The sequence below is a fragment of the Lagierella sp. ICN-221743 genome, assembly GCF_037890055.1.
GTDB lineage: Bacteria > Bacillota > Clostridia > Tissierellales > Peptoniphilaceae > Mediannikoviicoccus.
Genome location: NZ_JBBKBD010000006.1, coordinates 1 through 57671, shown reverse-complemented (window position 1 = coordinate 57671; position 57671 = coordinate 1). Strand labels below are relative to the sequence as shown.

At 35.5% G+C, this 57671-nt stretch carries 40 protein-coding genes, 13 tRNA genes and 1 pseudogene (1 of these 54 running past the window's edge); 47 read left to right on the top strand and 7 right to left on the bottom strand.

From position 1 onward, the window contains the following. From WKS98_RS04365 to WKS98_RS04355, 3 genes and pseudogenes are all read left to right on the top strand, one after another. Positions 1-3179 carry the 3' portion of a phosphoribosylformylglycinamidine synthase gene (locus tag WKS98_RS04365; protein WP_498917216.1) on the top strand. The gene continues 1729 nt to the left of window position 1, outside the view, so the window shows 3179 of its 4908 coding nt (coding positions 1730-4908); its start codon lies beyond the left edge, outside the window; the stop codon is at positions 3177-3179. Positions 3180-3192: 13 nt separating this feature from the next. Continuing rightward, a complete protein-coding gene (guaA, locus tag WKS98_RS04360) occupies positions 3193-4707 on the top strand; it encodes a glutamine-hydrolyzing GMP synthase (protein ID WP_498917214.1) in 1515 nt (504 codons plus the stop codon). 407 nt (positions 4708-5114) lie between these two features. Then, a pseudogene (locus WKS98_RS04355) lies at positions 5115-5294 on the top strand (plasmid mobilization relaxosome protein MobC); the annotation flags it as partial. Between the two features lie 257 nt (positions 5295-5551). Here the strand turns inward: WKS98_RS04355 and WKS98_RS04350 are convergent. Both WKS98_RS04350 and WKS98_RS04345 read right to left on the bottom strand, forming a co-directional pair. Next, positions 5552-5989, bottom strand: a complete 438-nt coding sequence (locus tag WKS98_RS04350) for a MarR family winged helix-turn-helix transcriptional regulator (protein ID WP_498917212.1) — start codon at positions 5987-5989, stop codon at positions 5552-5554. After that, the gene (locus WKS98_RS04345; RefSeq protein ID WP_498917210.1) at positions 5986-6531 is read right to left on the bottom strand and encodes a glutathione peroxidase; all 546 of its coding nucleotides are present in this window, start codon (positions 6529-6531) and stop codon (positions 5986-5988) included. The genes WKS98_RS04350 and WKS98_RS04345 overlap by 4 nt, the downstream gene beginning before the upstream one ends. A gap of 1143 nt (positions 6532-7674) precedes the next feature. Here WKS98_RS04345 and WKS98_RS04340 point away from each other — a divergent pair. The 6 genes from WKS98_RS04340 to thrC all read left to right on the top strand — a co-directional run bounded on the left by WKS98_RS04340 (position 7675) and on the right by thrC (position 17126). Next, positions 7675-8595, top strand: a complete 921-nt coding sequence (locus WKS98_RS04340; protein WP_498917208.1) for a DnaJ C-terminal domain-containing protein — start codon at positions 7675-7677, stop codon at positions 8593-8595. Between the two features lie 15 nt (positions 8596-8610). After that, positions 8611-11193, top strand: a complete 2583-nt coding sequence (gene clpB / locus WKS98_RS04335) for an ATP-dependent chaperone ClpB (protein WP_498917206.1) — start codon at positions 8611-8613, stop codon at positions 11191-11193. A gap of 178 nt (positions 11194-11371) precedes the next feature. Beyond that, positions 11372-12682 carry an aspartate kinase gene (locus tag WKS98_RS04330; protein ID WP_498917204.1) on the top strand — a complete coding sequence of 437 codons (1311 nt, stop codon included), beginning with the start codon at positions 11372-11374 and terminating at the stop codon, positions 12680-12682. 1 nt (position 12683) lies between these two features. Next, positions 12684-13661: an aspartate-semialdehyde dehydrogenase gene (locus WKS98_RS04325; protein WP_498917202.1), complete on the top strand. Its 978-nt coding sequence runs from the start codon at positions 12684-12686 to the stop codon at positions 13659-13661. 1 nt (position 13662) lies between these two features. Beyond that, on the top strand, positions 13663-14838 hold the full coding sequence (locus tag WKS98_RS04320; protein ID WP_498917200.1) for a homoserine dehydrogenase: 1176 nt from the start codon (positions 13663-13665) through the stop codon (positions 14836-14838). Then, entirely contained in the window at positions 14835-17126 is a 2292-nt protein-coding gene (gene thrC / locus WKS98_RS04315) for a threonine synthase (RefSeq protein ID WP_498917198.1), read from the top strand. The genes WKS98_RS04320 and thrC overlap by 4 nt, the downstream gene beginning before the upstream one ends. Positions 17127-17161: 35 nt before the next feature. On the opposite strand, the gene WKS98_RS04310 is transcribed toward thrC, so the two are convergent. Beyond that, on the bottom strand, positions 17162-18550 hold the full coding sequence (locus tag WKS98_RS04310) for an aspartate ammonia-lyase (protein ID WP_498917197.1): 1389 nt from the start codon (positions 18548-18550) through the stop codon (positions 17162-17164). Between the two features lie 112 nt (positions 18551-18662). Between WKS98_RS04310 and WKS98_RS04305 the strand changes: the two genes are divergently transcribed. The 17 genes from WKS98_RS04305 (at position 18663) to WKS98_RS04225 (ending at position 41697) form a co-directional block, all read left to right on the top strand. After that, positions 18663-19604 carry a LysR substrate-binding domain-containing protein gene (locus WKS98_RS04305; RefSeq protein ID WP_498917195.1) on the top strand — a complete coding sequence of 314 codons (942 nt, stop codon included), beginning with the start codon at positions 18663-18665 and terminating at the stop codon, positions 19602-19604. Continuing rightward, positions 19601-20305, top strand: coding sequence for a formate dehydrogenase accessory sulfurtransferase FdhD (gene fdhD / locus WKS98_RS04300; RefSeq protein WP_498917194.1), 705 nt, complete (start codon positions 19601-19603; stop codon positions 20303-20305). Before WKS98_RS04305 ends, fdhD begins: the two co-directional genes overlap by 4 nt. Positions 20306-20356: 51 nt before the next feature. Further along, complete coding sequence (locus WKS98_RS04295; protein ID WP_498917192.1) at positions 20357-22117, top strand: ABC transporter ATP-binding protein; 1761 nt, start codon at positions 20357-20359, stop codon at positions 22115-22117. Continuing rightward, on the top strand, positions 22107-23882 hold the full coding sequence (locus WKS98_RS04290; RefSeq protein WP_498917190.1) for an ABC transporter ATP-binding protein: 1776 nt from the start codon (positions 22107-22109) through the stop codon (positions 23880-23882). Before WKS98_RS04295 ends, WKS98_RS04290 begins: the two co-directional genes overlap by 11 nt. Positions 23883-23943: 61 nt before the next feature. Further along, on the top strand, positions 23944-25593 hold the full coding sequence (locus WKS98_RS04285; RefSeq protein WP_498917188.1) for an MBL fold metallo-hydrolase RNA specificity domain-containing protein: 1650 nt from the start codon (positions 23944-23946) through the stop codon (positions 25591-25593). Positions 25594-25719: 126 nt separating this feature from the next. Further along, on the top strand, positions 25720-27597 hold the full coding sequence (gene glgB / locus WKS98_RS04280) for a 1,4-alpha-glucan branching protein GlgB (RefSeq protein ID WP_498917186.1): 1878 nt from the start codon (positions 25720-25722) through the stop codon (positions 27595-27597). Between the two features lie 9 nt (positions 27598-27606). Further along, on the top strand, positions 27607-28746 hold the full coding sequence (locus tag WKS98_RS04275) for a glucose-1-phosphate adenylyltransferase (RefSeq protein WP_498917184.1): 1140 nt from the start codon (positions 27607-27609) through the stop codon (positions 28744-28746). Positions 28747-28755: 9 nt separating this feature from the next. Then, positions 28756-29874 (top strand): glucose-1-phosphate adenylyltransferase subunit GlgD, encoded by a 1119-nt coding sequence (gene glgD, locus WKS98_RS04270; protein ID WP_498917182.1) that lies wholly within the window; start codon positions 28756-28758, stop codon positions 29872-29874. A gap of 1 nt (position 29875) precedes the next feature. Further along, positions 29876-31315, top strand: coding sequence for a glycogen synthase GlgA (gene glgA / locus WKS98_RS04265; RefSeq protein WP_498917181.1), 1440 nt, complete (start codon positions 29876-29878; stop codon positions 31313-31315). Next, positions 31308-33524, top strand: coding sequence for a glycogen/starch/alpha-glucan phosphorylase (locus tag WKS98_RS04260; RefSeq protein ID WP_498917179.1), 2217 nt, complete (start codon positions 31308-31310; stop codon positions 33522-33524). Before glgA ends, WKS98_RS04260 begins: the two co-directional genes overlap by 8 nt. Before the next feature lie 17 nt (positions 33525-33541). Continuing rightward, positions 33542-35428, top strand: coding sequence for a type I pullulanase (gene pulA, locus WKS98_RS04255; protein WP_498917177.1), 1887 nt, complete (start codon positions 33542-33544; stop codon positions 35426-35428). A 1-nt stretch (position 35429) separates the two neighbouring features. After that, complete coding sequence (locus tag WKS98_RS04250; RefSeq protein ID WP_498917175.1) at positions 35430-35987, top strand: hypothetical protein; 558 nt, start codon at positions 35430-35432, stop codon at positions 35985-35987. A gap of 9 nt (positions 35988-35996) precedes the next feature. Beyond that, complete coding sequence (locus tag WKS98_RS04245; protein WP_498917173.1) at positions 35997-37685, top strand: phospho-sugar mutase; 1689 nt, start codon at positions 35997-35999, stop codon at positions 37683-37685. A gap of 75 nt (positions 37686-37760) precedes the next feature. After that, a complete protein-coding gene (locus WKS98_RS04240) occupies positions 37761-38345 on the top strand; it encodes a xanthine phosphoribosyltransferase (protein ID WP_498917171.1) in 585 nt (194 codons plus the stop codon). A 97-nt stretch (positions 38346-38442) separates the two neighbouring features. Further along, positions 38443-38952, top strand: a complete 510-nt coding sequence (locus WKS98_RS04235; RefSeq protein WP_498917169.1) for an FHA domain-containing protein — start codon at positions 38443-38445, stop codon at positions 38950-38952. Beyond that, on the top strand, positions 38942-40282 hold the full coding sequence (locus WKS98_RS04230; RefSeq protein WP_498917167.1) for an FtsW/RodA/SpoVE family cell cycle protein: 1341 nt from the start codon (positions 38942-38944) through the stop codon (positions 40280-40282). Before WKS98_RS04235 ends, WKS98_RS04230 begins: the two co-directional genes overlap by 11 nt. After that, complete coding sequence (locus WKS98_RS04225) at positions 40270-41697, top strand: peptidoglycan D,D-transpeptidase FtsI family protein (RefSeq protein ID WP_498917165.1); 1428 nt, start codon at positions 40270-40272, stop codon at positions 41695-41697. The genes WKS98_RS04230 and WKS98_RS04225 overlap by 13 nt, the downstream gene beginning before the upstream one ends. A gap of 26 nt (positions 41698-41723) precedes the next feature. Here WKS98_RS04225 and WKS98_RS04220 read toward each other — a convergent pair whose 3' ends face one another. From WKS98_RS04220 to WKS98_RS04210, 3 genes are all read right to left on the bottom strand, one after another. Continuing rightward, positions 41724-43055, bottom strand: coding sequence for a PH domain-containing protein (locus WKS98_RS04220; protein WP_498917163.1), 1332 nt, complete (start codon positions 43053-43055; stop codon positions 41724-41726). Next, positions 43052-43393, bottom strand: coding sequence for a GntR family transcriptional regulator (locus WKS98_RS04215; protein WP_498917161.1), 342 nt, complete (start codon positions 43391-43393; stop codon positions 43052-43054). Before WKS98_RS04215 ends, WKS98_RS04220 begins: the two co-directional genes overlap by 4 nt. A gap of 88 nt (positions 43394-43481) precedes the next feature. Further along, positions 43482-44084 (bottom strand): DUF4230 domain-containing protein, encoded by a 603-nt coding sequence (locus tag WKS98_RS04210; RefSeq protein ID WP_498917160.1) that lies wholly within the window; start codon positions 44082-44084, stop codon positions 43482-43484. A 106-nt stretch (positions 44085-44190) separates the two neighbouring features. Between WKS98_RS04210 and WKS98_RS04205 the strand changes: the two genes are divergently transcribed. From WKS98_RS04205 to ligA, 4 genes are all read left to right on the top strand, one after another. Beyond that, positions 44191-45012 carry an undecaprenyl-diphosphate phosphatase gene (locus WKS98_RS04205; RefSeq protein WP_498917158.1) on the top strand — a complete coding sequence of 274 codons (822 nt, stop codon included), beginning with the start codon at positions 44191-44193 and terminating at the stop codon, positions 45010-45012. A gap of 165 nt (positions 45013-45177) precedes the next feature. After that, positions 45178-46287, top strand: coding sequence for an alanine dehydrogenase (ald, locus tag WKS98_RS04200; RefSeq protein ID WP_498917156.1), 1110 nt, complete (start codon positions 45178-45180; stop codon positions 46285-46287). A 127-nt stretch (positions 46288-46414) separates the two neighbouring features. Next, positions 46415-48628, top strand: a complete 2214-nt coding sequence (locus WKS98_RS04195; RefSeq protein ID WP_498917154.1) for an ATP-dependent helicase — start codon at positions 46415-46417, stop codon at positions 48626-48628. Further along, complete coding sequence (gene ligA, locus WKS98_RS04190; protein WP_498917152.1) at positions 48621-50597, top strand: NAD-dependent DNA ligase LigA; 1977 nt, start codon at positions 48621-48623, stop codon at positions 50595-50597. The genes WKS98_RS04195 and ligA overlap by 8 nt, the downstream gene beginning before the upstream one ends. 54 nt (positions 50598-50651) lie before the next feature. Here ligA and trhA read toward each other — a convergent pair whose 3' ends face one another. Continuing rightward, positions 50652-51299 (bottom strand): PAQR family membrane homeostasis protein TrhA, encoded by a 648-nt coding sequence (gene trhA, locus WKS98_RS04185; RefSeq protein ID WP_498917151.1) that lies wholly within the window; start codon positions 51297-51299, stop codon positions 50652-50654. 159 nt (positions 51300-51458) lie between these two features. Between trhA and WKS98_RS04180 the strand changes: the two genes are divergently transcribed. From WKS98_RS04180 to WKS98_RS04100, 17 genes are all read left to right on the top strand, one after another. After that, entirely contained in the window at positions 51459-51830 is a 372-nt protein-coding gene (locus WKS98_RS04180) for a hypothetical protein (RefSeq protein WP_498917149.1), read from the top strand. Positions 51831-52073: 243 nt separating this feature from the next. Continuing rightward, positions 52074-52352 carry a co-chaperone GroES gene (locus WKS98_RS04175; protein ID WP_498917147.1) on the top strand — a complete coding sequence of 93 codons (279 nt, stop codon included), beginning with the start codon at positions 52074-52076 and terminating at the stop codon, positions 52350-52352. Positions 52353-52363: 11 nt separating this feature from the next. After that, positions 52364-53992, top strand: coding sequence for a chaperonin GroEL (groL, locus tag WKS98_RS04170; protein WP_498917145.1), 1629 nt, complete (start codon positions 52364-52366; stop codon positions 53990-53992). Positions 53993-54123: 131 nt separating this feature from the next. Next, positions 54124-54199 (top strand) — tRNA-Trp (locus tag WKS98_RS04165). A gap of 76 nt (positions 54200-54275) precedes the next feature. After that, positions 54276-56006: an adenine deaminase gene (gene ade / locus WKS98_RS04160; protein ID WP_498917143.1), complete on the top strand. Its 1731-nt coding sequence runs from the start codon at positions 54276-54278 to the stop codon at positions 56004-56006. Between the two features lie 250 nt (positions 56007-56256). Further along, positions 56257-56331 (top strand) — tRNA-Glu (locus WKS98_RS04155). A 4-nt stretch (positions 56332-56335) separates the two neighbouring features. Beyond that, positions 56336-56411 (top strand) — tRNA-Val (locus WKS98_RS04150). Positions 56412-56461: 50 nt separating this feature from the next. Further along, a tRNA-Asp gene (locus WKS98_RS04145) sits at positions 56462-56538 on the top strand. Between the two features lie 3 nt (positions 56539-56541). Continuing rightward, positions 56542-56617: transfer RNA gene (locus tag WKS98_RS04140), tRNA-Thr, on the top strand. Between the two features lie 14 nt (positions 56618-56631). Continuing rightward, positions 56632-56717, top strand: a tRNA-Tyr gene (locus WKS98_RS04135). 39 nt (positions 56718-56756) lie between these two features. Further along, positions 56757-56830 (top strand) — tRNA-Gly (locus WKS98_RS04130). A gap of 3 nt (positions 56831-56833) precedes the next feature. Then, positions 56834-56910: transfer RNA gene (locus tag WKS98_RS04125), tRNA-Arg, on the top strand. A 3-nt stretch (positions 56911-56913) separates the two neighbouring features. Further along, a tRNA-Gln gene (locus WKS98_RS04120) sits at positions 56914-56990 on the top strand. A gap of 193 nt (positions 56991-57183) precedes the next feature. Next, positions 57184-57259 (top strand) — tRNA-Lys (locus WKS98_RS04115). Between the two features lie 4 nt (positions 57260-57263). Further along, positions 57264-57352 (top strand) — tRNA-Ser (locus WKS98_RS04110). 20 nt (positions 57353-57372) lie between these two features. Then, a tRNA-Ser gene (locus WKS98_RS04105) sits at positions 57373-57464 on the top strand. Positions 57465-57471: 7 nt separating this feature from the next. Further along, positions 57472-57548: transfer RNA gene (locus WKS98_RS04100), tRNA-Ile, on the top strand. The last annotated feature ends 123 nt before the right edge of the window (positions 57549-57671 follow it).

Sequence of the window (57671 nt, the reverse complement as noted above, 5' to 3'; positions counted from 1 at the left end):
ATAATCCTGTGTTTGAAGGCTTTATAGACCTTGATGAAACGGGACTTAAAAAGTTTTTAGATGAAGAGAACTTGGCAATGAGTCTTGATGACTTAAAGTGTATTCAAGACTATTTCAAATCTGAAGATAGAGATCCAAATATAACTGAAATCAGAGTGCTTGACACATATTGGTCTGACCATTGTCGTCATACTACTTTTAACACATATTTAAAGGTTGGCTTTGATGAAAAGACTGCGCTGGACAGAATAATTAAAGACACCTTCCAAGAGTATCTTGACATGAGAACAGAACTTGGTGTTAAAAAAGAAGTTTCACTAATGAACCTTGGTACCATCCTTGGAAAATATTTTAGAGAAACTGGCGAGCTTGAAGACTTAGAAATAAGTTCAGAAATAAATGCATGTTCTGTAAAGATAAAGGTTAGGGTTGATGTGGAAGGTAAAGAAGAACTAATAGACTACCTTCTTATGTTCAAAAACGAAACCCACAATCACCCTACAGAAATAGAACCTCTTGGTGGAGCTAGCACCTGTCTTGGTGGAGCCATAAGGGATCCACTTTCAGGAAGATCATATGTTTATCAAGCCATGAGAATTTCTGGAGCTGCAGACCCAACAAAACCAATTGAAGAAACATTACCTGGAAAGCTTCCACAAATTAAGATTGTAAGAGAAGCAGCCCTTGGTTACTCATCCTACGGAAACCAAATTGGTCTACCATCAGGCTTTGTTGAAGAAATTTACCACGACGGCTACATGGCAAAGAGACTTGAAGCGGGAGCTGTTATTGCAGCAGCACCTTTAGAAAATGTTATAAGAGAAGAGCCTGTAGTTGGTGACGTTGTAGTTTTACTTGGTGGAAGAACAGGTAGAGATGGAATCGGTGGAGCAACTGGCTCATCAAAGAGCCATACAGAAGAGTCCATAACAACAGAGTCTGCCCAAGTACAAAAGGGAAATGCCCCAGAGGAAAGAAAGATTCAAAGGCTTTTCAGAAATAAAGAAGTAACCACATTAATAAAGAAGTGTAACGACTTTGGTGCCGGTGGAGTTTGTGTTGCAATTGGAGAAATTGCAGACGGCGTAACAATTCACCTTGACAGGGTTCCACTAAAGTACAAGGGACTTACACCAATGGAAATTGCCATTTCAGAATCACAGGAGAGAATGGCCGTAGTTATAAGAAAAGAAGATGTGGATAAATTTGCAAAGTACTGCGAAGAAGAGAATCTTGAACATACAGTGGTTGCAGAGATAAATGACAAAAAGCGCATGATTATGCTATTTGAAGACGAAGTTATCTGTGAACTTTCATATGACTTTATAAATACAAATGGCGCCGACAGAAGTCAAGAGGTATCTGTAAAGACTGAAGATGTAGCAGAGGTTTTAAAGAGTAGTGATAATGACCCTAAAAATTTAAAGAACTATCTAAAGGATTTAAATATAACAAGCCAAAAGAATTTGATGGAGTTATTTGATGCAACTGTTGGTAGAAGTACAGTTCTTCATCCATATGGTGGAAAGAAACAGTACAATCAATCACAGGCCATGGTTTCACTTATTCCATACACTGATGAATATAAGACAAAGACTGCATCAATTATGTCCTATGGATTTAACCCATACCTTTCAGAACAGTCACAGTTCTTAGGAGGATATTATGCAGTTATAGAATCTATTGCAAAGCTTGTGGCAACAGGTGCAGACCTAAATAAGATTAGACTTACATTCCAAGAGTTCTATGAAAGACTTACAGATGAACAGGCTTGGTCAAAACCACTTAAGTCACTTCTTGGTGCATTCATTCCTTCAAAGTTCTTTAATGCACCTCCAATTGGTGGAAAGGACTCTATGAGTGGTACATTTGAAAATATTTGTGTACCACCAACACTAATCTCATTTGCAGTTACAACTGGAGATTTGGAAAATATTACATCACAAGACTTTAAGGGCAAAGGTCGTATTGGACTTGTAAACATTGAATATGATGAAAATGGAATGTTAGACCTTAACGAACTTAAGGGCAATATGGAAAAAATTCACAAAGACATTGTGGATGGAAATATAATCACTGCAATTGCAGTAAACCACAAGGGAACACTTCCACTTATTTATGCAAATGCAGTTGGTAACACTGGCTTTTACGTAAACCTAAAAGACCTTTACTCACCAAGATATGGAACATTTATCGTTGAGTACCTTGAAGACAGAGACTTTATTGAAAATGTTGGAGAGTTTTCTGAAGGCATTAAGGTCAACGGAGAAACACTTGAAGAAGAAACCCTTAAAGAAAATTATCTTCATACACTGGACAAGGTGTTTAAACCAAAGGCAGATGGAGAAGTTAAAGAACTTAAAAACAAAAAGGTTGAAAGAAGACTTGTATCAAACAAGCCTTGTGAAAAACCATTTGTAACAGTGGCATCCTTCCCTGGAACAAATAGTGAATGGGACACTTTAGAAGCATTTAAGGAAAATGGAGCAGATGGAAAAATAATAGTATTTAGAAATCAAAACAAAGAAGACATTGAAAAATCCATTGATGAACTTGCTGAGTCAATTAAGAATTCACAAATATTTGCAATTCCAGGAGGATTTTCCATGGGAGACGAACCAGACGGATCAGGAAAGTTTATTGCAAATGTTTTGAGAAGTGAAAAAGTTTCAGATGCCATCGACTATCTATTAAAAGGAAATGACGGATTGGTACTAGGTATTTGTAACGGATTCCAAGCATTAATAAAAACAGGACTACTTCCATATGGCAAGGTTACAAAAACAAAGGAAGACGACCCGTCAATCACATTTAACACCTGCAGACGTCACGTTGCATGCATTGTGGAAACTAAAATGCTTACAACAAACTCACCATGGCTAACAAATGTGGAAGAAAAGACATACAAAGTTCCAATTTCACATGGAGAAGGAAGATTTGTAGTAGGGGAAGAAAAGTTACAAGAACTTTTAGACAATGAACAAGTTGTAAGTCAATACGTTGAAAACTACAATGGTGCCGACTATTCTATCGAGTCCATTATGTCTAAGGACGGAAAAGTTATAGGCAAGATGGGCCATAGCGAAAGATTTACACCAGATATTTACAAAAATATTTACGACATAGAATTACAAAATCTATTTAAGTCTGCCGTAGAATACTTTACAAAGGGCATATAAGAAGGAGATTAACATGATATTAGTTATAGACTTTGGTGGTCAATACAACCAACTGATTGCTAGAAGAGTTAGGGATTTAAATGTATATTGCGAAGTTGTGCCATATACAAAGGCCCTTGAAGAAATAAAAGCAAAGTCACCGGAGGGAGTAATCTTCACCGGTGGCCCAAACTCAGTTTACGCTGAAGGTGCGCCAAAATTAGAAAAAGAAGTGTTTGAACTGGGAATTCCAATCCTTGGACTTTGCTATGGAATGCAACTAATGGCCCATAGCCTTGGTGGAGAAGTTAAAGAGTCAAGCCAAAGGGAATTTGGAAAGACAGAATTTAAACTAGAGGACAATGAAATCTTTAAAGATATTCCAGAAGAAAGCATTGTGTGGATGAGTCATGTGGACAAGGTTGTGAAACTTCCAAAAAGGTTTAAAATAATTGGAAGCACAGACAACACAGAAATTGCTGCAATGGCTGATGAAGAGAGAAAACTTTATGCATTACAATTCCATCCAGAAGTAAACCACAGTGAATATGGAATAAATATGATAGAAAACTTCCTTGTAAATATCTGCAAGGCAAAACAAGACTGGACAATGGCAAACTATGCAAAAAAAACCATTGAAGATGTAAGAGAAAAAGTTAAAGACAATAAAGTTTTACTAGCCTTATCAGGAGGAGTGGACTCTTCAGTTGTGGCTGCACTTTTATCAAAGGCAATCGGCGACCAATTAACATGTATCTTCGTAGACCATGGCCTTATGAGAAAAAACGAAGGCGACGAAGTGGAAGATGCATTTAAACACTCAGGTATGCACTTCATAAGAGTAAATGCCAAAGGTAGATTCCTTGAAAAATTAAAAGGTGTGAGAGATCCAGAGGCAAAGAGAAAGGCAATCGGAGAAGAATTTATAAGAGTCTTCGAAGACGAAGCCAAAAAGATTGGCAAAGTTGACTTCCTAGCACAGGGAACAATTTACCCTGACATAATCGAGTCGGGAGTGGGGGACGCAGCAGTAATAAAATCCCATCACAATGTAGGAGGACTACCAGACGTAGTAGACTTTACAGGCCTAATCGAACCACTTAGAATGTTGTTTAAAGACGAAGTTAGAAGGCTGGGAAGAGAACTAGGACTTTCAGACGTATTAGTAAATAGACAACCATTCCCAGGTCCAGGCCTTGGAATCAGAGTAATAGGAGAAGTTACAGAAGAAAAACTAGAAGTACTAAGAGATGCAGACTACATTTTTAGACAAGAATTAGAAAAGAACAAAGTTGAAAACCTATCACAATACTTTGCGGTGCTTACAGAAAACAGAACAGTGGGAGTAATGGGAGACTTTAGAACCTATGACTACACACTAGCACTAAGAGCAGTCCACACCACAGACTTTATGACAGCAGAATGGGTTAGAATACCATACGAAGTGTTAGACAAAGTCTCCGTTAGAATAATAAACGAAGTGGATCATATAAATAGAATTGTGTATGATGTTACTAGTAAGCCGCCTGCAACAATCGAGTGGGAATAAAAATTTCGCGTTAAATTTGCGATAAAGGCTTGTTTCGAATTCTTTTCTCGTTGCGACGTATCATCTATACGCCTCACTTGAAAAAATTCTTCAACTAGCGCCTTTCTCATCAAATTTTCTGGCGAAATTCAAGTTGATGAATAAAGAATAGGAATTTTAATGCGGTGTACTCTTTGTACGCCTCACTGTGGGCTTTTTTGCACTTCGTCTATTTATAACATTTTTCCTCGCAGATTGTTGTAAATCTTAATTAGGGAAACAAAAAGATACGACCGAATAGGGAATATTTATTAAAAAGAATAAATTGAATAATAGTTCCAAGTGGCTTACATGAGGACAAAAAATTAGACCGTAGTTTAAAGCTGCGGTCTTTTTGCCTACATATTACTAGGATTAATTTATTTTGACATCTCCAATGGCTACTTTCAAATGTAACAAATAATATAAACCAGATTGCAAAAGCTACTAATACAACTGGTGTTATTTACAAGAAAGATATTGATTATATGCGAGAAAAAATAGAAAAATTGGCAAAAGAAATATGGCAAATCCATTCCCTACTTCTTAATAAATCAAAAGAAAGTTAAAGTGATTAGTATGGGAATTACAAAAATACATCCTATAAAATCAACTCTAAATTTTCATGGAAAATTGACAGTTTATCAAGCCCAAGTAAAATTAAGTAAAACTCCAATTCTAGAGGAATGGATAAACATTGATAAATAAAAAAATGTATCAACCCTTACACTTTTAGGAGGATTAAGGTTGATACACATAATTATTTACAGACCCAAATAATGTCTTATAATTGATATATTTTTCTACTCATAATCCTATACATAATTCACTTTTCTTTTGAAGGCTCAAAATTAATGATTTCATATAGGATATTATAAAGTTCTTCTGCATTTACATTTTTTAATCCCAAATTGCAAATAACTTTATCCGGGATTTCATATGCTCTTTTTTTTAATTCCTTGCCTTTTGTCGTTAAAAATATTTCTACTACCCTATCATCATCCTCCTTTCTTTTTCTATTAATTAAGCCCTTATCTATCATTTTTTTGATTGTAGGCGTGACTGTTCCATTATCTAAGTGAAGAAGTCTACATATATCTCCAATTGTTTGTCCATCTTTTTCCCACAAAACTAACATAATTAAATATTGAGTATATGTCAAATCTAGTGGTTTAAGAAACGGCGTATATGCAGATATTACTTTTCTGCTTGCTGCATATAGTGGAAAACACAATTGATTTTCTAATTTAAGATTATCAATCATAATAATGATTCAACTGCTTTTGCAACTTCATGCATGCTTTCAGTTGGTTCAAAACGAGAAACTACATTTCCATCACGATCTACTAAAAACTTTGTAAAATTCCATTTTATATCCGGATTATTTTTATAATCTTTATCAATCTTTTTTAACATTAATGACATCATCAATGCTTTTGGTCCTTTTCCAAATCCAGAAAATCCTTTTTGGCTTTTTAAATACTCAAATAATGGTAAAGCATTATCACCATTTACATTGGATTTAGTCATTTGTGGGAACTTTGTATCATAATTTAGCGTACAAAAATTAGTTATTTCTTCATCAGTTCCAGGTGTTTGACCTGCAAATTGATTACAAGGGATATCTATTATTTCAAATCCTTGGTCGTGATATTTTTCAAATATTTCTTCTAATTCTTTATATTGAGGAGTAAACCCGCAACCTGTTGCTGTGTTTACTATCAATAATACTTTTCCTTTGAATTGATTTAAAGAAATAACTTCACCCTTTTGGTTTTTAACGCTATAATTATAAATTTCTGTCATATTAACCCTCCCTAAAAATTAATTTAAATATCAATTGCTTAATTAAAAACAATTAGACTATTTTTTCATCTTGCTTGTATTATATCACGTTTTTATATTTTACACAATTATATTTGACAAAATATATTTTGTTTTTTTGTAATTACTTTTGAATTTTCTTTACTCTTCTCAGACTATATGTGCTTTTTTATTTTTGATATCTTAATAATTTAGTTGCTAATATAATAGATAATGAAGATTCTACAAGAGAAATTAGACTAAGCACTCCGATATGCCGGAGAGCAAGATACCTAAAAATATTCATTTCAAGACTTAGATAGGTCATTATGAATATTTGTCTAGCAAAATGTAGAATGTTTTGTACAGCTAGGGAAAACTTTACTAAGGATGTGAAAACCACTAAGAATGTTACAGCAACCAGATATTTAAGTTTATGCAGATTGCTAAAAATACAAGAATTACCGATATTAAAAAGAGGTTGCTTAATCCAATATATCCTGTAAATAAACTTAGTATAAAATATATAATTAAGGATTCCATAAGAAAGATAAGATTCTTTAAAAATTTAATAGATAGTTTTTACCATAAAAGTAATCATATTATTCGGTACTGGGACTGGGACGGGACTAAAAATCTTGAAAATGTCCTATAATTAGGTGGATTTAGTGATACTCTAAAAAATAGAATATAGTATTTTGAATGGTTTGGGATATGTGGGACGCTTGGAAAAGAAGAATGGGAATAAAAATTTTAATGAGCGTACTTAACGTACGCCTCACTGTTGACTTTTCTAGATTTTGTATCGTTAATTAATGCAAAAATAAAAATACGTTAAAGTGCAATGCAAAAGTGCAACGTAAAAAAATACGTTGCACTTTTGCGTTGATTGTTACGAAAAGAAGTCTCTTAACTGAAGAGAAGTGTGATTTGAGAAGTTAGATGTTAGAGAAGTATTAAACATATTAGGAAGCTTAGCATGACATAGCGATGGTGTCGCACTTCCATGAAGGGCTATGAGATTGTTACATGACGAGCGAAAAACTATTTAAAAATTGAAATATTTTTTTATAATTCTATTGATAATTGTATTTAACTATGATATACTAATGATAGTCAAAGAAAGTCAAAGTCCAAGGAGGCATTATGGAATATAAAGATTATTATAAGATATTGGGAGTGGAAAAGTCTGCTTCTGATAGTGATATAAAACAAGCGTATAGAAAACTGGCAAAGAAGTACCATCCTGATTTGAATCAAGGGGATGAGGCAGCATCTGAAAAGCTAAAGGAAATTAATGAAGCTTATGAGGTGCTTGGTGATAAGGAAAAGAGAAAAAAATATGATACTTTTGGCTCTGGTTATAATTTTACTGGAGGTCAAAACTTCGACCCATCTGCTTATGGATTTGATTTTTCAAATTTCGGTAATGGATCATACACCTACACAACTAGTGGTGGGGAAGGTTTCTCTGACTTCTTTAATATGATATTTGGCGGTTTAGGTGGTGGAGCTAAGAGCTCTAGCAAGAACAAAAGAGATATTTTTTCTGGTTTCACAGGCCGCTCAAGGAAGCAACGACAAAGATATGACACTGAAATTTCAATCAGTCTAAAGGAAGCCTATGAAGGTGCAGAGAAGACTCTTGCACTAAATGTAAATGGTGAAAATAAATCACTAAATGTAAAAATTCCTAAGGGAATTCTTCCGGGCAAGAAGATTAGGACCAAGGGTGAAAAGATTGGTCTTGATGGCGACATTTATATTAAGGTAAATGTTATTGATTCTGAAAACACACTTGATGGTCTTAACATAACTAAAAAGATTAATGTGTATCCATGGGATGCATATTTTGGTCACAAGGTTGTTGTGGACACTTTGGAAAAGAAGATAAAGGTAAATGTGCCTAAGGGTATTAAGTCGGGACAAAGAATAAAATTGTCTGGCAAAGGCTTTAGGGATATGAAGGGAAATAAAGGGGATTTATATTTGGAAGTTCAAATTGTAAATCCTGAAACTTTAAATGAAGAACAAGAAGAATTATATAGAAAATTAAAAGAAATGTAGTAAGGAGGTAAGACTATGGATTTAAATAAACTTACTAAAAAATCAATGGAAGCAGTGCAAGATGCTCAAAATATTGCACTAAAGAATAAAAATCCTGAGATTTCTGATTTACATCTTCATTATGCACTGGTTGCAGATGTTGAAGGTATAGTTAATAAGACTTTGGAAAAGATGGGAGTTGACATGGAAAGCTACCTTAAGGACTTAAGCTATGAGCTTGATAGACTTCCTAAGGTTGACAGTGCATCAAATATTTATCCATCTCAATTGTTCCAAAGAATTATTTTGATTGCGGAAGATGAAGCAAAGAGAATGAAGGACAGTTTTATTTCTGTTGAACATATCTATCTTGCTTTAATAAAGGAAAAGAATATGACTTTTCCTGAAATTTTGAAAAAATATAATATAACTGCCAAGGGTTTTGAAAAGGCTCTTGCTGAAATTAGAAAGGGTAACAGAGTTGAAACCGATGACCCTGAAAGCTCTATGAATGCTTTGGAAAAATATGGAAGGGATTTAACTGAAGAAGCGAGAAAGGGAAAGATAGACCCTGTTATTGGTAGGGACGAAGAGATAAGAAACTGCGTTAGAATTCTTTCAAGAAGAACTAAGAACAATCCAGTTTTAATTGGTGAACCTGGTGTTGGTAAGACAGCTATTGTTGAAGGGCTTGCTCAAAGAATTGTTAAGAATGATGTTCCTGAAACTTTGAGGGACAAGACAATCTTTGCACTGGACTTGGCTTCACTAGTTGCTGGGGCAAAGTATAGAGGTCAATTTGAAGAAAGACTTAAATCTGTTTTGAAAGAGATTGAAGAGTCCGATGGTGAAATAATTTTATTCATTGACGAGCTTCACACTCTAGTTGGCGCTGGAGCATCTGAAGGTGCCATGGATGCGTCAAATATGTTAAAGCCAATGCTTGCAAGGGGAGAAATCCATACAATTGGTGCAACCACCCTTGATGAATATAGAAAATATATTGAAAAAGACGGCGCATTAGAAAGAAGATTCCAAAAGGTACTTGTAACTGAACCTACAGTTGAAGATACAATTTCAATCTTAAGGGGAATTAAAGAGAAGTACGAAATACACCATGGTATTAGAATTTCTGATAATGCAGTTATTGCATGTGCAACACTTTCCAATAGATATATAACCGATAGATTTTTACCGGACAAGGCAATCGACTTAATGGACGAAGCCTCTGCCATGGTTAGAACTGAAATCGACTCCATGCCATCATCTCTAGATGAAAAGAAGAGAAAGGTATTGCAACTTGAAATTGAAAGGGCTGCATTAAAGAGAGAAGACGATTCATTGAGCAAGAAGAGACTTGAAGATTTGGAAAAGGAACTTCAAGACTTGAAGAATGAATATGACTTAGAGTATGAGGACTGGAGAAATAAAAAGTCTGAAATAGATGAAGTTAAAGAGCTTAAGGCTGAAATTGACAGAGTTCGTATCCAAATGGAAGAAGCGGAAAGAAACTACGACTTTGAAAAACTTTCAAAACTTAGATACTCCACACTAGCAGAACTGGAAACAAAACTTGCACAGGCAACTGAAAATGTAAAGAACAGCGACTCTTCATTAAAAGAAGAAGTAACTGAAGAAGAAATTGCAGAAGTTGTATCAAATTGGACTCATATTCCAGTAAATAAGTTGGTTGAGTCTGAAAGAGATAGAATATTAAACATGGATGAAGTTCTTCACAAGAGAGTTATTGGCCAAGATGAAGCTGTGGAAGCAGTAACAGAAGCCATAATCCGTTCAAGATCTGGCATAGGTTCATTTGAAAAGCCAATCGGTTCATTTATATTCCTAGGACCTACAGGAGTTGGTAAAACCGAACTTGCTAAGGCACTTACAGAAGCCATGTTCGATGATGAAAAGAACTTGATTAGAATAGATATGTCAGAGTATATGGAAAAACATTCCGTATCAAGACTTGTAGGTTCACCTCCAGGATATGTTGGTTATGAAGAAGGTGGACAATTAACAGAAGCAGTAAGAAGAAAACCATATTCAGTGGTGCTATTCGATGAAATTGAAAAGGCCCATCCAGATGTGTTTAATATCTTACTTCAAGTGTTAGATGACGGAAGATTAACAGACAATCAAGGTAGAACCGTAGACTTTAAAAACACCATTATAATAATGACTTCAAATATTGGATCAGAAAATCTTCTTGACGGAATTAACCAAGATGGAGAAATATCTGAAGCAGCAAGGGAAGAAGTAATGGATAAGATGAAGTTTACATTCAGACCAGAGTTCTTAAACAGAGTAGACAATATCGTATTGTTTAAACCACTAACAGAAAATGAAATCTACAATATCTTAGACAAAGACATTAAAGAAATTGAAGATAGACTTTCAGATAGACAAATCACTGTGGAACTTGACAAGGTTGCAAAGGAACTTATAATGTCAAGGGCCTACGATGTTCATTATGGTGCAAGACCAATTAAGAGGTTCTTACAAAAGTATGTGGAAACAGAACTTGGAAGAAAACTTCTTAAAGGAGAAGTGTCCGATGAAGATAAGGTTGTGATAACAGTTAAAGATGGAGAACTTGCAATAGAAAAAGAATAGAAATAGAAACTGCTCTCGTGTGAGGGCAGTTTTTTTTATTTAAAAGTGAGTGTGGTGCTGCACTTTCGCTCTTTAATTGACAACTTAACTAAATCATTATATAATCGTTGAAATTACTTTTATTTTTATATAAAATTGGAATTAAGAGATTGTTATTTAAATTATAGAGGGGAAAGATATGAAAGTTGTAAAATTTGGTGGAAGTTCACTGGCTGATGCTATTCAGCTTAAAAAAGTTAGAGATATAATACTTGAAGATGATGCTAGGAAGTACATCGTCGTTTCTGCGCCTGGAAAGGGTGCAAAAAATAATCACAAGGTTACTGACCTTCTAGCAATGTGTCATGAACTTAGTGACCATGATTTAAATTTTAACGAAGTTTACAAGATCATCGAGAATGTTTATAAGAATATTGTTGATGATCTTGTTTTGCATATTGACATTGATAGTATTCTAAATGAGGTTAAGGAAGAGATTGAAGGTGGTGCAAGCTACGACTACGTTATTAGTCGTGGAGAATTTATTAGTGCAAAGGTACTTGCTTCCTACTTAGGATATGACTTTGTGGATGCAAAGGACTTAATTGTATTTACCGACGGTGCATTAGATCTTCAAAAGTCCCAGGAGAAAATTAAAAATATTTTATCTAAACATGACAGGGCAGTTGTGCCTGGTTTTTATGGCGTGGATGAAGAAGGAAAGGTGAAGACTTTTACTCGTGGTGGCTCTGATGTAACTGGGTCTGTTATTGCTTCTGCCCTTGATGCAGAGATGTACGAGAACTTCACCGACGTGTCAGGCTTTTTAGTGGTGGATCCGAAGATTGTGAAAAACCCACATCCCATGGGTACCATCACTTACAACGAACTTCGAGAGCTTTCCTACATGGGCGCTAAGGTGCTTCATGAAGAGGCGATTTTTCCTTTAAGGGACAAAAATATTCCAATCAATATTAAAAATACAAATGCTCCACATGAAGATGGCACTTTGATTTTATCTAAATGTGACACAAAGAATAAAAATATTTTAACTGGCATATCGGGGAAAAAAGGTTTTACCGTTATAAATCTGGAAAAGGTAAACATGAATGCGGAAAAGGACTTTTTTAGAAAACTGACAACGGTTTTTGAATCCAATGACATTTCCATTGAGCATATGCCTTCAAGTATTGACTCCGTATCCGTTCTTGTGGCGGATTCATACATTGCACCAAAGTTAAACAAGGTCATTGAAGAGTTGAAAATTTATTTAAATGTGGACAATATTTCTTGGGAGAGGGACATTTCTCTTATTGCCGTGGTTGGTCGTGGTATGATAAATGAGAAAGGTGTTTCATCAAGAACTTTTACTGCCCTTGCTAAAGAAGGGGTAAATATAAAGATGATTAGTCAAGGCTCAAGTGAAATAAATATTATTATTGGTGTTGAAACAAAAGATTTTGAAAATGCCATTCGTTCAATATACGAAGAATTTTATAAGGAGGATTAATATGAAAGTTAATTTAGCAGTTGTAGGTGCTACAGGTCTTGTTGGTAGCATGATGTTACAGGTTTTAAGTGAGGAAAATTTTCCAATAGATAAATTATATTTATTCGGTTCAAAAAATTCCCATGGTGAAAAGATAAGTTACTGTGGAAAGGAATACGAAGTTGAAGAATTAAAAGAAGATTCCTTTGATGGAAGAGGTATAAAGATTGCGCTTTTTGCTGCAGGTGGTTCAGTAAGTGAAAAGTATGCGCCTATTGCGGCAAAGGCAGGAGTAACTGTAATTGACAATAGCTCTTGCTTTAGAATGGACAAGGACGTGCCGTTAGTTGTTCCAGAAATAAATGCAGAGGACATTAAAGACAATAAGGGCATTATTGCAAACCCAAATTGTTCTACAATCCAATCGGTGTTGCCACTTAAGCCAATCCATGACAAGTACAAGATTAAAAGAGTTATCTACTCCACATATCAATCAGTATCTGGTTCTGGATTAAATGGAATTTCTGACTTGGAAAAGGGAACTCAATTAGCTTACAAATATCCAATTAATAACAACTGTATTCCGCAAATTGATGTGTTTTTAGACAATGGCTATACAAAGGAAGAGATGAAGATGATTGACGAAACTAAAAAAATTCTTCATGATGACTCCATTCTTGTAACTGCCACAACAGTGCGTGTGCCAGTAAAATCTTCCCACTGCGTTTCCATTAATATTGAAACAGAAAAACCTTTTGAAATTGAAGATGTAAAGAAAATTATTTCAGAGTATCCTGGAATGGTTCTTGAAGATGACCTTGCAAAAGAAGTCTATCCAATGCCAATTATTTCAACTGGTAAAAATGAAGTCTTTGTTGGTAGAGTTAGACGTGACTTTACAGTGGAAAATGGATTAAATTTATGGTGCTGTGCGGATAACATAAGGAAGGGAGCTGCCACTAACGCAGTTCAGATTGCGAAAAAAATCTTGGAGGTTTAATTTGAAAATTGCAATAATGGGCTTTGGCACTGTGGGAACAGGTGTCGAAGAAATTTTATTTAAGAAGAAGGAGTCCCTATTAAAAAATGGTTTTGATATAGAAATTAATAAAGTTTTAATAAGGGACAAAGATAAAAAAAGGTCACCACTAAAGAGTGATTTAGTGTTTACAGATAATTTTGATGAAATTTTAAATTCCGAAGTGGATACGGTAATTGACGTTACATCAAGCCTTGAAGAAACTTTTGAAAGAATTGTTTCCCTAATGAAGGCGGGGAAGAACATTGTAACTGCAAATAAGGCTGTGGTTTCAAAGTACTTTGAAAATTTAAATGCCTTGGCAAAAGAAAATAAAGTTTATTTTTCCTATGAGGCTTCAGTTGCTGGAGCAATTCCAATAATTCATCCAATAATGGAAGAGATTTTCTTCAGCGACATGAATAAGATTTATGGAATTTTAAATGGAACTTCCAACTATATTTTATCCAAGATGGAAGTGGAAGGCTCGTCATATAAAGATGTACTGAAAGAGGCTCAAGATCTTGGCTATGCAGAGTCGGATCCAACTGCGGATGTTGGTGGATTTGACGCCATGAGAAAGATTAGAATTTTATCTTCCCTTATATATAATGCAAAGATTGATGAAGGGGACATTTTCAATTTTGGAATTTCAAATATAAAAAAATCCGACTTTGACTATGCGAAAGAGCTTGGTTATTCCATTAGACTTATTGCAAAGTCGAAATTGTCCGAAGGAAAAATAAATATTTCAGTTATTCCAACTTTTTTAAAGGACAATTTCTTTGCTAAGACCTTTGAAGGCACCAACGCAGTAAAGGTATGGGGAGAAAACTTTACTTGTTATGAACTAAAAGGTCCTGGAGCAGGGAAACTTGAAACGGCAGATGCAATTATGCGAGACCTTTTAAGAATTCTTTCCCGTAGAGAAATAAGTACTTTTTATGATGCGTCAAATTCATATGAAGTGGAAAACAATTTAAAGAGCAAGTACTATGTGAGAACTTCAAAAGTTAATCCTGGATTAAAGGAGCTAATTGAAGAAGAAAAAGTATTAGAACAGAACCACCATATTATAACAAGGGAAATTTCCCTTGATGAATTAAAAAAATTGCTTTGTGAAGAAATGTTTATTGCAGAAATAGAGGGAACAATATGAAATTTTTATCAACAAGAAATTCCAATTTAAAAATTTCTAGTAGGGAGGCCATTATAAATGGAATTGCAGAAGATGGAGGTCTATATGTGCCGGAAAGCTTCCCGGAATTTAATATAATGGATCACCTGGATCTATCCTATACGGAATTAGGCCATAAAATTTTGTCCCTTTATCTAACGGACTTTGATAGCGATGACCTACTGGAGATTATAGAGAAATCATACGAAAGTTTTGAAGATGGAATTGCAAAAGTTTCCTATGAAAAAGATTTTTATCTTGAACTTTATCATGGCAGGACCTCTGCCTTTAAGGACTTTGCACTATGTTTGTTGCCAAACCTATTGTCATATGCAAAAAAATCCCTTGGAATCAATGAAAAGACTTTAATTTTAACGGCCACTTCTGGCGACACTGGCAAGGCCGCCCTTGAAGGTTTTTACAATACTGAAGACATCGACATCTTGGTGCTATATCCAACGGAAGGTGTAAGCTCCATTCAAAAGGCGCAGATGGACACAACTTCATCATTAAATTCAAAGGTTATTTCCATTGATGGAAACTTTGACGATGCACAAAGAGCTGTTAAGAAAATTTTTAATGATGAAGAAGTGAAAAAGAAGTTAAAGAGACAAAACATAAATCTCTCATCTGCAAACTCCATTAACATTGGAAGGCTAATCCCACAAATAGTTTATTATTTTTATTCCTATGCCGACTTGGTGAATAATAAAAAAATATCTGCTGGAGAAAAAATTTCCTTCTGCGTACCAACTGGAAACTTTGGCGACATCTTGGCAGGGTATTACGCAAAGGAAATGGGACTTCCAGTAGATAAACTAATAATAGCATCAAACGAAAACAATGTTTTGACAGACTTTTTTAAAACTGGAACCTATGATGCAAATAGAAAACTTGTAAAGACAATTTCTCCGTCCATGGATATTTTGGTTTCATCAAACCTAGAAAGACTTCTTTACCACAAGTCTTCCGACAAAGTGGTGAGGGAGAAGATGGAAGATTTAAAAAATGGAGGTATTTTTGAATTTAATGGAAACTTCCATGAATTTTTATTTGGATACACAACTGAAGAAGATACAAAAAAGACAATTGCAAAAGTTTATAAAGAAGAAGGCTATTTAATGGACCCTCACACAGGGGTAGCAAAAAATATTGTAGACAAGCTCGGCCTTAAAAACACAGTGATTTTATCAACTGCAAGTCCTTATAAGTTTTCATCTTCCGTTCTTGAAGCCCTCGGAGAAGAAGTTTCAAAGGACGAATTTGAAAATATAAATTTGCTTAATAGAGTAACGGGAGTTAAAATTCCAAAGGAAATTAAAAAGCTAAGGGATAAAAAGATAATTCACAATACAAAAATTTCCAAAGAGGAAATTGAAAGAGAAGTTATGGAATTTGCCAACAGAGGAAAAAGAATTTCCGTTCCAGCAACGTCGGCAAACCTGGGACCTGGATTTGATGCACTGGGCCTTGCGGTGGACTTAGCAAACACCTGCGAATTTAAAATAACAGAAAAGGTAGAAACGTTTGAAAAAAATGTAAAAGAGAATTTAATCTACAGTTCCTACAAACATGCCTTTGATTTTTATAACGAAGAAGCTATTCCAATAGAAATTGACCTTTGTACAAATATTCCACTGTCCCGGGGACTTGGTTCCTCTGCCGCATGCATAGTTATGGGTATAATGGCGGCATTTTCCGTAATGAAGAGAGATTTTGATAAAAAGGATATTTTAAAAATTGCAACAAAAATTGAAGGCCACCCGGACAATGTATCGCCGGCAATTTACGGTGGAGCAAATGTATCTATATTAAAAGATGATGTCTTTATGGAAAAATTTGAAATTTCAAATAAGTTTAAATTTTTAGCCATTATTCCAGACTTTGAACTTTCAACCAGGGATGCAAGACAGGCCCTTCCAAAAGAATATAGTAAGGAAGACGCAGTGTTTAATATCTCAAGGGTTTCCATGTTAATTTTATCTTTAATGTCTGGTAACGAAGAAAATTTAAAAGTATCTTTGGAAGATAAAATTCATGAGCCATATAGATATAAACTTATTCCTGAAATAGAGAAGATTGAAAAAATAATTAAAGAGTCCAATGCCATTGGTCACTACCTAAGTGGCGCTGGTTCAACCATAATGTTGATTTTAAATTCAGATGATGAAACAACTGAAAGTGAAATTAGAAAGAATTTGAAGTGCCTATCAAATTCATATACTGTTATGCCCCTTGAAATTGATAAAACAGGAGCCTTTTTAATTTAAAATAAGGGATGCTAATTAATAGCATCCCGATTTTTTTATTTAGGCTCAAGCATATGCTTAGGGTCTAGTATGTCGTCAATCTTTTCTTCATCAAAAATCTTTTGTTCAAGAAGAAGTGATTTTACTGTCTTATTTGTCTTAAGTGCTTCCTTGGCAATCTTTGCAGACTTTTCATATCCAATATATGGATTTGCCGCAGTGATAAGTCCAATGGAATTGTGCACATGCCTTTTACAATTTTCTTCATTTGCCTTTAAATCCTTTATGGCATTTATTCTAAAGGTATTTATTCCATTTGTTAGTGTTTGAATTGATTCAAATAGATTGTAGAAGATGATTGGTTCAAAAGCATTTAGTTCCAGCTGTCCACCTTCGCAGGCCATTGCAATAGTGGTGTCATTTCCAATTACATTGAAGGAAATTTGATTTACAACTTCAGGGATAACTGGATTTACCTTGCCTGGCATTATGGAAGATCCATTTTGCTTTGCAGGTAGAAACACTTCGCTAAGTCCTGCCCTTGGTCCAGAGTTCATAAGTCTTAAGTCGTTTGACATCTTAGATAAACTTATTGCCAATGTTTTTAAGTTGCCTGACACAAAGCCATAGCAGTCCAGGTTTTGAGTTCCATCAACAAGGTCTTCACATGGTTTTAAATTCAAATCACAAACTCTATCAAGTTCATTTACAATATTGTCTAAGAAGTCTTTAGATGCATTTATGCCAGTACCTATTGCAGTAGCTCCCATGTTTACATATTCTAGCTCTTCTATGGACATTTTTGTTCTTCTAATGTCCCTCTTTATGGCAGCGGCGTAGGCTTGAAACTCCTTGCCCAGTGTTGTTGGCACTGCGTCTTCAAGTTGGGTTCTACCCATCTTAATTATATCTTTAAATTCGATGGCCTTAACCATTAAGTCTTTATAAAGCTCTTCAAGTTCAGCTAGCAATTTATAAAGGAGCTTGATTGTAGTTATCTTTCCAGAAGTAGGGAATACGTCATTTGTAGATTGACTTAAGTTCACATGGTCATTAGGGTGAACAAGATTATAATTTCCCTTGATGCTGTCAAGTTTTTCCAGTGCAATATTTGCAATAACTTCATTTGCATTCATGTTTGCAGAAGTTCCGGCACCACCTTGAATAGGATCTACAATAAATTCGTCTCTGTACTTGCCTTCGATAATGTCGTTACAAGCTTCGATGATGGCGTTACCAATCTTCTCGTCTAAAGCCTTTGTCTTTATATTTGTAATGGCACAGGCCTTTTTAACATCTGCCAAAGATTCGACTAAAAGTGGATGCATCCTTGAGTTTGTTATATGAAAATTATTTTTTGCCCTTAAAGTTTGCACTCCATAATAGGCATCTTTAGGTATTTGAAGTTCTCCTATGGAATCTGATTCAACTCTAAAATCTTTCATTGTTTGCTCCTTTCAAAGATTATCATTTCTATCCTCTTGATTATATTATATGATTAGATTAGTATAGAATAAAATACAAATAACAATATGGAAGTATAGGTAGGTACTTATAATGTTTAATGCAAATGAATATGTTTATGAAGTGTATAAGGAAAGAAGCTTTTCAAAAGCGGCGAAAAATCTTTTTATTTCCCAGCCATCCCTAAGTGGAACTATAAAAAGGGTGGAGGAAGAAATTGGATACGAAATTTTTGACAGGTCCACAAAGCCCATTGGAGTAACGGACATTGGAGAAAAATACATTAAGACTATTGAAAAGATTTTGAAACTGGAAAGGCATTTTATTCAATATGTAAATGATGTGGATGATTTAAAGGCGGGAAATGTGTCCGTTGGCGGTACGCAACAATACACTTCCTATATGCTACCGGCAATTGTGTCTAAGTTTATTGAGAAGTACCCACATATAAATGTGGATATAGTGGAGGCAAAGACCTCGTCACTAATAAAATACTTAAACGAGGGCATAATCGACATTGCCATAGACAACTACTCCTATGATGAAGAGGACTATTCTAGACAGTTTCAAACGAAGGACACTATGATATTAACGGTGCCTAGAAGTTTTTCATCAAATGAAAAATTAAAGGATTATGCACTAAGCTTTGAAGAGATAGAGTCTGGAAAGTTTAAAGAAGATGAAGTTCCATTCGTCAAACTGTCAGAGTTTAACGATGAAAATTTTATATTACTTAAAGAAGGTAACGACACTAGAACCAGAGCTCACAAGAAGTTTGTAAACGAAAATATAACGCCAAAGGTGCTGCTGGAAGTTGAACAACAGATAACATCCTACAACCTTACTGCATATGGCCTGGGAATTTCATTTATCTCAGACTATTTAATTAGAAATGTAGGGGACAATGACGCTCTTTGTTACTACAAGCTGGAAAATTACGAAAATGACAGAGACATCTGCTTTTACTATTTGAAAAATAAGTATATAACCAAGGCCCAAAGTGAATTTTTGAAGATGGCGAAGGAGACACTATGAAGGACAGAACTTTAAATTACGATGTGTTAACCTATGAAGATGGAAATGTGTTTGAAAGCGTTGAAGATGTGGTGGAGGAAAAGAGATATGAAGTCATTGTAAATGAAAAAATCTTTTATAACTTAACCTGCTCTCCTTTCAATGTGCTGGAACTTTTAGTTGGCAATATGTGGATGAGAAATTTAATCGACAATAAGGAGGACATAAAGTCAATCGACATTGGGGAAGAAATTATTAAAGTCGAACTTAATGTGGAAATAAAAAATAAAAACAGAGACTACAAGTTTGTAAATTCACAGTTGACACTGTCAAAGACAAAGGTGACAGAGCTTATGAAAAAACTTCAGGACAGGGCAAATCTATTTTCAAGAACCGGTGGAGTTCATAACGCTGGGCTTTGTGATGGGGAAGAGTTAATTGCATTTATGGAGGACATAGGAAGACATAACACAGTGGATAAGCTAATGGGATACTGTATTTTAAATGAAATAGATATTAGCAATAAGATTATTGTTTTTTCCGGCAGGATTCCCTTTGAGATAATCAACAAACTGTCAATGATGGCAATACCAATCTTCATTTCAAAGTCTGCACCCACAAGCCTTGGTGTGGACATGGCAAGGAAGTACAACATCACCATATGTGGTTTCACCAGGGGAGAGAGGTATCATATATATTCCTGTCCCGAAAGACTTGTTTAAATTGGGTATAAAATAATAAGTTAATTTTATTATTTAGAAAAAGGTGGTTATTTGAAAAAATTATTAAAATATTTAAGTCCTAAGGACTGGACTTTTATTAGTATTAACATCCTCCTAATATTTGTGAGGGTGTTTTTAGAACTTAAAATCCCAGACTACATGGAGGACATTACAGAGACATTACAAAATCAGGGAGGGTTTAGCAACATTATTGAAAGCGGTAAGAAGATGCTCCTTTCGGCATTTATTGTTTTAATCCTTGCCTTTATCTGTGGCTTCTTGGTGTCAAGAGTTGGCGCTGGATTTTCAAAGAAATTAAGGGCAGCTGTTTTTGAAAAGGTCAACAGCCTTTCAGAAAGAGAAGTGAATTACTTCTCCACAGATAGTTTAATAACAAGATCTACAAACGACATTATACAAGTGCAAACCCTTCTTATAATGGGAACACAACTGGCAGTTCGAGCGCCTGTTATGGCTGCCATGGCCATATGGAAGATAATGGGCCGAAATGGACTTTGGACAGGAATAACTTTTTTATCCGTTGTTATTATAGTGTGCATTGTAATTGTTATTTCAAAACTATCCATACCCAAGTTTAAAAAGGTACAAAAGTTAATTGACGGAATAAATAGAGTCACTAGAGAGGGCCTTGAAGGTATTAGAGAAGTTAGAGCCTTTAATGGACAAAGGTTTCAAGAAGAAAAATTCTTTAAAGCAAATAATGAGCTAATGGAAAACCAAATGTATACTGGCAGGGCAATGGCAGTTTTAAATCCAGTTATGAGGTCCATGGTAAGTATTTTGAGTTTAACAATCTACTGGACTGGGGCGTATATATTGGTTAAGACTGCACAGCATGAAAAGCTTGGAGTGTTTAGTGACATGGTTGTGTTTAGTTCCTATGCAGTTCAAGTTATAGTTTCATTTATGATGCTTTCATTTATCTTTGTTATGCTACCAAGGGTTATGGTTTCTGTAAACAGAGTTAAGGAGCTGTTGGATAAGGAGAGTTCCATTGAAGAAGGGGATATGGAAAATCCTAAAACAGACATTGGCATGGTTGAGTTTGAAGATGTATCTTTTTCATACTACGACAGCAGGGAGAATGTGCTTGAAAATATTTCCTTTAAATTAAACCCAGGAGAGACCATGGGAATTATTGGGCCAACCGGGTCGGGAAAGACTACCATAGCCTCACTACTCCTTAGACTATATGACCCAAGCCGTGGAGTTATAAAGGTAAATGGCATAGACACCAGGGACTATAAACTTAGTAGCCTCTATGAAAATATCTCCTATGTTCCACAAAAGGCACTTCTTCTTTCTGGAACGGTAAATTCTAATTTGAGTTTTGGAGATGGGGATAGTTCAACAGAAGAGATGTTAAAGGCTTTGGAAGTTTCGCAAAGCTTAGACTTTATAGACAAAAGTCCCGAAGGTTTGAGCCACAAGGTTTCACAAAGGGGAAGCAACTTCTCTGGGGGACAAAAGCAAAGACTATCCATTGCAAGAGGTCTTGTAAAGGACGCTCCAATAATGATATTTGACGATTCATTTTCCGCCCTTGATTTAAAAACCGACAAGGCACTAAGATATTCATTACAAAAATATTCAAAGGACAGCACCAAGATTATAGTTAGTCAAAGAATTAGTTCCATTATGAATGCGGATAAGATAATGGTGCTTGAAGAAGGTAAAATAAAGGGATTTGGAAAGCACGAAGAACTTATGAAGTCATGTGAACTTTATCAAGAGATTGCAAGTACACAACTTTCCATAAAAGAGGAAGTAGGTGATAGTAATGGGAAATAAAAAGAAGAACAGACCTAAAAACTTTTTAAAAGCGTGGAAGAAGCTTTTAGGTGAGTTCAAAGACTATAAATTTCCAACAATTATCGCGCTAGTACTTGCCTTTATGGCAAATATATTTTTCTTAATGACGCCAAAAAAACTTGGGGACATGGCGAATGAAGTTAAAAAGGGAATTGATGGAAGTATTAATTTTCAAAATATAAAAAGCATTGCCATGGTTGCAGTAACACTAATGGTACTTGGTGCCATCATGCTATATTCCCAGGAATTTATAATAGTTACCGTGGTGCAAAAGGTATCGAGAAAACTCAGAAACAAGATTGCCATAAAGATTAATAAAATCCCACTTCAATACTTTGACAACAATAGCACTGGAGACATACTAAGTAGGGTTACAAATGACGTGGACATGATATCCCAAAGTCTATACATGGGCATGAGTTCGTTTATTGGCTCAATAACATCACTGGTAGGTTCACTTTATATGATGCTTGCTACCAATTTATTGTTGACGGCGGCGTCAGTTGGGTCAACTCTAATAGGATTTGTATTGATGTTTGTAATTATGGGGCTTTCTCAAAAATATTTCTTTGAAAAGCAACAGACCCTTGGAGAATTAAATGGATACATTGCAGAAGTTTTTGAAGCACATACCATCGTAAAGACCTACAATGCAAAGAAGGAAGTCACTGAAGAATTTAATGAGATAAACGAAAGGCTTTACGATTCAGTTTGGAAGGCGGAGTTCTTGTCAAGATTTATGTATCCAGTGATGAACTTCATCGGAAACTTTGGTTATGTTGCCATCGCCATAATCGGTGCATACCTAGTAATGAATGGAAAAATTACATTTGGAATAATAGTCTCATTTATGATGTATATTAGAATGTTCACAAATCCTCTCACAAATATTGCAGAGATTGCCACCACCATGCAAAGTGCGGCTGCTGCAGGCGAGAGGGTGTATGAATTCTTAGAAGAAAGAGAACTAGAAGACGAAAGCTATCGGGATTTTTATTTAAATCCAGATGAAGTTAGGGGCGATGTAGTATTTGAACATGTATCCTTTGGATATGTTCCAGAAAAAATAATCATAAAAGATTTTTCCGTCGACGTGAAGGGTGGACAAAAGGTTGCCATAGTTGGACCAACTGGAGCAGGAAAGACCACCCTGGTAAATCTACTCATGAAGTTTTACAAAATTGATGGAGGAAGAGTTTTAATTGACGGCGTGGACACAGTGGACATCACTAGAGAAAATATTGCAGAACTTTTTTGCATGGTACTTCAAGACACTTGGATATTTGAAGGCACAGTGTATGAAAACATCGCTTACAACTCTGGCAGTTCAAAGGAAGAAGTAGTGAATATTGCAAAGAGCATCGGACTACATCACTTTATAGAAGCTCTATCAGATGGATATGACACAGTATTAAATTCGAATGTATCCATATCTCAAGGGCAAAGGCAGCTTATAACAATAGCAAGGGCTATGGCAAAGGATGCGCCAATGCTTATACTTGATGAAGCCACAAGCAATGTGGACACTAGAACTGAAATTGTAATTCAAAGGGCCATGGACAAGCTAATGAAGGGACGAACTTCATTTGTTATCGCCCATAGAATTTCTACAATAATAAATTCAGATATAATCCTCGTGATTGACAAAGGTGACATTATTGAAAGTGGAAACCACGAAGAGCTAATGGCTAAAAAAGGATTCTATTACAATTTATACAATAGTCAATTTGAGGACAGTTTATAATTAAAAGACCTTGGTTAAGGCCAGGGTCTTTTTTGGGTATAAACATAAAAGGAGGTGCATTATGAAAATAAGTTTCTTAGGTGCAGCAAGAGAAGTTACGGGATCAAACTATTTAATCGAGACAAAAAATGAAAAATTTTTAATTGACTGTGGAATGTTCCAAGGAAGAAAAGAACTTGAAGAGTTAAACAAGGAAGATTTTAAATTTAATCCAAATGAAATAGATTTTGTAATACTAAGCCACGCCCACATTGACCACAGTGGTAGATTGCCACTTTTATATAAGAGAGGATATAAAAATCCAATCTATGCAACAAAACCAACTGTAGACCTTTGTGAAATCATGTTACAAGACAGTGCAAAGATTCAAGAGTCAGATGTGGAGTGGGAAAACAGAAAGAGAAAAAGAGCGGGCAAGTCCATGGTTGAACCTCTTTATAGCATAGAAGATGCACAAAATGTTATGAGATATTTTCAAGGTTGTTACTATGACGACATAATGAAAATAAATGACAATGTATCCGTAAGGTTTAGAGATGCAGGGCACATTCTCGGTTCTGCTTGTCTTGAAGTATGGATAAAGGAAGATGAAAAAACAACTAAGATTGCATTTTCCGGCGACCTGGGTATGCCAAACAAACCAATACTTAAAGATCCGGAATTCATTAACTCTGCGGACTATGTAATTGTAGAGTCCACCTATGGAAACAGAGAGCATCCCAAATATGAATACTCAGTTCAAAAATTAATTGAAATTATTGACAAAGTTACAAATAGGGGAGGCACAGTAATCATACCTTCCTTTGCAGTGGGTAGAACCCAAGAGATTATTTATGACTTAAACAGCCACTACGACAGCGCTGAAAATATAGAATATCATAACAGAGTTCCAATCTATATCGACTCTCCACTGGCAGTTCGTGCAACGGAGGCCTTTATGAAAAATTCCTACTTCTTTGACGACATGGCAAGGGATTTGATTAAGAGTGGAGACAATATTTTTGAGTTTGAAAATTTAAAATATGTTTCAAATGTGGAAGAGTCTATTACGCTAAATAAAGTAAAGTTTCCAAGGGTTATAATTTCATCCTCTGGTATGGCAACGGCAGGAAGGGTAAGACATCACTTGAAACATAATCTATGGGACGAAAAAAATGCAGTTGTCTTCGTAGGGTATCAATCAGAAGGCTCCCTAGGAAGAATAATTCTTGATGGGGTTAAGGATGTAAAGATACTGGGAGAAGATATAAAAGTAAATGCAGAAGTGTATGACTTAGATGGTTTCTCCGGCCACGCAGATAAAAATATGTTATATGAGTGGATGAAAAACTTTCAAGGCAAACCAAAAGTGTTTATAGTGCACGGTGAAGAAGAAGCTCAAAAGGAATTTAAAAAAACATTGGAAGAGGGCCTTGGCCTTGACTGTACAATACCAAGACTAAACGAAGAGTTTATTCTTGAACCGGGCAAGGAGAGCATCAACACCGCATATGAAAATGTTAAGAACTCCTTTGAAATTGAATCAGAAGTGGATGACTTAATTAAAAACTTGGACAATATTAAGAGCAAGGACTTTTTAAAAGAGTTAAAGAATATGTCTGGAGATGATTATTCCGATGTGAGAAGAAAAATATACAATATTAAAAATGAAATCATGAATATATACAATGATTTTTCAGAAGAAAAGGAACAGGAAAAATTAGAAAAATAAATTAAAGGGGCTTGAGATACTTAAGCTCCTTTTTTAAAAATTTTTAACTTTGTTATTATGGATTTAATACTTTAATTCGTGAATTAAGGGTATAATAGTATAAAGTGTATTAAATAGGTGATTCATATGAAATTTTTTTATCAGGACAATTTAGAAAAAGACGCATACCTTTATAATGAAGGTAAAAATTACAAGGCCTATGATTTCTTAGGCTCCCACAAAGTAAGTATAGATGGAAAAGAATATGTTCGATTTGTTGTTTGGGCTCCTAGGGCGAAGTTCGTTAACCTATGTGGAGACTTTAACTACTGGGACGAACTCAATCTTCCATTAGAGAGGATTGGTCAAACGGGACTTTGGACCATTACTGTGGAGGGAATAAATATTTATGACAGCTACAAGTATAGAATAGTCGGCCCAAATGACCAAGTGAAATTAAAATCAGATCCATTTGCATTCCACGCAGAAAACAGACCTAACACTGCATCAAAGGTCTATGACCTTGATGGCTATAAATGGAATGACAAGAGATGGATGACTAAGAGAAAAGATAAAAACGGTACCGACTCACCCATATCCATATATGAACTGAACCTTGGTTCCTGGAAGAAAAAGGACAATGGCGACTTCTACTCATATAGTGAAATGGCAGATGAACTAGTGGACTATGTAAAGGAAATGGGCTTTACCCATGTGGAGCTTATGCCCGTAATGGAACATCCATATGACGGCTCATGGGGATACCAAATTTCTGGATACTTCGCACCAACATCACGATTTGGAACGCCACATGACTTCATGTACATGGTGGACAAATTTCATCAAAAAAATATCGGCGTTATACTGGACTGGGTTCCAGGACATTTCTGTCCCGACGACTTTGCACTAAGAGAGTTTGACGGAACACCAACCTATGAATCGGAACATGGTTCCCTTTCACAAAATGAACACTGGGGCACTGTGAACTTCGACTTAGGTAGAAACGAAGTTAAAAACTTTTTAATCTCTTCTGCGCTCTATTGGATGAACTACTACCACATTGACGGAATAAGAGTGGACGCGGTGGCATACATCATTCACTATAGAATAGACCATGAGGTGGGAAATCCAAATAGCAATAATGTGGACTGGAATGGAGTAAACTTCTTAAAGGAATTAAATGAAACCATTAGAAAGTTTTATCCAGAAGTAATCATGGTTGCAGAGGACTCGTCACCATGGCCTAATGTAACAAAGAGCGTTTCCGACGGTGGACTTGGATTTGAATTCAAGTGGAACATGGGCTGGATGAATGACACATTAAAATATGCAAAAATGGATCCGCTATTTAGAAAGGACCACCACGACCTAATTACATTTAGTTTGGTGTATGCCTTTAACGAAAATTTTATACTTCCATTTAGCCACGATGAAGTTGTTCATATGAAGGGTTCAATGATAAACAAGATGCCTGGAAATTACGATGATAAATTTTCTGCACTTAAACTACTTATGATGTTTATGTTTGGACATCCTGGCAAGAAATTAAACTTCATGGGAAATGAAATTGCCCAATTTGACGAATGGAATGAGTGGTCTAGCTTAACATGGTCCGTTTTAGACTATGATTCCCACAGAAAATATCAAAAGTTTTTTAAAGAACTAAATGAAGTGTACAGAAAAGAAAAGGCCCTTTGGGAAGTGGACGACTCCTATGATGGCTTTGAGTGGATTGAAGTTAATAATAGAGATGAATCCATATTCATTTTTGAAAGAATTGCAAAGGACGGAGAGAAAATAATCTGCGCATTTAACTTCACAGGAGTTAAAAGAGAAAACTATCCAATTGGAGTAAATGAAGAGGGAAGTTACAAAGTCATCTTTAACAGTGCCATGGAAAAATATGGTGGTCATTTAAGTAGAAACAAGAGTATAAAGACGAATAAGGAAGGTTTTCAAGGAAGAGAAAACTCTTTTAGAATAGACTTAGAACCGTTATCTGCGGTGTTTATAAAGAAAAAATAGGAGGGAGATATGAGGGCGAAGAAAAGAGTTGTGGCCATGCTCCTGGCAGGGGGACAAGGCTCAAGACTTAAAGACTTAACAAAAAACATTGCCAAGCCTGCCGTACCTTTTGGAGGAAAATATAGGATTATTGACTTTGCTTTGAGCAACGCAACCAATTCGGACATAAGAGATATAGGTGTATTAACTCAGTACAAGCCCTTTTCACTAAACGCACACTTGGGAAATGGTGCTCCATGGGACTTAGACAGAAATAATGGTGGACTTAGAATACTTCAACCCTTCTACACAGAAGAAGGTGGTAAGTGGTACGAGGGAACTGCCAATGCTATTTATGAAAATATAAATTATTTGGAACATCTATCTCCAGAATATGTATTAATACTTTCTGCAGATCACATTTATAAAATGGATTACAATGAACTTTTAAAATGCCACAGAGAAAATGGTGCTGCACTTACAGTTGCAGTTCGTGAAGTGCCTTGGGAAGAGGCTCCACGCTTTGGAATTTTAAATACGGATGACGAAGGACGAATCGTAGAGTTCGAAGAAAAGCCAGAACATCCAAAGAGTAATTTGGCATCCATGGGAATATACATGTTTGATTGGCCAATCTTAAAACACTATTTGGAAAAGGACAATAAAGATCCAAACACATCCCATGACTTTGGGAAAAATATTATTCCAAGCATTATAAGCGACGGCAAACCGGTTTATGCATATAAATTTGATGGATATTGGAAGGACGTTGGAACAGTAAGGTCCTATTGGGAAGCAAACCTAGACCTACTTGAAGATGACGAAAAATTGAATCTATACGACAATAGCTTTAGAATCTTTACAAAGTCAAAGGACCTTCCACCACATTATGTTTCATCTACTGGCAAGGTGAAGAAGTCCCTTGTTAACGAAGCCTGTGTGATTTCAGGAAAGGTTTCAAACTCAGTTCTGTTTTCAAAGGTGACTGTGGAAGAGGGAGCTGAAGTTGAAAACTGTGTGGTATTATCAAACGTAAAAATAAAGAAGGACGCAAAGGTATATAACTCTGTTATTACAGGAGACTTGATTATTGAAGAGGGGAAGGTAATTGGTAGCCCTGAAGATGGCAAGGTGTATCTAGTGTCTGGCGATGGAATTGCTGAAGAATAGGAGGGGCATATGCAAGACTGTATTGGTATAATAATTGGAGGAAAATCCACAGACAAATTTAGTTCTCTTTGCAAGACAAGACCTGCGTATATGCTTCCATTTGCAGGCAGATATAGATTGATCGACTTTACCCTTTCCAACCTTGCGAACAACGACTTGTCCAATGTACTTCTATATGGTGGTAGAAACTTGAGATCGACTTTAGACCATATTGGCAATGGAAAGTCTTGGGAGCTTAATAGAAGAAGAAATGGTTTAATAATATTTCCAGAGATAAAGAGTTCCGTTGCAAATGAAAACACTGAAATGGGAATGTTTTTTGAAACGCTAAAGTACTATGAGGATTCAAAGGAAAAGTATCTTTACCTTGTTGACCCTATGGCCATTGACAAGGAAGATTTAACAAAGGCCTACGACAGAATGGTTAAAGAGGACCTGGATGTGCTTTTATTCTATGTGGAACAAGAGGACAGTTTAGGAAAGTACATCGGCGAGAAGAAACTTATCTTTAGTGAAGATGAAAATCTAATAAAGATAGGAACCAATCTTGGTACTGAAGAGTCTTTTCCAATGCTTATTCGAGAGGGCTTTGTAAAAAAAGAAGTCTTTATAAATCTTGTTAAAAAGGCAGTGGAAAATTCTGACGCAAAAACACTTCTTGAAGCCATTTCAAATAATATGGATGAACTTAAAATAGGAATTTACAAACAGGATTCAAGTGTGGAATTAATTAGAGACTTAAAATCATTTTACGATGTAAATATGAAACTTTTAAATCAAGATTTTTATAATAGACTCTTCTATGACAATGGAGTCGTGCTTACAAAGTCAAAGGACGAACCATCAACATCCTATGGAGAAAATGCAAAGATAAATAACTCACTAATTGCAAATGGTTGTAAAATTGACGGTTATGTTGAAAACTCCATTATATTTAGGGGTGTGGAAATAAAATCGGGAGCAGTTATAAAAAACTCCATCCTTTTCCAAAACACAGTTATCGAAAAGGATGCGGTGGTGGTAAACACCATTACAGACAAAGGTGCAAATATTAAAAGTGAAGTGTCTATTGCCGGATCTAGAACTGCACCTTATGTAGTTGAGAAATATTTAGTTGTGGAGAAATAAGATGAATATACTTTATTGTAGCTCTGAAAGTTATCCATTTATTAAGACTGGAGGGCTTGCTGATGTTGCAGGCTCACTGCCTTTAGAGCTTAAAGCCATGGGAGAGGACATTCGTGTGGTGCTTCCTCTATATGGTCAAATACCAAATGAATATAGAGAAAAAATGGAATATGTGGGCTATTATTATGTGGACATTGGAATGCGACATGACTATGTGGGCATAATGAAGCTTGTGCATGATGGTGTAACATTTTACTTTTTAGACAATGAATTTTATTTTAAAAGGCAAAATGTTTATGGAGAACTTGATGACGGAGAGAGATTTTTATTCTTCTCAAAGGCTGTAACCATACTTCCAAAGGTAATAAACTTTAAACCAGATGTCATTCACACCAATGACTGGCATACTGCCATGGTGAATGTTTATGTAAAGGACTTTGCCAGGGGAGACGACTATTATAAATCCATTAAGACCATGTTTACAATTCACAATCTAAAATACCAAGGGGTTTTCAATTCAAACATACTTGGCTTTGCAGGACTATCTCCAGAGTACTTCAATGACGAAGCCCTAAAGTACTACGACTGTGTAAACTTTATGAAGGGTGGAATAGTTTTTTCAGACATCCTTACAACGGTTTCAAATACCTACTCCAATGAAATACAACATGCTTACTTTGGAGAGGGACTGGACGGCATAATAAGAAAATATTCCTACAAGCTATATGGGATTGTAAATGGACTGGACTATAACACATGGAATCCATTAACGGATAAAAATCTTCTGAAAAATTATGACATAGATAGCATCGATGAAAAGCCATTAAATAAACTTGAAGTTCAAAAGATGTATAACTTACCACAAAATCCGAACATACCTATGTTTGTTATGGTGTCTAGACTTGTGGATATGAAGGGCTTAGACATTTTGCTTTTCATTATGGATGAACTACTTTACTTTGAAGACATACAGGTGGTGGTTCTTGGAACTGGAAGTTACAACTACGAAGAGTCACTTAAATACTTCCAAAATAAATATCCAGACAAGTTTGCCGCAAGAATTTATTATTCAAATGACGAGTCTCATCTTCTATATGCAGGGGGCGACTTCCTACTTATGCCTTCACGGGCAGAACCATGTGGAATATCGCAGCTTATGGCAATGAGATATGGAAACCTTCCAATCGTTAGGGAGACCGGCGGGCTTAAAGACACTGTCATTCCATATAATAAATTTACTGGAGAGGGAACAGGTTTTTCATTTGCGAATATAAATGCCCATGAACTGCTGTTCACAATTAAAAATGCCATTGCAACCTACTATGACAAGGAAGCTTTTCATAAACTTCAAAAATCTGCCATGCTTCAAAAGAATGACTGGGAAAGCTCTGCCAATGAATATTTAAAATTATATAAGAGGACTTCGGGAATATATGATTAAAATTGATAAGCAAGAGTTAGCACAAAAGATTGAAGAAGAACTTTATATAAGAAATGCCTTGGCGGACTACGAAGTAAATAAAAAAGATGTGTACAACGCATTGGTAAAATCAATTAGAGATATGATGGCTTATTCTTGGAGGCGTTCTAAGGATAAGCCTTTTTCAAGAAAGCAGATTTATATCTTCTCCTTTGAATATAATACCAGCAACTTTTTAAAAAAGAACTTAAATCATCTTGGCCTTAATGAAGTGGCACGACAAGCACTTCAGATATTAGGATACGACTTAGATGAAATATTAAATTGTGAAGTGTTTCCAGTTCTTGGTGAAGGAGAGCTAGGTGACCTTTCATACTTTATGCTTGAAGAAAACTCTAAAAGCAAAGTCAAGGCCTATGGATTAAGATATGAAAGTGGAAGGTTCAAACAGGAAATAGTAAATCATAACCAAGTTGAAATGGTAAACAACTGGACCTTGGAATACTTTCCATGGGAATTAAAAAGAAATAGCGAAGACATAAAGATATATGACAAGGACATTAAATCCACTGCCTATGATATACCTATTTTGACAGGTGACTTGGAGAACACAAACACCCTTAGGCTATTTGAATCCAATGTGGAGAGGCTAACATACCCCATGAAAATAATTGAGGGAGAGGGCCTTAGGGATATTGAAAATTATCTCTTTACAAATTCTCTTTCAAGATTTTTATACATGGAAGATGTTAATCCACTGGGCAAGAAGATAAGACTTGGACAGGAATACTTTTTAGCCAGTTCTGGAGTTAGGGATATTATAAATGACTTTAAGAATTTTGATGAAAATGAATTTAAAAGTAATTTTAAAGTGCTTTTAAATGGAAGTCATACCATAATAACAATTCCAATCTTCATTAAAGAGTACACAAAAAACTTTGGAGTTTCCAAAGAGGAAGCACTAAAAATCATAGAAGAAAATTTTGAATTTAGAACCTTTGAGTCCATTGAGACGAATAAAAAGATTTGGTCTAGGAGCTTGATAAAAGAAGTTTGTCCAGACATCTTAGAATATCTTGACTATATTTATCGTGGCTTTGAACATGAAGCAGAGTACTATAATTTTTATAAAATACTATTTAACACAGTGAAAAAAATAGTTCCCATGTCCAAGATGCAAAGTGAAAGCTTTAGCAGAGAGTACAGTTTAAACAATGGAGGAATTTCAAAGGAGTATGAAGTAGAAAAAAATCTACTAAATATTTCACCTTGGCTTTGTCAGGCAAATCCAAAACTGTATAAACTTTTAAGTGATGTATTGGAAGAAGATGTTTCAAAAAATCCTTCTTCATTAAAAAAGCTTCCTGCCCAATTAAAAGGTGAACAGCAAAATGAATTTGAAAAGATAAAATATGAAAACAAGTTAGACATAAAGATAGATATTTTTGAAGAATATAAAATAATTTTAAATCCAAAGTCCATGTACATTATGAACTTTGGGACTTTTCAAGAGAAGAGAAGACAGTTTTTGACCTGTTTATACCTAACTGAAAAGTATTTTGAACTTATTGAAAACTCTAGCTTAGATATGCCGGACATGACCTACTTTATTGGTGGGCTATCATCGCCAAAATATCTTCAATCAAAACATGTGATAAAATATATAAATATATTGAAGGACATTGTGAATAGCGACCTGTCCATAAAGGATAAGCTAAAAATTATCTTTGTGGAAGATTTAAATAGGAATAAGATACTAAATCTTTCAAAGGGCTGTGATGTGGTTGAACAAATTGCAACTCCAGGACTTGAAGTTGTGGCGAAAAAAGTTTTAAATTATATGATAAACGGCTCCCTTGTAATGGGAAGTAGAACTGGAATAAATTTAGAACTTGAAGAGCTTAATGGTGACTTCATATATCTATTTGGAAGTTCGAAGGAGGAAGTGGAATACAAAGACCTTTCTAAGATAGAGGAAAAAATTAGAAGTGGTCGCCTGGAAAATCTTATAAATAAAATAAGAAATTCTAACTTTGTTGAACTTAAAGTTTCCTTTGAAGAGCTTTACAATTTGATTTTAAAATACAACGATAGTTTTCAAGTATTTGAGGACTATGATAAATACTATGAGAAATGGAAAGAAATAGAAAGAGATTATAGAAATAAAGATGATTGGAGAAAAAAATCGTTACAGAGTATTAGAAGCTGTGGTGAATTTTCTGTCTCCTAAAATTTTAGCAGGTGTATATGAATTACGAAGAGATAAAAGATATAAACTTAGGATTTAGGTATAGCAAAGAAAAAACTACATTTAAGACCTATTCTCCAAATAGGAATATATCCCTTCTTATATATAACGACCCAGAGACCATGGAAAGGGAAAAATATGAAATGCAAAAGGACGAATTTGGTTTTTGGGAATGTGTGGTAGAAGGTGATTTAAATCTTAAGTACTATAATTATTTAGTTGATGAAGAGTATGAAGTGACGGATCCCTATTCTGTATCTGCTTCAGTAAATAGCAAGAGGTCCGTTGTTATAGACTTGGAAATGACAAATCCAAAGGGCTTTTTGGAACATGAAGTGCCAGTGAATGACAAAGACGATGCAATAATTTACGAAACCCATGTTAAGGACTTTAGCTACCATGAGTCATCGGGAGTTAATAAAGAGCATTGTGGAAAGTTTTTGGGAATCGCTGAAGTAGACACTAGTTACGAAGGATATAAAACAGGACTTAGCCACTTACAGGAGCTTGGCATAACACATCTTCACTTGATGCCAATTTATGACTATTTAACAGTGGATGAAAACAACGAAGCCTTTGACAATCCTAACAACTATAACTGGGGCTATGATCCAGAACTTTATAATGTTCCAGAAGGGTCTTACGCAGTTGATTCAACTGATCCAATTGCAAGGATAAAAGAATTTAAAGAGCTTGTAATGGCGGCACATGAAAAGGGAATATCCGTGGTAATGGATGTGGTTTATAATCATACTTTTAGAACTATGGACTCAAACTTCAATGTGCTTGCACCGTCATATTATTATAGAATGAATCAAGATGGCACCTTCTCCAACGGATCAGGTTGTGGAAATGAATTTGCTTCAGAGAAACCCTTAGGAAGAAAGTTTATTATCGACTCCCTTAAATATTGGGTTAAAGAATATAAGATAGATGGATTTAGATTTGATTTAATGGCGCTAATGGATAGGGAGACAGTTGACATATTAATAGAGGAATTAAGAGCGATAAATCCAAATATTTTAATTTACGGCGAGCCATGGATGGCATGGGGTTCAACACTGCCAATTAATAATCAAACACTTCCGGGTTCACAAAAGGGCAGAGGATTTTCCATATTCAACTCTAGATTTAGAGACTCCATTAAGGGTGATAACGACTCGGACACCAAGGGTTACATCCAAGGTGAGTTTTGGATGAAGGGAGATGTACAAGTTGGCATAATGGGAAGTACAACCTCACTGGAAGGTTATGAAGGACTAACCATGTATCCACAGGAGAGCATAAACTATTTCAACTCCCACGATAATTTAATCTTGGCGGACAAATTAAAAAAATCTATTTCGGAAGAAGACGTAGAAAACTTTACGGACATAAGCAAAATGGCCTTTAGTATAATTTTACTTTCACTTGGCCTACCATTTTTCCACGCCGGAAATGAATTCTCTCGTTCAAAGAACATGGACCACAACTCATATAACAGTCCCATAACTACAAACCAAATCGATTGGAGATTGAAAAGGGAAAACTATGAACTTTATGAACATGTGAGGAAACTTATTCATCTAAGAAGAGAAAATTCAAAGTTCATGTTAAAGAGCTACGAAGATATTTCTGAAAGCTTTTACTTTATAGAAAATCTTCCAGACTCAGTAATTGCTTACACTATATTAGCCCAAGATGAAATTCTATTTGTGCTTCACAACAGCGGAAGAGTCGAATTTACTTTGGAATATAAAAATCTTGAAGACCATATTAAAAACAATTACAAAGACCTTTCCATTAAAAACATGAAAATAATTTTTGGCGAAGAAGAGGAAGTTAATTTAGGTGAAAATATAATTATTTCACCGATTACAAGTTACGTATACAAAATTGGATGTTGATATGGACTATAGAGAACTAGATGGATTTGAAGAGATGTTAAAAGATGAAGGCTTTCTTTTAACAAAAGATAAAATTTTTAAAGATGGAAGAACACAGGAATTCAATGGAAATTTAGAAGCTTTTATAATGCTCTACTATTTTTATTACAAAATGGACAAATATGGGTATCTATTTAACGATGAAAATGCTTTTTGGGATTTCAAAAAAGTTTTTGAAAACAAGGCCTTTTTAATTCTTCAAATGGCCCATAGGGTAAGAGCCTTCAGTTTAAAAAGAGGCAGAAAGATGCATTATATGAAAAATGCATGGATTTGGAAGGAAGAGGCCGTTTACAATTATATTAACTCTGGTCTATACCACGGCTGTCCTTTGCTTATGGTCACTTGGAACAACAAGGACAAAAAGTTAAGGGGCAGATGGGGACTTGTAGTTGGAGTTAAGCGAGAAGAAGAAAAAATATTTGCAAAGATATTCAATGGACAAGAATTTTTTGAAACGAATTTGTCCCGTTGGATAAGGAGTAAATCACTTTACAAGGGATTGGCGTACTTTCGTTAGGAGGGCAAAATGAATTACAAAGATATTTATAGACAATGGTTAAATGGAAATGAGTTTGACGATGAGACGAAAAAAGAACTGGCGGCCATAGCATCTGATGAAGAAGAGATTAAAGATAGATTTTATCAAAGCCTACAATTCGGTACTGCAGGCCTTAGGGGAAAGATTGGCGCTGGTACAAATAGAATGAATGAGTACATGGTTGCAAAGGCAACTCAAGGATTTGCAACTACTATAATTGAAAGGGGCAACGACATAAAGGGCGAAGGAGTTGCCATATCATATGACGTTAGACATTTTTCAAAGGAGTTTGCAAGAATCACTGCGGAAGTATTTGCGGGAAATGGAATAAAGGTATACCTTTCTGACGACATTAGACCAACACCACTACTATCCTATGCGGTTAGAAATTTTAAATGTGCCGGGGGAGTAATGGTAACTGCAAGCCATAACCCAAAGGAGTATAACGGATATAAAGCCTATGGTCCAGAAGGGTCACAAATTCTTGAAGACATGGCAAGTTCCATTGAAGAAAACATTGGAAAGATTGAAAGTTTTTCTGAAGTTAAGAGGTTGCCACTGGAAGAGGGAATTGAAAAGGGACTTATTGAGATGTACTCCACAGAGCTTGACGAAAAATATTTAAAGGACGTTCTGTCCCTTACAATAAATGAAGATATTGATAAGGATATAAAAATTGTTTACACTCCATTAAATGGAACCGGAAATAAATATGTTAGAGAGATTTTAAAGAGAAGGGGCTTTAACAACATTGTTGTAGTTGAAGAACAAGAAAACCCAGACCCAAACTTTACAACTGTGGGATATCCAAACCCTGAGGATCCAAAGGCATTTAAGTACGCCATTGACCTTGGTAAAAAAGTTTCTGCTGAAATGTTAATAGGCACAGACCCTGATGCAGATAGAGCGGCCATTGAAGTTAGGGACAAAGATGGAAACTATGTATTCCTAAATGGAAACAAAATTGGAGCTCTAATGATTCATTACATCTTGAGCCAAAGATATGAAAAGAAAGATCTTCCATCAAACTCAGTTATAGTAAAGAGCATTGTAACAGGAGACATGGGCAAGGCCATTGCGAATAAATATGGTGTTGAAACAATTGAAACTCTTACTGGTTTTAAAAATATCTGTGCTGTTGCAAATGAATCTGAAATCACCGGTGAAAAAGAATTTATCTATGGATTTGAAGAAAGTATCGGTTATAACTACGGAACTTTTGTAAGGGACAAAGATGCGGTAAGTTCAGCAATGGTGATTTGTGAAATGGCAGCCTACTATAAAAAGCAGGGCAAGTCACTATTAGATGTGCTTGAAGAACTTAAGGATGAGTATGGCTTCTATGATGAAAGATTAATTTCCATCGTTCTTGAAGGGCTTGAAGGACAAGAAAAGATTGGTCATATCATGAAGGACTTTAGAGAAAATCCTCTTACAGAGATAAAGGGAATGAAACTTGAAAAGACAATTGACTATTTGAATGACGACACAGGAATACCAAAGTCAAATGTACTTAAGTACTACTTTGATGATGGATCATGGTATGCCCTTAGACCTTCAGGAACAGAACCGAAAATAAAAATATATATTTACTCTAAGGGAGAAAGTGAAAAAGACTCTAAAAAGAAATTGGATTCAATTGAAAAGAGTACCAAGGAAAAAATAAATAGAGTTTAGAAAGAGAGAAGCAAGTCTTCTCTTTTTTTATGCCCTTTTGATATAATAGTTATAAATATATTTAAGGAGGACAACTTGAACATATTAGAAAAGAGAATTCTTGAAGAAGGAATAGTCCTTCCAGGAAATGTACTAAAGGTAGATGGCTTTGTTAATCATAGAATCGATCCGGAATTTTTTATGCAGATTGCAGAAGAGTTCAAGAGGCGATTTGAACACTTAGATATAGATAAAATACTTACGGTGGAAGTGTCTGGAATTGCAATAGCATTTGCAGTAGGCCTTGCCATGAATAAAAAAGTTGTATTCGCAAAGAAAAATATTTCAAAAACTATTGGAGATGAGGTATACAAAAGCTCTGTATACAGTTATACTAAGGGAGTTACCTATGATATAATGGTTTCCAAAAACTATTTGAATAAAGGTGACAGAGTTTTAGTAATAGATGATTTTTTAGCAAATGGAAAGGCCTTGGAAGGTGTTTACGACATTTTAAAGCAGGCTGGGGCAGAGCTTGTGTCCACTGGAATATTAATCGAAAAGGGATTTCAAGACGGAGGCAAGAGGCTTAGAGAAAAGGGATATGAAATTGAGTCACTTGCCACAATAAAATCTTTAGAAAATGGCAAAGTGGAGTTTGAAAAATCTTTAGACTTTTAACAAATGTTACAAAATCTCTAAATTATAGGAAAATTTAAGTTTTTCGTGTAAAATATTAGTACTTGGAATATTAGTGCTTAAAATACTAGGAGAAGATATGAATTTTATTATTGAAATACTTGAAAAGTTTTTCTCAATTCAATTGACCGCCAATATGAAACTATATGACCTATTGGCTATGATATTCAAATACGCCTTTGTAATAATAATTTATTATTTCATCTTCAACATAATAAAGATGATTTACCTTGATATCAAGGGAATAAATAATTTAAATACACCGGCGGACAGCTATTTGAAACTTATCAATAGAAAAGAGAGATTGCCTTTCAAAATACAAGAACATTATTTTATAAAAAATAATACTACAATAGGAAGATCTGACAGTAACGACATTGTGCTTGGAGATAGATTTATCTCTAAAAAACATGCCAGAATTTTTAAACAAAGAGGACAGTTCTATCTTGAAGACCTGGGCTCTGCCAACGGCTCATATGTAAATGGCCAAAAGGTATCAGGGGTAGTGTTACTTAAAGATAAGGATTTGGTTGACTTTGGACAAGTTGAGTTCTTATTTGTAGATGGTGATGATGACGATGAAAAATAAAAAATCGCTTATTAGAAGTGAAAGCAATTTTTTTAAAAAGATATTTAGTAAAGAGTTTAATTTTACTAGGTCCAGCGTAAAGAACCCACTAAGGCTTTTACTTTGGTTTCAGATACTTGCCATGGGACTTATTTCTGTATCTGCTGGAGAAAACTTCAATACGAAAAACACTTTGCTGTTCATTTCTTTTATTATTGGTGTAAATGTGGCAAATAGATTGGTAGTAAAGGTAACCGATGGGGACAACTATCTTTTACTTGTGGCATCAATGCTATTTAGTATTGGTGTTGTAATGATTTTTAGACTTAATCCATACGAGGGAACAAGACAGCTGTTTTGGTATTTAATAGGCGTTTCCATGTTCTATGTAACCTACTTTATACTAAAGTCATTTAAGGGCTGGGAAAATCTTACGCTGCTTTACTTGGCAGGATGTTTCTTTATGTTTTTCATAACCATAGTATTTGGTTTTGAAAAATACGGTGCAAAGAACTGGGCCAATATTAAGGGCATAGTTTTTCAGCCTTCGGAGCTCACGAAGATATTATTCATCTTCTTTATAGCATCCTTTGAAACAAACGAAAATCTATTGACCGGTAAGAAGCTTTCCAAGTATCACTTTTTAATTGAAAAGAAAAAGCCACTTACCTTTATGGTGGTTGCCTATTCACTAATTGGACTGTTTTTTGTGCAAAAGGACCTAGGCTCTGCTGTTATATTTTTCATAGTGTACATTATTTTTATGTACATCTTTGATTACAATAGATACTTCCTTGCTTTAAACTTACTTATGGCGGTTGTGGGAAGTATAATGGCCTACCTAATGTTCTCCCATATAAGAGTTAGATTTGATATATGGCTTGATCCATGGAAGTCCGTGCAAGACAAGGGATACCAAATAGTACAATCACTATTTGCTCTTGCATCGGGAGGTTTCTTTGGTACGGGACTTAGACTTGGTCGTCCTGATTTAATACCAGTTGCAAGCTCTGACTTTATCTTCCCTGCAATTGTAGAAGAGATGGGAGTGTTTACAGGCATGGGTATTATAATGCTATTTATGATACTTGTGTATAGAGGTTTTAAAATATCCATGGAACAAAATAATCTGTTTTTTAAATACGTGGCCCTGGGCATTTCAATAATGTTTGCCTTCCAAGCAGTATTTATGATAGGTGGAGTATTAAAACTAATTCCAATGACAGGTATTACAATTCCATTTGTAAGTTATGGTGGTAGCTCCATGGTAACTTCATTTATCTGTCTAGGAATATTACAATACTGTTCATCGGATATAAAAGATAAGATGGTGGAAGAATGGAAAGAATAAATAAAAAGATAATAGTTGTGCTGACCATGTTTTTAGGATTGTTTTTAGCATTGGTGTTATACATGACCTACTTCCAAATTGCAAAGGCAAAGGATATTGCCACCGGGGAGTACGCTCAGTACAACAGAAGGCATTGGGTTGATGAAAACAAAGTCAAGAGGGGAACTATTTATGACTCTGAAGGAAATGTATTGGTAGAAACTCAAACAGACAGTAACAACAATAACTTTAGAAAGTTTTTATACGGTTCAATCTACTCGCCAATTACTGGATTCAACTCTAAGAACTATGGAACAGCTGGACTGGAAAAATCATATGCAAAGACACTTCTAAACATAAAAGAGAATACACCGCTATCTGACTTAAAGAAGCTTGTAGAAAATCAAAAAGATGGTAATAACTTGACACTAACCACAAACTCAGAACTTCAAAGCTATACCATGAAGCTTTTGAAAGAGCATAAGGGGTCCATTGTTGCCATGAATCCAAAGACTGGAGAAATCTATGCCATGGCTTCCTTCCCAACATTCGACCCAAACACAATTACAGCGGACTGGGAAGATATTATAAATAATGAAAAGGACGCAAGGCTTCTTAACAGAGCTACCCAAGGGCTTTACACACCGGGTTCCATATTTAAGGTTGTAACAGCCACAGGTATTTTGGAAAATCAAGATAAAGTTGAGAGTATGGAAATAGAGGACGAAGGTTCAATTAAGATTGGTGGATACAAAGTAAGTAATATTAATGGAATGGTAAATGGAAGAACCGATTTGAAAAAAGCTTTAGTAAAATCATCAAATGTTTACTTTAGTAAGCTCGGTTCAGAAGTTGGTGGAAAGATACTTCAAGATGTAAGTAAGAGATACTTCATTGGAGAAAAAATTCCATTCGACCTACCAACTACAAAGTCCATTAATGGATACTATGATGGGATAGACGCTGCAAATATTGCAACCACTTCCTTTGGACAGGGGGACACATTGGTTACTCCCCTTAATATGGCCATGGTTATGTCTGCCATAGCAAACAATGGTGTTATGATGAAACCTTATATAGTGGACAAGGTAACTAACCCTGAAGGAGAAGTTGAGTTTAAGAAAAATCCTGAAATACTATCAAAGGTAACCACACCTAAAATTGCAAATGAAATCTTAAAAGATATGGTTGCAGTAGTAAGAGACGGCTCGGAGGCGGGCTTGAGAGCAGTTACAGTTGCAGGTAAGTCAGGTACTGCAGAAATAAAAGATAAGAAGTCTACAAACGCATGGTTTATTGCAACAGCGCCGGCGAAAAATCCGACCATTGCCGTTGCAGTTGTATTGGAAGACAGTGGAACCGGTGGAGACGAATCCGCTGGGCCAATAGCAAGAGAAACCATAAGAAAGGCATTAAATCTTGGACTTGGAGAATAAATAAGCGAAGACTCTATGAGCCTTCGCTATTTAATTTCATTTTTTATTTCTTTATATAATTTTTCCGTATCCTTGTCGGTCTTTTCATTGAAAATATAATTCTTATCCGCCTTAATAAAGATAACTTTTTTGCTGTTGTTGTAATAATATAGCCTTACATTTCCAATTCCCTTTACTGAAAAGGATCCATAACTTTGGCTTTCCAATGAGGTGCCATTTGTCCTTACAACATTACCTTGTGGAAATTCATCCAATAATTGTATTTCTTTGATGTCCTTATATTTTATTTCATCATTGTACATCTTTGCAGAAATTGATATTTTATCTCTTCCCACATTGTAATTATAATTTGATGGTGACAGGAAGTAAGGTAGTGATGCTAGTAGAACCACTCCAATGATTAAACTTCCATAAAAAATTGCCTTACCTACCGGTCTTCCTCTGTTTAAGTCCATATTGCCAGGAGACATCTTTGATGGGACAAAAATTCTAGGATCATCTTTGTTTTTATATCCAAAGATATCGTAGTAGTCCACTTCATCCACATTTAAGTTTACGTCGCCCTTAGAAATTTTGTACTGACTAATGACAATGGCAAGCATTCCAAAAGTTATGGCGATTACATAAATTATAAATGGCCAATATGCATATGGATTTTTGTAAGAAATAATAGTTGCTAGCAAAGTCAATACAGATAGAAATGAAGTAAAGATAAGTATCGTTTTACTAAACTTGCCCTTATTTTTTATATTTAGCCTTACATTTTCCTCTGTGTCTTCTGAATAAATTATATTTGGGGATTTTTCTATTGCCATGGCAAAGTAAATTAGACTTAGGTTTATAAGCGCTCCCGTAATTAGCATCATGGTGGAAGTTTTTATGTCGAAGTCTAAAAAGAAAAGTCCTGGCAAAAGTAATATCATTGGAAGTAGGTGCATGAATTTACTTGGCATATTCTTTTTTATTTCCACATTTGCCTTTAAGTCGGCGTACTTTACACTTGAATGTACTCTCTTAAGTTTTTTGTACTCCCTAAGCTCCTTCATTGCCCTGTAGATGAAGATATTTATTAAAATGGCGTAAATAATAATCCCAAAAACGAATAAAAGCATTTTAATTAATTCTGTCTCTGCAAAAAATACCAAGAGTGCTATTGGAAGAAATATTTTAAATATTAATGAGCTTTCTCTTTTTAATTCTTCAGTAATTTCACTTACTCTTTCATCATCGATTAGGTCGTAGGGGATGGATGTGGATAAAATATATCCGTTTTTGTAACTTGTAATATATTTTATTTGAAACTTCATTAAAAAAAGTATTAAAACTAAACATCCCACTAGGATTAAATTAAATATCATAGCACCCTCCTAACTAGTTCTTCCATATTGTACCCACGAGCCTTGCCTTCCAGTAAAAGTTTTTCTAAGTTCTTTTCAAATTCTTCTTGTTTTAAATTGTCCAAGCTTGAAACCATAGCGCCAACTCGTCTGTGAATTTCGATAAAGCCTTCATTTTTTAAAATGTTGTAGGACTTTTGAATTGTCATTGGATTTATTCCAAGATCTGCTGCAAGGGACCTAACTGCAGGAAGTTCATCTCCCGGATTAAGTTCACCCATGCCTATTAAAGATACGATTTCGTCTCGCACCTGCTGGTAGATTGGAATTTCACTTGCCATATCAATTTTTAAAATCATATGCTCTCCTTCCTCTGTCTTATCTGTATTAATTATTATAATACAAGTAATGCAAAAAAACAACTCCAAAATAATTTGGAGCATATTTTTACTTAAAATAAATTTTTATTTCGTAATCTTTAAAAAGGTCATCAAGTTTAAGTAGTTCCTTAATTGTCTTTTCAGCCTTTTCATTTGCTTCAGTTAAAAGACCATTTTTAATTGCCTTTTCTTCCACAACTTTTTTTTGATCCTTTGAAAAGTCGTTATAGTCTTCAATCTTTATAGGATTAAATATTGTATCTTTTTCTAAAAAAACCTTTAGTGACTCTTCCTTTATCTCGTGGGAAAGTATTGTGGAACTAGGAATTTGAATATCAATTCTATTATTGCCAAAGCCTACCACTGCCTTTTCTAAATTTACACCGGCATGAATTACACCGTCATATGAAACTATAAAACTCTTTGTTGTAAATGGAATCTTCCAACCATAGAAGTCGTTTTGATTTTCAAACTGTCCCATGTTTGTATAGTAATATTTCAACGTAGTTAATTCTTTTGCTTCTTCCAGTCTATTGTTAATTAGTTCGGTGGTCATCTCTGGAGTCATTTCCTTCTTCGTCTTTAACATTCCAGCAAAGAACAGAGCGCATCCTAAAACCAAAAGAACAATTATTTTCACAAATAAAAACTTTTTATTTTTTGTCTTCATAATACCTCCTTGTTTTATTATAATGTATGATAAAGATGTGAAAAAATCAAGTAAGATTTGATTATGTGGCTTATTTTTTTGTATAATTGAATAGTCGAGGTGAATTATGATAGAAATTTTAAAAGCGATTATACTTGGAATTGTTGAAGGGATTACTGAATGGCTTCCCATATCTTCAACAGGCCATATTATTTTAGTAGATGAATTAATAAGACTTAATGTAAGCGACGAGTTTATGTCCATGTTTAAAATTGTAATCCAACTAGGGGCAATTTTAGCAGTTGTAGTACTATTTTGGAACGACATCTTCCCATTTGAAAAAAGAAATGGAAAGGTTGTTGCAAATAGAGAAAAGTTTAGCCTTTGGGGGAAAATTATTATTGCATGCATTCCTGCTGTTTTAATCATTCCCTTTGATGATGTGTTTGAAGAAATGTTTCATAAACCAATACCCATTGCACTTGCGCTTATAATAGTTGGTATACTATTTATAATTGTTGAAAACAGAAATAAAGAAAAAGTTCCTAAGATTAATGACGTGAAGAGCATTAGTTATAAAATTGCATTTTACATTGGTGTGTTTCAACTATTTGCCGGAATATTTCCAGGGGTTTCAAGATCAGGCTCTACAATACTTGGAGGTATTCTCCTTGGACTATCAAGAACCGTTGCCGCAGAGTTTACTTTTTACTTGGCAATCCCGGTTATGTTTGGTGCAAGCTTTTTGAAACTACTTAAGTTTGGATTTGCATTTACATCCTTTGAGCTAATGATACTTCTAGTATCTTCCATAGTTTCCTTTGTCGTGTCCATACTTACAATAAAGTTCTTACTTTCATATGTAAAGAGGCATGACTTCAAGGTGTTTGGTTGGTATAGAATAGCACTTGGGATAATTGTAATTTTATATTTTACTTTTTTAAAATAGAAGGGGCAGCGGCTCCTTTTTTATTTACGAAAAAATTTTAGCAGTTTAAATTTATAAATTGACATGAAAATTAATCCATTTTATAATATTATTATTCAAGATAAAACGAAGAAATTTAGATTGTGTTGACGTATAAAAATTTATAAAGAAAGTGAAGGAAAAATTATGATAATAGGAATACCTAAGGAATTAAAGGACCAAGAGTCTAGGGTTGCGGCTGTTCCAGCAGCGGTTAGTGACCTTGTTAAACATGGAATAGAAGTGTTAATCGAAACTGGAGCGGGACTGGGCTCTGGAATTAGCGATAAAGAATATGAAGACGCGGGAGCGCATATTATAGATTCTGCCAAAGAGGTTTGGGAGAGGGCAGATATGATTTACAAAGTTAAGGAGCCCCTTAGAGAAGAGTATAAATATTTAAGAGAAGGCCTTATTTTATATGCCTACCTTCACTTGGCAGGTAACGAAGAGCTTGTGGATGAATTAATAAAACATAAAGTAACTGCAATTGGTTTTGAAACTGTACAAAAGGGAAATAAACTTCCGCTACTTCAACCTATGTCTGAAATCGCCGGCAGAATGGCGGTGCAAGAAGGAGCCAGATATTTAACAAAGCCTGAAGGTGGCAGGGGAATCCTTCTACAGGGAGTGCCTGGAGTAAGGCCTGCCAATGTGGTTATAGTTGGTGCCGGTACAGTTGGTACAGGTGCAACTAGAATAGCAGTTGGTATGGGTGCAAGGGTTACGGTTTTGGATGTAAATGTGGATGCTCTTACAAGACTTCACAACATCTTTCCAGATAAAATTGAAACACTTTATTCAAATCCAATAAATATCGACGAAGCCGTTAGTTCAGCAGACCTGGTTATATCAACTGTGTTAATACCAGGGGGACGTGCCCCACAACTTGTTAAGGTGGACAGCGTTAAGAAGATGAAGGAAGGTTCCGTTGTGGTTGACGTTGCCATTGACCAAGGTGGTTCAACTGATATAACAAAGGGACGCCCAACAAGTCATAGCCATCCAGTTTTCAAAGAGTATGGTGTAACATTTTATGCTGTAGCAAATATACCAGGGGCAGTTGCCATGACTTCCACATATGCACTTTCAAATGCAACAACAGTATATGCAAAGGCAATTGGTGAATATGGTCTTAAGGGTGCAATTGAAAACTTTCCTGAATTAAGATCTGGAATAAACACATATGATGGCAAGGTTGTTATTAAATCAGTGGCAAAAGATACTAAGCACGAACTTTGCGAATTAAATTTATAGATAATGAGAGCCTATGGGCTCTTTTTTATTTTGCTATGTTATAATGAATAAGGGAATGGAATAAATTTTGAAATAGCTAACAGGTCTTTAATATTTATATTTAGACCTTTTTTGATAGGAGAAATAAATGAACGAATTACTTAAAGGACTTAATGACAGACAGAGAGAAGCGGTGTTAACAACCCAGGGGCCACTTTTGATTCTTGCCGGCGCAGGCAGTGGAAAGACAAGGGTTTTAACCACGAGAATCGCCCACATATTAAACGAAGGACTAGCACGAAGGTGGGAAGTGCTTGCATTTACCTTCACCAACAAGGCAGCTGGGGAGATGAAGGACAGAGTTGAAAACTTACTTGGAGAAGATGTTTCAAGCATGTGGATTGGAACCTTTCACTCCATTTGTGTAAGGATTCTTCGTGCTGAAATAACGGCACTGGGATACACAAACAACTTCACCATATATGACAGGGCGGATCAACAGTCATTAATCAAAGAGATACTTAGAGACAAGGGCATAGGTGCAAAGGACTTTCCTGTGTCTGCGTGTTTAAATGCAATTTCTTCTGCGAAAAATATTGGGGAAGGTGTAAATTACATTAATGACATCTATGGATACCATCCAACCTATAAAGTATTTGGAGAAATTTTTGAAGAGTACGAGAGAAAGAAAAAATTATACAATTCTTTGGACTTTGACGACTTAATACTAAAGACCTTGGAACTGTTTAGAGAGCATGACTCTATAAGACAAAAGTACGAAAATAAATTTAAATATGTATTTGTGGACGAATATCAAGATACAAATAAGCCGCAATATGAATTAATAAAATACTTTTCAAAGGGATATGGAAATATTTGCGCCGTTGGCGATGGCGACCAATCCATCTATGGATGGAGAGGTGCTGACATAAGTAATATTTTAAACTTCGAAAAGGACTTTGAAAATGCCAAGGTAATTTTGCTGGAACAAAATTATAGATCAACAAAAAATATCTTAGATACAGCCAATAGGATTATAAGAAATAACTTTGAGAGAAAGGAAAAAAATCTTTGGACCGACAATAAAAAAGGTGACAGGGTTGTCTATAAAGAAGTAGACTCGGATATGGAAGAGGCCATGATAGTTACAAATTACATCGAACAACTTCGAAACGACGACTACAAGTTTGAAGACATGGCAATTCTCTATAGAACCAACGCCCAGTCCCGGGCCTTTGAGGAGATGCTTATGCGTGAAGGCATCAACTATAGGGTTGTTGGTGGACTGAAGTTCTACGACCGTAAGGAGATAAAGGACCTTGTTGCATACTTAAAGATATTTGTTAACCCCGATGATGATGTGGCATTAAAGAGAATTATCAATATACCTAAGAGGGGCATTGGGGATACTACCATAAACAAACTGTCCGACATTGCTCTAGAAAAGAACTCATCCATATATAGAATCCTTTCTGAAACTGCCATTGAAGGAATAACTGGACGTACCAAGGCAAAGCTTCAAGAGTTTATATATATGATGGAAAATATAAAAAAAGAGAAAGACAGTCTATCGGTAACTGATTTTGTAAACCATGTACTAGAAAAGACAGGCTATTTAAAGATGCTAGAGGAGTCAAACCTAAGGGAAGACAGAACGAGAATAGAAAATATTTCTTCATTTGTATCGGCGATTTCGGATTATGAAAAAACTGCAGAGGAGCCATCCCTTGAAGACTACCTTGCAACGGTGACTCTACTTTCTGATGTGGACAAGACCGATGAGTCAAAGACGGGAGTTAGCCTTATGACCATACATGCGGCAAAGGGACTGGAATATAAAATTGTTTTTCTAACTGGAATGGAAGAAGGACTTTTCCCTTCAGAAAGAACTATTGTAGAAGACGACGGACTGGAAGAGGAGAGAAGGCTTTGCTATGTGGCACTAACTAGAGCGGAAGAAAAATTATATTTAACTTCATGTAGCAGCAGAAGGGTTTTTGGAAAGTTTATGATGCATAAGCCATCTCGCTTTATTGAAGAGATGGGAGACTGCCTTGAAGTTCAAAAGCCAAAGTCATATCAATACACCGACAACTTTAGAGAGACCTTTGCAACGTCAGCACAGACCATGGCAAAGGACTTAAGGGAAAGCTTTGTGAAAAAACCTGATCCAAATAAAAAAACCTTGGAAGGGGTCGATCTAAAGCTTGGCTACAAGGTAAAGCATAAGAGCTTTGGTGTGGGAACAATTATAACAATCACTGAAAAAAGTGGAGGGGATGAGCTTGTAATAGCCTTTGATAAAAAGGGCATTAAAAAGCTTAACAAGAGCATGGCACCATTGGAGTTATTAAATGAGTAAAAAGAGAATTGAAGAATTAGTAAAACAATTAAACGACTACAACTATCACTACTACACTCTTGACGAGCCCATAGTATCTGATGGTGAATACGATAAATTATATGATGAACTGGTAAAGCTGGAACATGAAACGGGAATTATATTACCTGAGTCGCCAACACAAAGAGTTGGTGGAGAGCTTTTAGAGGGCTTTGTAAAACATACCCACTTGGCGCCTCTATACAGTTTAGATAAGGCGCAGAACATTGAAAAAATTCGTGAGTGGGAAAAGAGGGCAGAAAGACTTGTAAAGGCCTCTAACGAAAAAGTATTAGAATTATTATTTTTAGTAGAACTTAAATTTGACGGCCTTACAATAAACCTAACCTATGACGAAGGAAGGCTTGTTATGGCTGCCACCAGAGGAAATGGTGTTGTTGGGGAAGACATTTTGGCCCAAGTAAAAACTATTCCATCAATTCCGTTAACAATTCCATATAAGGGTAGAATCGAAGTGCAGGGAGAAGGACTAATGCCACTATCTGCACTAAGAAAATATAATGAGATGTATACTCCTGCCCTTAAAAACGCAAGAAATGCAGCGGCGGGGGCCTTGAGAAACCTGGACCCAAAGGAGACAAAGAAGAGGAATCTAACCGCTTACTTTTATAATGTTGGCTATATTGAAGGAAAAGAGTTTACAAGTCAAGAAGAGATGATGCAGTTTTTAAAGGACAATCGCTTTAAAGTGCATCCGTTTTTAAAAAAAGCCAAGACCTTGCAGGAATTGGAAGAAATTCTTTCCTATATAAAAGAATATAGAAAAGAGATTGATGTACTAACCGACGGTGCAGTTATAAAGATAAACGACATGAAGACGAGGGAAGTTCTTGGATACACAAATAAATTTCCAAGATGGGCCATTGCGTATAAGTTTGAGCCAGAAGAGTACAGCACCATCGTCAGAGAAGTTGAATGGAATGTTGGAAGGTCTGGTAAGGTTACACCAACGGCGCTGCTAGACCCTGTTGAAATAGGCGATGTATTAGTTAGTCGTGCCACTTTAAACAATATGGACGACATCGAAAGAAAACAAGTTAAGATAAATTCAAGAGTGTTAATCAGAAGGTCAAACGATGTAATCCCAGAAATCCTTGGAAAGATTGAGGACTATGAAGATTCAAAAGAAATAGTTATGCCAGGGGACTGTCCTTTCTGTCACACACCACTAATTAGAGATGGAGTACACTATTTCTGTCCAAACTCCATGAACTGTGAACCACAACTTGTTTCAAGGTTAGTTCACTTTGCATCAAGAGACGCCATGAATATAGATGGACTTAGTGAAAAGACCATTGAAAAGATGCTTGAAATACTAAAGGTACACGAAATATCTCAAATATATTCACTAACTGCACAGGATCTATATAAACTTCCGGGATTTAAAGATAAAAAGGTAAACAATCTTTTAAAGGCGATTGAAAATAGTAAAAGTGTAGGGCTTAAAAACTTTATCTACGCCATAGGTATACCAAATGTGGGAATAAAAACTGCAGAGGACTTGGCAAATAGATTTAAAACATTTGAAAATCTTCGAGAAGCGACTGCCCAGGAGCTTGTGGAAGTTCCAGACATTGGTGGCATAACCGCCGACGCCATAGAAGAGTTCTTCCACGATGAAAAGGTAGTGGAAGGCCTGGACAAACTACTTGATGAAGGCGTTAAAATTATAGTAGAAGATAATAAAAAAGATGTTGAACAAAAGTTTAGCGACATGCGTGTTGTTATTACAGGCTCCTTTGAGGATTATTCAAGAAAAGAACTTGAAGACATATTTAAATCCATGGGAGCAAAGACTTCTTCATCCGTATCCAAAAACACCGACATGGTTGTGGTAGGAGAAAAACCTGGTTCTAAGTTCGACAAGGCGAAGGAACTGGGCATAAGAATTGTTGAAAAAGATGAGCTAGAAAAAATTTTAGGAAAATAAAAACATCAAACCCCAGTTAAAATAACTGGGGTATTTTAATATAGGTATTAAATTTTAAAGCAAGAATAAGTATATGGCAAAAAACTGAACTATTGCTGCAATAAGAACAAAAATATGCCAAATAAAATGGGAATAGGTTGACTTTTTCTTATAAAAATAGGTACCTAAGCTATAAATTACACCGCCAATTAGTATAAGGGTGAAAAAGCTAATAGAAACATTTTCTACAATTGGCTTAATAAGAAATATTGCAATCCAGCCCATTAAAATATATAAAAAAGTGGAAAACTTTTTATGTTTATCATAAGTCCTAAAGGAAAAAATCTTATAAATAACTCCAGCTAAAGCAAGTAGTGTGATTATTACAAGAAAAATAATTCTTAAATTTCCTTTTAAAACTAATAAAATTATCGGAAGATATGAACAAGCAATAAAAATAAATATAGCAGAGTGGTCTAAAATTCTTAAATATTCCTTCGCCTTAGTAAGACTAAGAGAGTGATATATAGTTGATGATAAAAATAAAAATATGAAGCCAGATGCATAAATGGAAAATGCGACAATCTTATTCGTATCTTTCTGAGCTACACTTGGTATTAAAAGCAAAAGTAAAAAAACTATGCCTATAATAACGCCTATTCCATGACTTAAAGAGTTTAACAGTTCTAATTTAAATTTTGACACTTCATGTTTAATTTTCATGGCTATTCCTTTCTTAAATTTCAATTTTAATTTAACTCATTATATCACAAAGTAAAATTAAAAAGGCAAAGGTATTATGTATAAGTAAAAATTGGGTATAAAAATTGTAAAAAGGATGAGCTAGAAAAAATAATAAAATAAATTTATAGAAGGTGCAAAATGAGTAAAAAAGAGAAAAAAGAAATGGACTCAAGAAAAATATTTTATATAGTAACAGCAGTTTCTGTGTTAATCTTTGCGGTGGGAGTTATAATTACCACCGTCAATGGAAAGCTAGACGGCAGCGTGTTTAATAAAAGATTAGACTTCCTTGCAGATATGACTTTCTTTATACCATTTTGCCTTTGGGCTTGGTTAGTTGTAGTTGGACTTCTATTCGTTAGAAAAAACTTTTTGGTTGTGACCACATGTATACTCTTGGCTATACCACATATAATTTTTATTGCAGTAATGATTGGCTATTCAAACTCTCTGCTTGAAATTCTAAAGAGATATGTTATGATTTTTAGCTTCGGAAGCCTAATGTTGTAATTGAATAAAATTTTTTTACGCAGGTAAAGGGCGCATACACTAGTAGCATGGGCCTTTTATTTTAAGAAAAAAATTTATAAAATTGCAAATAGGAAAAGCCTTTCTTTTTTATTGAAGACAGTATAGAATAGAAAAGTAAAAAGATTTAAATTAGCTTGCAATATTTTTAAAAATGTATTATCATAAGAATGTAGTTATTAGCACTCTAGGTCGTAGAGTGATAAAAATAAATAGGAGGGTATTATGAATCTGAAACCAATAGGAGAAAGAATTGTAGTAAAAATGTTGGAAGTAGAAGAAAAAACTGCTTCAGGTATTGTATTACCAAGCTCAGCACAAGAAGAGCCACAAGTTGCAGAAGTGGTTGCTATATCCAACGAATTATCAGGAAAAGATAATTTAAATATAGAAGTTGGAACAAAGGTTATTTACTCAAAGTATGCAGGAACAGAAGTTAAGTTAGAAAGCGAAGAATACATTATTGTAAAACTTGAAGACGTACTTGCAATCGTTGAAGGATAAAAGGAGGAAACATGGCTAAAGAAGTTAAATTTGCAGTAGATGCAAGAGATGGTTTAATAAATGGAGTTAACAAACTTTCCGACACAGTTAAGGTTACTTTAGGACCTAAGGGAAGAAATGTTGTATTAGATAAAAAATTTGGATCACCACTTATAACAAATGATGGTGTTACAATCGCTAGAGAAATCGAATTAGAAAATAGATTCGAAAACATGGGTGCACAACTTGTAAGAGAAGTTGCAACTAAGACAAACGATATCGCGGGGGATGGTACAACAACTGCAACACTACTTGCTCAAGCAATAATTAGAGAAGGTGTTAAGAACCTTGCAGCTGGAGCAAACCCAATGATTATGCAAAAAGGTATTAAGAAGGCTGTTGACGTTGCTGTAGAAGAAATAAAAAATATTGCAATGCCAGTAGAAACTTCATCAGCAATAGCGCAAGTTGGTGCAATTTCTGCAGCTGACGAACATGTTGGACAAATGATTGCTGAAGCAATGGAAAAAGTTGGCAAAGACGGAGTTATAACTGTAGAAGAATCAAACACTATGGGAACAACTTTAGATGTTGTTGAAGGTATGCAATTTGGAAGAGGATATCTATCACCTTACATGATGACAGATACTGAAAAGATGGAAGCTCATCTTGAAGATCCATATGTACTTGTAACTGACAAAAAGATTTCAAACATTCAAGACATATTACCTGTACTTGAACAAGTTGTTAAGTCAGGAAAACCTCTATTCATAGTTGCAGAAGATGTAGAAGGAGAAGCTCTTTCAACTCTTGTAATCAACAAACTTAGAGGAACTTTCAATGTTGTAGCTGTTAAGGCACCAGGATTTGGAGACAGAAGAAAAGAAATGTTAAAAGACGTAGCAATCCTTACTGGAGCTAACATGATTTCTGATGATGTTGGAATAGAATTACCATCTGTAACAATTAACGATTTAGGAACTGCAAAAAAAGTTAATGTATCTAAAGACAATACTGTTATCGTTGACGGAGCAGGAAGTAAAGAAGCTATTGAAGAAAGAGTTCATATAATTAAAAAGCAATTAGAAAATGCAGAATCAGATTTTGATAGAGACAAACTTCAAGAAAGACTTGCAAGACTTGCAGGTGGTGTAGCAGTAATCCAAGTTGGTGCTGCAACTGAAACTGAATTAAAGGAAAGAAAGCTAAGACTTGAAGACGCTCTAGCTGCTACAAGAGCTGCTGTAGAAGAAGGTATAGTAGCGGGTGGTGGAACTGCTTATGTTAACGTTCTTGACAAGATTGAAGCCCTTCTTGAAGAAACAGAAGGAGACGAAAAAACAGGAGTTAACATCATATTAAAAGCTCTTGAAGAACCTGTTAAACAAATTGCTAAGAACGCTGGCCTTGAAGGATCAGTAATAGTTGAAAAGGTAAAGGCTGAAGAAAAGGGAATCGGCTTTGACGCTTACAACGAAAAATATGTAAACATGATTGAAGCGGGAATTGTTGACCCTGCAAAAGTTACAAGATCAGCACTTCAAAACGCTGCATCAGTAGCTGCAATGTTATTGACAACAGAAGCTGCAGTAGCAGAAATAGAAAAAGAAGAACCAGCTCCTCCAATGCCACCAGCAATGCCAGGCGGAATGGGATTCTAAAATAAATAGATAATAAATAGCATGTGGGAAAATCTCACGTGCTATTTTTTTAATCAAAAAAACAATAAAGATATACGCTTAAAAAGATTTGACAATGTTTTCTTGTTTTAGTATAATCTAATTTGTTATGTAGGGGCATAGTTCAGCTGGTAGAGCGTTGGTCTCCAAAACCAAATGTCGGGGGTTCAAATCCTCCTGTCCCTGCCAAGACGACCTTTGGGTCGTTTTTTTTATGCCCAAAACTGGTATAATGTTCATATAGAAAGCTCTTTAGGAGGAAATTATGTTTAATGCAAATAAAGAATTTATTGATGTAGCCATGAAAAGAAAAAAAGCTAATTTAGTTTTAAAAAACGGGAAAATCATAGATGTGTTTTCAAGAAGTGTTATAGAAGAAGACTTGGCAATTCATGAAGGAGTAATTGTCGGCTTTGGCGATTACGAGGGAGAGGAAGAAATTGATTTAAAAGGAAAGTTCGTAGCTCCAGGACTTATTGATGGACATATACATATAGAGTCCTCCTACCTAACACCAGAGGAACTAGGCTCTCTACTTGTGAACTTTGGAACTACAACCATAGTTGCAGACCCTCACGAAATTGTAAATGTTAAAGGACTAGATGGCCTAGACTATATGATTGAAGCTTCAAAGAAAACCGAGCTTGATATAAAGTATGTGTTGCCATCATGTGTACCTGCAACGCCCTTTGAAAACGCAGGTGCAATTGTAAACGCCGATGACATGCATGAACACATGCACATGGAAGAAGTAATTGGTCTAGGAGAGTTTATGAACTTCCCGGGAGTTATATATGGAGATGATGAATGTCTAAAGAAAATAAATCTTGCAAAGAAAGAAAATAAAATAATCGATGGTCACTGTCCGGGACTTAGAGGAGCAGAACTAAATGCATACATTGGCGCAGGAATTTCCACAGACCATGAATGTATGACAGAGGAAGAGATGAAAGAAAAAATATCTAAGGGCATGTATATACAACTTCGTCATGGCTCAGCATGTCATGATTTAGAAAGGCTAATAGATGTTGTAGATGAAAAGAATTACCAAAGATGTATGTTCTGTTCAGACGACAGACAACCAGAAACAATATTAAAAGATGGTCACATAGACAATCATTTAAGAATAGCAGTAAAGCATGGTATAGATCCAATAATGGCAATACAAATCGCAACTATAAATGCGGCTGTTTGCTATGGCTTTAATGACAGAGGAGCCATTGCACCGGGAAGAAGAGCAGACCTATCAGTTTTTGAAGATTTAAAAAACTTTAAAAACACCATGACCTTTATAGAAGGTAAAAAAGTTTCTAAAAATGGGAAGCACTTATCCAAAGTAGAAAAAGCTAATATGGAAAAAGTTTTAAATTCATTTAATGTAAAAGACTTTAGTATAGATAGATTAAAATTAAAACTAAACACTGAAAAAGCAAATGTGATAGAAATAATTCCTGGAGGAGTTGTAACAAAAAGTATAGTTGAAGAAATTGAAATAGATAAAAATGGAGATTTCTTATACAATCCTAATAGAGATATAGTAAAGATAGCAGTTGTGGAAAGACATAATGGAACGGGGAATGTTGCAGTGGGACTACTTAAAGGATATGGAATTAAAAGAGGTGCCGTTGCAATATCCATAGCTCACGACTCACACAATATAATAGTATCTGGAACAAACAATGAAGACATGGCAGTAGCAGTTGAAGAACTTACCACCCAAGGTGGAGGAGTAGTGCTTGTAAAAAATGGAAAAGTTATAGGTAGAATGGAACTTGTAATAGGTGGTATTATGAGTAACAAGTCCATAGAAGAAGTAAATCAGGAATTAAAAGAAATTCATAACATTGCAATAGACGAACTCAAAGTTAATTCAGACATAGATCCAATAATGACGCTTTGCTTTATGTCTCTTCCGGTAATCCCAGAACTAAAAATAACAGATAAGGGACTTTTTGATGTAAATAAATTTGAATTTGTAAAGTTAGAAACGGAATAAATAGAGGAAAATAGAATGAAAGGCAAGATTTTTATAAAAATTTTGCCTTTTTTTAAAAAAACACTTGAAAAAAAATTAAGATTATATTACAATGTTATTCGACGTCAAAAAAGACGGATTATTTTAAGATAGCAAATGTAAAAAAGTTTAAAAAATATTTGACATTAGTTTTTACATAAGCTATAATAAACTAGTCACATCGTAAGGGTGACAAAATCAGATTTAAAAATCAGATTTATATAAAACTTATGGCCCTATGGTCAAGCGGTTAAGACATCGCCCTTTCACGGCGGTATCCCGGGTTCGAATCCCGGTAGGGTCACCATTATGGGCGGTTAGCTCAGCTGGGAGAGCATCTGCCTTACAAGCAGGGGGTCACAGGTTCGAGCCCTGTACCGCCCACCATAATGACTTTTTAACAAATCAATAAAATTTAATAATGTATTATTGTATATGGCCTTGTAGTTCAGTTGGTTAGAATGCCAGCCTGTCACGCTGGAGGTCGTCGGTTCGAGCCCGATCAAGGTCGCCATATGCTGATGTAGCTCAATTGGTAGAGCAACTGACTTGTAATCAGTAGGTTGGGGGTTCAAGTCCTCTCATCAGCTCCATTTAAATAATACATGGAGGAGTTCCCGAGTTGGCCAAAGGGGACGGACTGTAAATCCGTTAGCTGTGCTTTCAGTGGTTCGAATCCACTCTCCTCCACCATTATTTAAACCATTCTTAATACACAAACAGCTTAATTATGCGGGTGTAGCTCAGTGGTAGAGCCCCAGCCTTCCAAGCTGGTTGCGAGGGTTCGATTCCCTTCACCCGCTCCATGTGCACCTATAGCTCAGTTGGATAGAGCAACGGACTTCTAATCCGTGTGTCAGAGGTTCGAATCCTCTTAGGTGCGCCATAATGGGGTGTCGCCAAGTCGGTAAGGCACTAGACTTTGACTCTAGCATTCCACAGGTTCGAGTCCTGTCACCCCAGCCATTATTTACTTTTTAAAACTGGCTCACAATATAACTATATATGACCCATTAGCTCAGTCGGCATAAGTGAGCGGCCCATTTCCGAAGGGAATGGAGGCGATAACTTAGTCTTTGCGAAGCAAAAAAGAATGAGCGAGTGGAAAAATAAAATAAATAGCTTAAAAAAATTGGTGAAATAAAAAAATAAATTATATGACCCATTAGCTCAGTCGGCAGAGCACCTGACTTTTAATCAGGGTGTCCCGCGTTCGAGTCGCGGATGGGTCACCATCAAGGAGAGGTACCGAAGTGGTCATAACGGGGCGGTCTTGAAAACCGTTAGGGTGCAAGCCCACGTGGGTTCGAATCCCACCCTCTCCGCCAATTTTTTTTAGATTGGTTTAGGAGAAGTACTCAAGTGGCTGAAGAGGCTCCCCTGCTAAGGGAGTAGATCCTGATAAGGGATGCGAGGGTTCAAATCCCTCCTTCTCCGCCAACTATAGGGGCCTTTAGCTCAGTCGGTTAGAGCGCCCGGCTCATAACCGGTAGGTCCGGGGTTCGAGTCCCTGAAGGCCCACCAACTATGTATTCTGTTTTACGGAGTATGTAGTTTACATACCCTATAGTTGAAATACTGGCCGCTAAAGCGGCCAATTATTTTCGAAATTTTTTTATTGTGTATGCCCAGATTGCTCAGCTGGTA

Bases quoted from the DNA above. Each gene is read 5' to 3' on its own strand.
- guaA (WP_498917214.1), top strand. From the start codon at position 3,193: ATGATATTAGTTATAGACTTTGGTGGTCAATACAACCAACTGATTGCT.
- WKS98_RS04350 (WP_498917212.1), bottom strand. From the start codon at position 5,989: ATGATTGATAATCTTAAATTAGAAAATCAATTGTGTTTTCCACTATAT.
- WKS98_RS04345 (WP_498917210.1), bottom strand. From the start codon at position 6,531: ATGACAGAAATTTATAATTATAGCGTTAAAAACCAAAAGGGTGAAGTT.
- WKS98_RS04340 (WP_498917208.1), top strand. From the start codon at position 7,675: ATGGAATATAAAGATTATTATAAGATATTGGGAGTGGAAAAGTCTGCT.
- clpB (WP_498917206.1), top strand. From the start codon at position 8,611: ATGGATTTAAATAAACTTACTAAAAAATCAATGGAAGCAGTGCAAGAT.
- WKS98_RS04330 (WP_498917204.1), top strand. From the start codon at position 11,372: ATGAAAGTTGTAAAATTTGGTGGAAGTTCACTGGCTGATGCTATTCAG.
- WKS98_RS04325 (WP_498917202.1), top strand. From the start codon at position 12,684: ATGAAAGTTAATTTAGCAGTTGTAGGTGCTACAGGTCTTGTTGGTAGC.
- thrC (WP_498917198.1), top strand. From the start codon at position 14,835: ATGAAATTTTTATCAACAAGAAATTCCAATTTAAAAATTTCTAGTAGG.
- WKS98_RS04310 (WP_498917197.1), bottom strand. From the start codon at position 18,550: ATGAAAGATTTTAGAGTTGAATCAGATTCCATAGGAGAACTTCAAATA.
- WKS98_RS04305 (WP_498917195.1), top strand. From the start codon at position 18,663: ATGTTTAATGCAAATGAATATGTTTATGAAGTGTATAAGGAAAGAAGC.
- fdhD (WP_498917194.1), top strand. From the start codon at position 19,601: ATGAAGGACAGAACTTTAAATTACGATGTGTTAACCTATGAAGATGGA.
- WKS98_RS04290 (WP_498917190.1), top strand. From the start codon at position 22,107: ATGGGAAATAAAAAGAAGAACAGACCTAAAAACTTTTTAAAAGCGTGG.
- WKS98_RS04285 (WP_498917188.1), top strand. From the start codon at position 23,944: ATGAAAATAAGTTTCTTAGGTGCAGCAAGAGAAGTTACGGGATCAAAC.
- glgB (WP_498917186.1), top strand. From the start codon at position 25,720: ATGAAATTTTTTTATCAGGACAATTTAGAAAAAGACGCATACCTTTAT.
- WKS98_RS04275 (WP_498917184.1), top strand. From the start codon at position 27,607: ATGAGGGCGAAGAAAAGAGTTGTGGCCATGCTCCTGGCAGGGGGACAA.
- glgD (WP_498917182.1), top strand. From the start codon at position 28,756: ATGCAAGACTGTATTGGTATAATAATTGGAGGAAAATCCACAGACAAA.
- glgA (WP_498917181.1), top strand. From the start codon at position 29,876: ATGAATATACTTTATTGTAGCTCTGAAAGTTATCCATTTATTAAGACT.
- WKS98_RS04260 (WP_498917179.1), top strand. From the start codon at position 31,308: ATGATTAAAATTGATAAGCAAGAGTTAGCACAAAAGATTGAAGAAGAA.
- pulA (WP_498917177.1), top strand. From the start codon at position 33,542: ATGAATTACGAAGAGATAAAAGATATAAACTTAGGATTTAGGTATAGC.
- WKS98_RS04250 (WP_498917175.1), top strand. From the start codon at position 35,430: ATGGACTATAGAGAACTAGATGGATTTGAAGAGATGTTAAAAGATGAA.
- WKS98_RS04245 (WP_498917173.1), top strand. From the start codon at position 35,997: ATGAATTACAAAGATATTTATAGACAATGGTTAAATGGAAATGAGTTT.
- WKS98_RS04235 (WP_498917169.1), top strand. From the start codon at position 38,443: ATGAATTTTATTATTGAAATACTTGAAAAGTTTTTCTCAATTCAATTG.
- WKS98_RS04230 (WP_498917167.1), top strand. From the start codon at position 38,942: ATGAAAAATAAAAAATCGCTTATTAGAAGTGAAAGCAATTTTTTTAAA.
- WKS98_RS04225 (WP_498917165.1), top strand. From the start codon at position 40,270: ATGGAAAGAATAAATAAAAAGATAATAGTTGTGCTGACCATGTTTTTA.
- WKS98_RS04220 (WP_498917163.1), bottom strand. From the start codon at position 43,055: ATGATATTTAATTTAATCCTAGTGGGATGTTTAGTTTTAATACTTTTT.
- WKS98_RS04215 (WP_498917161.1), bottom strand. From the start codon at position 43,393: ATGATTTTAAAAATTGATATGGCAAGTGAAATTCCAATCTACCAGCAG.
- WKS98_RS04210 (WP_498917160.1), bottom strand. From the start codon at position 44,084: ATGAAGACAAAAAATAAAAAGTTTTTATTTGTGAAAATAATTGTTCTT.
- WKS98_RS04205 (WP_498917158.1), top strand. From the start codon at position 44,191: ATGATAGAAATTTTAAAAGCGATTATACTTGGAATTGTTGAAGGGATT.
- ald (WP_498917156.1), top strand. From the start codon at position 45,178: ATGATAATAGGAATACCTAAGGAATTAAAGGACCAAGAGTCTAGGGTT.
- WKS98_RS04195 (WP_498917154.1), top strand. From the start codon at position 46,415: ATGAACGAATTACTTAAAGGACTTAATGACAGACAGAGAGAAGCGGTG.
- ligA (WP_498917152.1), top strand. From the start codon at position 48,621: ATGAGTAAAAAGAGAATTGAAGAATTAGTAAAACAATTAAACGACTAC.
- trhA (WP_498917151.1), bottom strand. From the start codon at position 51,299: ATGAAAATTAAACATGAAGTGTCAAAATTTAAATTAGAACTGTTAAAC.
- WKS98_RS04180 (WP_498917149.1), top strand. From the start codon at position 51,459: ATGAGTAAAAAAGAGAAAAAAGAAATGGACTCAAGAAAAATATTTTAT.
- WKS98_RS04175 (WP_498917147.1), top strand. From the start codon at position 52,074: ATGAATCTGAAACCAATAGGAGAAAGAATTGTAGTAAAAATGTTGGAA.
- groL (WP_498917145.1), top strand. From the start codon at position 52,364: ATGGCTAAAGAAGTTAAATTTGCAGTAGATGCAAGAGATGGTTTAATA.
- ade (WP_498917143.1), top strand. From the start codon at position 54,276: ATGTTTAATGCAAATAAAGAATTTATTGATGTAGCCATGAAAAGAAAA.